Origin of the sequence: Brachybacterium tyrofermentans (assembly GCF_039526165.1) — a bacterium.
Taxonomy (GTDB): domain Bacteria; phylum Actinomycetota; class Actinomycetes; order Actinomycetales; family Dermabacteraceae; genus Brachybacterium; species Brachybacterium tyrofermentans.
This window is the reverse complement of sequence record NZ_BAAAIR010000038.1, coordinates 227257-284420: the sequence shown is the minus strand read 5'-3', so window position 1 is coordinate 284420 and position 57164 is coordinate 227257. Positions and strand designations below refer to the sequence as shown.

Below are 57164 nucleotides of genomic sequence, written 5' to 3'. Positions count from 1 at the left end.
AGGGCGAGGGTGCGCAGCGCGGGATGGGACAGGGCGCGCAGCGAGGCCAGCGGCGCGACGTGCGCGGGCTTGGCCTCCTTCTTCAGCAGCACCACGATCGCGAGGAAGCCGACGGCCATCAGCACGGCGGTGCCGGCGAAGGGGGCGCGCCAGGAGACGTTGCCGAGCAGTCCGCCGAGCAGCGGGCCGAGCGCCATGCCGATGCCGAGCGCGGTCTCGTACAGGATGATCGCGCCGGCGCTGGGGCCGGCGGTGGCGCCGACGATCGCGGCCAGGGCCGTGGAGATGAAGAGGGCGTTGCCGAGGCCCCAGCCGGCGCGCAGGCCGATGATCTCCCAGACGCCGCCCGCGCCCGCGGCGAGCGCCGCGAAGAGCACCACCAGCACGAGGCCGATGAGCAGGGTGCGCTTCACCCCGATCTTCGAGGCGAACCAGCTGGTGAAGAACATGGCGATCGCGGTGATGAAGAGGTAGCTGGTGAACAGCAGCATCGCCTGCGACGGGGTGGCCTCCAGCTGGGTGCTGATCGCGGGGAGGATCGGGTCCACCAGGCCGATGCCCATGAAGGACACGGTCGCGGCGAAGGCGATCGCCCAGACGGACTTGGGCTGGCGGAACGCCTCGCGCAGGGTGGGGGCGGCGTTCTGGGCAGCAGCAGTCGGAGTGCCCGCAGGGGTGGAGGCCGTGGCCTCGGTGGGTCGTGCGGTCATGCGTGGGGGTCCTTAGGTCGGAAAAGGGGTGGGGTGAGGACGGGCTGGGGGAGTGAGGGCGGAGCGGTGGGGAGAGGTCATCCGTCGTGGGAGTCGACGAGTCCGGCGAGGATCTCGGCGGCGCGCTCGAGGGTCGCGATGTCCTCGGCGGGGAGCGGCTCCAGGAGTCCGCCGACGCCCGTCGCGAGCTGGGAGCGCCAGGCGGTGAGCTGTCCCGTGCCCTGCTCGGTGGTGCTGACGAGCGAGGAGCGGGAGTCCGTCGGGTCGGGTTCCCGGCGCACCAGCCCCTCCTCCTCGAGCCGCTTGATGACGGTGGTCGCCGTGGGGCGGGAGACCCGCTCGCGGTCGGCGATCTCGCTCAGCCGCAGGGGGCCGTGCCGCTCGATCGTGGCGACCACGCGCCAGGAGACGGTCCCGACGCCGACTTCGGAGCGGCGTGCTGCGAGTCGGGAGAACTGGCTGCAGACCAGCGCGAGGTGCTGCGGGAGGTCACCGGGTGCATCAACAGAAGTCATCACGAGGAGACAGGGTAGTTCGCAATGCAAACTAAAACAAGTGAGGGATGCGAACTGGTTGTGTGCGTCTCACGGGGCGGGTGGGCCCGGGGACCTGCGGGTGAAGGCGGGGCGCCGTGGCGGCTTCGTCCCGGACGCGATCGTCAGGCCAGCTCGACCGGGCGTCAGGTGGACGCCAGGAGCTCTATCAGCCTCGCAAGGCGATGCAAGCCTCGGGCATCGAGGTCGACCTGATCTAATGTCTTGCGCAATCCGAAGATGACGCGCGCCCTTTGGCGGCGACGTAGTTGGAGGAGTTCGCGCCGGTCACCCGGTCCGAGGATGTCTGCCAGTGCTGCGATGTCCTCCAGATGCCTGGTCTTGTTGGCGTCGAGAGGGATCAGCAGAGCCGAGCTTTTTTCGTACAAGGCGCCGACGAGGTTGGGACGATTCACATCGAGCTCGAGGTCGTCGACGTGCACACGGACGCGCTCGGTTCGGTCCAGTCCGAATTGGGCTCCGCGGGTCGCCAGAGGCCTTCCGATCCCTGGGTGCTTCCTGTCAAGGATCCGTGCGCCGAGGAAGTCGGGGGTCAGGACGTCGATCTGGGCGTCGCCCCGTGCCCACCTGTGGTCCTGACCGGACGGGTTCAAGCCGTCCGGCGCGAATCCGGCGGCGCGCAGCGCAGCGACTATGCGATCGATCGCGCGGGGCTCGGCGCGTACGTCCAGGATCACGTCGATGTCGCGAGTTGAGCGGGTTGAATCGTAGTGGCGCTCTGCCAGGTGGAGGCGGACGAGGCTACCCCCCGGCGAGAGACCATCCCGAGGGCATCCGGCGGGCGACATCCGCCATGCCTTCCCAGGAGGCGTGCTCTCGGTGGTCCGCGGTGAGGAGGTGCGCGACCGGGGCGTTGTTCATCGGCCGCGCTCCTCGATCAACTGGTCGAGGAGTCGCTCGGCTTCGGCGGTGCTGCGCGCGCGGTGGTCATCCAGAAGGTCCGCGATGATGTGCAGCCTGCGGGTTCGGGGCGGCGGGTCCTGTGCTCGCAAAACGACATTCGCTTCGCGTCGGCTCGCCGGGTCGAGCATGTGGAACAGTTCGATGTCGTCGAGGGTCGCCGACGAGACGTACGCGTCGACGGAGGCGCCGTACACCTCGGCGTCGGGGTGCGAGATGCCGGTGAGCGCGAGACGGGGGTCGATGCGGAGTTCGGCGACGTCTGCATCGCCTGCCCGAAAACGACGGACGTGGAGGTCGGGTCGACGCGCATACTCCGCGATCTGGGGTAGCCCGAGTCGGGTGATCAGCGACGCCCGTTCTCGCGCTCGCCGCAGTCTGTCCGGATGGAGGCCGGCCGTGTCGCCGTCGAGGTACGCGGCGAGTTCGTCGAACGTGGCAGTGGAGAGCTTTCGGCCGGGACGTTGCGGCCTAGGGGTGTCGACGTCGTCGGCGATGACCCACTCCCGCCCGACCTTGCGGGCGGGGAGCCGTCCGGTGAGGATTCGCTTCCGCACGGCTTGTGAGGAGATGCCGGCCCGCTCCGCGTACTCCTGAATACTCAACATGGCAGAATGGTATCGCTGGCGAAACCATTCTGCCATGTTTGCAGGTGAGGAGAGGCTCCACGTTCGTGGGGGTGCGTGGAAGGCCGGGTGTCAGCGGATCACAGGATCCGCGGCACAGCCGGAGAGCAGTGCGTCGAGGTCGCTCCGTCGCGGTGCGCCTTCCCAGTCCCCGGGGGTGGTGCAGGCCAGCGCCCCGCAGGCGTTCGCGCGGGCCAGGCGTGCGGCTACGTCGAGTCCGTCGAGCTGAGCGCTGAGATATCCGGCCACGAAGGCATCCCCGGCGCCGACGGTGTCGACCACGTCGACCCGGTGCCCGGGAGCCTCCTGGATCTGGCCATCCGCGAGCGCCGCACCGCCGTCGGCCCCGAGCTTCACGACCACCTGGCGGCCGTCGGCCTCCAGCGCGCGCAGCAGGGCGCGGTGGTCGGGGTCGCCGGCCGCGGCGGCGGCAGCACCTGCCCCGTCAGCGCCGTCTGCGCCGGCCCCGCCTGCGGTGGGGGCGAGGATCGAGAGCTCCTCCGGCCCGCCGAACACGATGTCGACGTGCTCGAGGATCTCGCCCAGGCGCGCCGCGAGCAGCTCCTGCGAGCCGAGGCGGGAGCGGTAGTTCACGTCGAGGCTGATCTGCACACCGGCCGCGACGGCGCGCTGCACGGCGGCGACGTTGGTGGCGTGCGCGGTCTCCGACAGCAGCGGGGTGATGCCGCTGAGGTGCAGGATCTGCGCCTGCTCGATGAGCCCCTCGGGGAGGTCCTGCGGCGTGAGCGCGGAGGCGGCGGACCCGGCGCGGTAGTAGTCCACGCGCGTGGTGGTGCCGTTGGGACGGGACTTGAGCATCAGGCCCGTCGGCCGTGTCGGATCGACGGTGCAGTGCACCTCGACCCCTTCGGCGCGGATCTCGCGCATCACCCGCGTGCCGAGGGGGTCGTCGCCCACCCGGCTCACCCAGGCCACGGGGACGTCGAGGCGGCGCAGGCCGATCGCGAGGTTCGACTCGGCGCCGCCCAGGGAGATGTCCACCGAGGGCAGGTGGGCGAGCGAGCCGATGGTGCCGCTGCGCATCATCGCCATCGTCTCGCCGACGGCGACCACGCGCGCGGCCGACGGGGCCGATGCCGACGCGGCGGACGGGGCGGCCGACGGGCCCGATGTCGACGCGGCCGACGGGGCCCCGCTCATGCCCCGGCCTCGCGGGTGGTCACGCCCACGAACCGGGCGGCGCGGTCGGCGAGGGCGCCGAGGTCGCCGCCCTTGAGCGCATCGCCGAGCAGCGGGCCGCCCACGGAGACGGCGTCGGCCCCGGCCTGCAGCCAGGCACCCGCCGCCTCGAGGTCCACGCCGCCGGAGGGGATCACGCGGATGCCGGGGAACGGACCGCGCAGGTCCTTGAGATAGCCGGGGCCCACCACGCTCGCCGGGAACACCTTGACCGCCGCCGCGCCCGCGGCCCAGCCCGTGTGCAGCTCGCTCGGGGTGAGGCCGCCGGGCACGATCGCGATGCCGGCCTCGGTCGCCGCGTCGAGCAGGTCCGCACGGGTGATGGGGGTGACGATGTAGTGGGCGCCGAGCTCGGCGGCACGCCGCAGGTCGTCGGGGTCGGTGACGGTGCCGATGCCGATGTCGAGCTGGTCGCCGAAGCGCTCCAGCAGGCCGGGCAGCTCATCGAGGGTCCCGGGCGTGGAGAGCGTCAGCTCGACGGAGCGGATGCCGGCGCCGGCGAGGGTCTCCAGGACGGGCGCGTACTGGTCGGCGCGCTCGCCGCGGATCACGACGATGAGGCGGGCGGCCGCGGTGCGCTCGGGAAGCGTGGGGCGTTCGATGCTGGTCATGGCGGGCTCCTCGGAGAGGTCGGTACGGACGGAACGGGCAGACGACAGAGGCGACGGAGACTGCGGGAACTGCGGAGACGGCGGGAACTGCGGGGACGCAGGGCCGACGCGCGCGGCGCCGGCCCGGCGATCCTCACAGCTCGAGCAGCACCTTGGCGGAACGGGAGGCATCCTTCGCGGTCGCGAACGCCTCGACGGCGTCCGCAGCGGGGATGACCTGGGTGATCACGGCGTCGAAGCGGTCGTCGGCCGCGAGCACCTCGATGGCCTCGTCGATCTCGGTGTCGAAGCGCTGAGTGCCGCGCAGCTGGACCTCCTTGGCCACGAGCGCGGCGAGGTTCACGGGGATGTCCGTGTTCGGCAGGATCGCGACCTGCACGATGATCCCCGCGGGGCGCACGGCGCGCACCCCGGAGGAGAGCGAGACGGGGGCCGAGGAGCACTCGAGCACCACGTCGTAGGCGTTGTCCTCGGGGCTCGCCTCGGTCACCAGGATCGCCTGCGAGGCGCCCAGGGCCTTCGCCCGCTCGAGCGGCTCGGGGCGCACGTCGGTTACGTCGACGGAGGCCGCCCCGCGGTGCAGGAGGGAGGCGACGGCCAGCAGACCGATCGGGCCGGAGCCCAGGACCAGGCACTTCTTGCCCGTCACATCACCGGCGATGGTCACGGCGTGCAGGGCGACGGCGAGCGGCTCCGCGAGCGCACCACGGCGCAGAGGCAGCGACTCCGGCAGGCGGCGCAGGTTCGCGCGGTCGATGACCATGTACTGGGCCGCGGCTCCCTGACGGTGCGGGGTGACGCTCGCGCTGCCCAGGTAGTCGCCACCGGGCCACAGGTGCGGGCGGTCCTCGATGCCCGGGGCGCTGGCCCCGTACCGGGCCGGGTGCACGGTCACCGGGGTGCCGGGCGCGTACTCGCCCCGGGGGTCGAGATCGACCACGGCGGAGAGCTCATGGCCGGGGATCAGCGGCTGCGTGATCACGAACGCGCCGTTCGCGCCGTGGAAGTAGTAGTGCAGGTCGGAGCCGCAGATGCCGACGTACGCGATCCGCAGGCGCACCTCGTCCCCGCGCGGTTCGACGTCGGGGGCGTCCGCCCAGCGGATGTCCTCGGCGGCATGGATGGTCAGGGCCTTCATCAGCGGTTCTCCTTCAGGGACGCGGCAAGGGCGTCGGCGGCCGCGGCGCGCGGTCCCGACGTGACGATCGTGGTCAGCAGCTCGCCGACGGCGACGACGAAGTCCTCGCGCTCGGCGAGCTGCTCGGACAGGCACCCGCTCTCGAGCAGGGCGCGGGCATGCTCGGCCGGGGTGGTGGCGCGCTCCGCGATCCCCTGCAGGCGGTCCTGGTCCGGGTCGCTCATCGCCCGGGCCTGCTCGCCGGGCTCGAAGCCGCGGGGCGGGACGACGCAGGCGAACCAGGCGGCGACGGTGAGCGCGAGCAGCGCCGGCATCCGCCCCTGCTCGAGGTGGAACAGGGCCGGGGTCGGGATCCGCTGCGGCAGCCGCATGGATCCGTCCGATCCCACCTGACGGGTGCGATGGCCCAGGTCATGGTTGTGCCAGCGGTGCGTGAGGTCCTCGATGTACTCCTCGACGTCGAAGCCCGAGGGGAGGTCGATGGTGGGCAGGTTCTCGCCGCGGATCAGCGCGAGCGTGGACTCCGCGATCCAGTCCTGCTCGAAGCTCGCAGGGATCGTGGCACGGCCGTCGAGTGCGCCGAGGTAGGCGATCAGCGAGTGCGGGCCGTTGAGGATCCGCAGCTTGACCTGCTCGTACTTGCCGACCTCGTCGGACATGATCGCGCCGCCCAGGTCCCAAGCCGGACGACCTGCCGGGAAGTGGTCCTCCATCACCCACATGGAGAACTTCTCGGCCCGCACCGGGGCGCCGTCGCGCACGCCCAGCAGCTCGGCGACCTGATCGCTGGTCCCTGCCGTGGTGGCCGGGACGATGCGGTCTACCATCGCGTCGGGGAAGGCGACCTGCTCGCGCACGTAGGCCAGGACGTCCTCGGTGGCGCCGGAGTGCTCGAGGAACTCGGTGACCATGCGGCGGGCCGTCTGCCCCGCGGAGGAGAGGTTGTCGCAGGGCAGCACGGTGAACGGCTCGCCGCTGGAGGCACGCTCGGTGAGGCCGCGGGCGAGCAGGCCGATCACGGTGCGGGGAGCGGCCGGGGTCGCGAGGTCCGCGCGGATCCCGGCGGTGTCGACGTCGAGGCTGCCGGTGCGCGGGGAGACGGAGTAGCCGCCCTCGGACACGGTCAGGGTGAGGATGCGGCGCGCGGCGGTCGCGATCTCGGCCACCACGGCGCCGGGATCCTCGGCCATCACGCCGAAGCCGCGGTGCACATCGACCACATCGGCGCGGGTGCCGGTGTCCGCGAGCTCGAGCACGCTGTACAGGCCGTCCTGCGCGGCCATCGGATCCACGACGGAACGGGAGCGGTTCGCGAAGCCGACGATGCCCCAGTCGCCCTCCTCGGCCTCGAGGGCGCGGGCGGTGTGCACGGCGCCGTGGGCGCGGTGGAAGGCGCCGAGCCCGAGATGGATGATGCCGGCCCGGGCGGGGTCCCGGGGCGCGGAGGCGCCGAGGGCGGGAAGGCCCGCGAGGGTCCCGCGGCCCAGGTCCGGGATGGTGCTGGAAGACGACACGTGAACCTCCTGGTCGGTGCCCGGGCGCGCTCCCGCGACGGTACCGGACTGGTCCGAGGAGGTCTCCCCGGACGTGGCGTTCCATGATATGAAACGGCAGTTTCGCAACTCGTAACAGTCTAGCAAGCGGGACGGGGCGCAGCGCGGCTCGCAGGTGCCGCACCGGCGATCCCCGTCTACCGTAGGCCGCATCCGCGGAAGCGACCGCGCCCGACCATCAGGAGTGCAGATGACGATCACCGGAGATCTCGACGCCGACGGACAGGACCTCGTCCTCACCCGCACCCTCGCGGCGCCGCGCGACCGGATCTGGGCGCACCTGAGCACCTCGGCCCTGCTCGAGACCTGGTTCGGCACCTTCGAGGGGGACCCGGGATCGGGGCAGGTGCAGGTCACGATGACCGCCGAGCCGGGCGATTCCTCAGCAGTCGAGTACACGATCCACGCCTGCGAGCAGGGCGCCCTGCTCACCGTGAGCTCAGCGATGGGGGAGGACACCTGGTGCCTCTCCGTCGAGCTTGCCGACGCCGGCGGTGCGGAGGCGTCCGACAGCGCCGGAGCACCCGATCGTGGGGATGCGGCCGATGGCGCGGTAACCGTGGTCTCGCTCCGCCACCATGCGGTGCCCGCCGACATGGTGCAGCACATCGGCCCCGGCTGGGAGTGGTACCTCGACCGGCTCACCGGCGCCGTGACCGGCGGAGAGATCCCCGGGATGGACGTCTGGGACTCCCGCTATATGACCCTCGCGGAGGACTATGCCCGTCTGACCAGGTGATCGGAGCTGCCGAGGCCCCGGCTCCCGCTCCGCGGAGGAGAAGGGGCCGGGGCCTCGTCGGCGTCCGGGATCAGGCGACGGCGCCGCCCGGTTCGATCACTTGCTGAAGCCGGCGGTGAGGCCGCTGATCAGCTGGCGACGGCCGGCGATGTAGAGCACCAGGATCGGCAGCGCCGAGAGCATCACGGCCGCGAGCACGGCCGGGATGTTCGTGGTGAACTCGCCCTGGTAGGCCCACAGCGACAGCGGCAGCACCCGCATCTCCGAGCTCTGCGTGAGCACCAGCGGGAACAGGAAGCCGTTCCACACCTGCAGTGCGTCGTAGATGCCGACGGTGACGATCGCGGGCTTCGCGAGCGGCAGCACCAGGCGGCGGAACATCTGCATGTCCGAGGCGCCGTCGACCGTCATGGACTCGTACAGCTCCTTGGGCACGTCGCGCAGGAAGTTCGTCAGGATCAGCACGGTGATCGGGATGGCGAACGCGACGCTGGGCAGGATCAGCGCCCAGAGGGTGTCGTACAGGCCCAGCTGCACGATCAGGTAGTAGATCGGGATGATCGTGGCCTGCAGCGGGATCGCGATGCCCATGAGGAACAGGCGCTGGCTGAAGCGGGCCATCCGGGTACGGCTGCGCACGATCACGTAGCTGGCCATCAGGGAGGACACGACCACGGCCACGACGGTCACCACGGTCACGATGACGCTGTTGGTGAAGTACCGCAGGAAATCGTTCTCGAGCACGTAGCGGAACGGCTCGAGGGTGAACTCGCTGGGCAGCGACAGCGGGTTGGAGCTGAAGTAGTCCTCGCGCGGGCGGATGCTGGTGATCACGATGTAGTAGATCGGCACCATGATGACCAGGAGCCAGGCGAAGCCCAGGACGCCGCCGAGGACGTTCGGATTACGGGTTCTCATCTCAGGCGCCCTCCATCTGGCTTTCCATCTTGTCGGCGCCCGAGACCTTGTTCAGTCCGAGGGACAGCAGCAGCCCCACGACGATCAGGATCACGGCGATGACGCTCGCGGGTCCCATCTGGTAGGAGCGGAAGCCGGTCAGGTACATGTCCAGGGGGAGCACCCGCGTCGCATTGCCGGGCCCGCCGCCGGTGAGGATGAAGATCAGGTCGAAGTAGGTCAGCGAGCCCACCAGCATCAGCGTGGAGCTGGTGACGATCGTGTACTTCAGCTGGGGCAGGGTGACGTTGAAGAACTGCCGGGTGCGCCCGGCGCCGTCCAACGTGGCCGCTTCGTACATCGACTTCGGGATCTGTCGCACCCCGGCCTGGTAGAGCAGGGAGTGGAAGGGCACGAAGGACCAGGAGATGACCATGATCAGCGTGTAGAACGCCAGGTTCGGCGAGCCCAGCCAGTCCTGCTTCAGGAAGTCCGCGTTGAAGGCGCGGGACAGACCGAAGTTCGGGTCCAGCAGGGCCTTGAAGGCGATGCCGGTCGCCGCTGCCGAGAACAGCAGGGGCAGGAAGTAGAGCACCGAGAAGGCTTCGCGGTAGCGCTGGTGACCGGCCATGAAGGTCCCCAGCAGCAGGCTGAGGGGGAACTGCACGACGAAGCTCAGCGCCGTCATCAGGAAGGTCAGCTTCATCGCGTTCAGGGTGACCGGGTTCTGGAAGACCGCGAACCAGGCGTCGAGCCCGGCGAACGACGGGGTTCCGAGTCCGTCCCACGCGAAGAACGACAGCACGACCACGCCCGCGAGCGGCAGCAGGGCGAAGACGCCGAAGAACGCCAGGGCCGGCGCCAGCATCCAGTTGCTCGGCGCGGTGCGCAGGCTCTTCCGGGCGCGGGATCGGGGTGCCCCTGGGGAGGGCGCGCGGCCCTCTCCAGGAGCGGACGGTGCGGCGGGCTGCGAGGCGGCGGGCTGTGGTGCTGGGGACTGCGCCGCGGTCATGAGTCCAGGGTCGCGTTCATCGCGCTCACGAAGTCGGCCGGCTTCTTCTCCCCGAGGAAGATCTGCGAGAGGTTCGTGAGCAGCTCCTGGGCCGGGGCCGCCGGAAGCGCCTGATCCCACGACAGCTGGAAGTGCGGAGCGTTGATCACCATGTCGTAGGCGAAGGACAGGAACTTCCCGTCGTCGAGATCGGGGAGCTTGTCCTCGAGATCCTTGACGGCGGGGATCGCGCCCATGCCCAGGAAGCTGTCCACCATGTCCTCGTTGAGGTTGAACTCGTTGAGGTACTTGATGGCGAGCTCCTGCACCTCCGGGTCCGCGTCTGCGGAGACGGACCAGAAGTTGGCCGGGTTGCCGACGACGTTGGCCGGGTCGCCGGCGCCGCCGTCGGCCGCGGGGAAGTTCAGGAAGCCGAGCTTGTCGCCGGCGACGAAGTCGGGGGCGTCCTGCTTGAACGTCCCATAGACCCAGCTGCCCTGCAGGAGCATCGCGGCCTGGCCGGTGTGGACCAGGGCGGCGTCGGCGCCCGCATCCGCGGCCACCGAGCCGAAGCTCGAGCCGAAGGCGCCGGCGTCCACCAGCTGCACGATCGACTCCAGAGCGGAGGTGATGGCCGGATCGGACCAGGCGTCGGCCTCGCCCGTCAGGATCTTCTCGAAGACCCCTTCGCCGCCGATGCGGTCGGTGAGGTACTGGATGTACATCAGCTCGGGCCACACGCTCTGACCGGCCAGGGCGATCGGGGTGATGTCTGCCGCGACGAAGGCCTCCACGGCGGTCATCAGCTCGGCCCAGGTGGTGGGAGGGGTGACGCCGTGCTCCTCGAAGAGCTCGGTGCTGTAGTACAGGACCACCGGCTGGGTGTCGTTGTTCGGGACGCCGTACTGCTTCCCGTCGACCTCGCCGACCTTCGCGATCGACTCGATCGAGTGCGAGAGGATGTCGTCGACCTTGCCGGTGAGGTCCACGACCGATTCGTTGCCGACGTAGTCCTCCAGCGTGCCGCCGGCCCAGTTGAAGATCAGGGTCGGCGCATTGCCGGAGCCGATCGAGGTGCGGATCTTCTCCTTGTAGGAGTCGTTCGCGAAGAACTCCACGGAGAACGGGTCGTCGGGGTTCGCCTTGTCCCAGGCGTCGAAGGACCCCTGGTAGGTGTCCTGCTTGGCGCCGGTCAGGGCCCAGACGGACAGGCTCGATGGCGAGCCGCCGCCACCGGCGGGCTTCTTGCCGCCGCTGCACGCGCTGAGGGTGACCAGGGCGGGTACGGCGATACCGAGGCCGGCGAGGGTTGCACGGCGGGTGACAGGCTTCATTGCTGCTCCAGTTCGCAAGTTCGGCGACAACGCCGAAAAGATTTCGGAAACTTCTGTCGAGGGTGTCACGGTATGCCCGGTCCTACCGCTAGGTCAAGCCAGGCTCAGGCACTAATCGAACTCCGAAAGCTGAATGAAAACACGTCGAGATGTTGGGGACACGAAAAAGCCGACGGTCGCTGTCCCGGAGGGGGCAGCGACCGTCGGCAGGTGCTGTGTGCGGCGCGGGGCCGCGCGAGGTCAGGCGCCGCGCGCCCGCAGCACGCGGGCCTGCTCCTGGGCCTTCAGCGCCAGCTCCACGGCCTTGAAGGCGTGATCCTGGGTCATGGCGTTCTCGGTGCGGTGCAGGACGTCGAGGATGAGCTCGCCGAAGAATGGGTAGCCCACCTTGCCGGTGGCATCGATGCGATGCTCGCCCTCGCCGTCGACCAGGATCACCTGGCCGCCGCCGTTGTCGGTGGTGACGTCGACGTACTTGCGCAGCTCCATGTAGCCCTCGGTGCCGAGGATGAACGTGCGGCCGTCGCCCCAGGTGCGCAGCCCGGCCGGAGTGAACCAGTCCACGCGCACGAAGCCGGAGGCGCCGGAGGACAGCGCGATGTGGGCATCGCCGTAGTCGTCGAGCTCCGGGTGGTCGGGGTGGCCGAAGTTGCCGATCGAGCTCGAGAGGATCTCGGCGTCGTCGGAGCCGGTGAAGGTGAGCATCTGCTCGAAGTTGTGCGAGCCGATGTCGGTGAGGATGCCGCCGTAGCGGGCACGCTCGAAGAACCAGTCCGGCCGGGTCGAGGGGTCGCCCATACGGTGCGGGCCCATGCCCTGGACCTGGATGACCTCACCGATCGCCCCGCGGTCGATGTACTGGCCGGCGAGCACCGCGGCCTCGACGTGCAGGCGCTCGGAGTAATACACCATGTACTTCTTGCCGGTGCGCTCCACGGCGGCCTTGGCCTCGGCCAGCTGGTCGAGGGTGGTCAGCGGGGTCTTGTCGGTGAAGTAGTCCTTGCCGGCCTCCATGACGCGGATGCCCAGCGCGGCGCGGTCCGCGGGCACGGCCGCGGCGGCGACCAGCAGCACCTCGTCATCAGTGAAGATCTCCTCTTCGCTGCCGGCGATCTGCACCCCGGGGAACTGCTCGGCGAAGGCGTCGGCCCGTTCGGGCTGGGGGTCGTAGACCCACTTCGGGGTGCCGCCGGCGCCGATCAGGCCCTGCGTCATCCCTCCGATGTGGCCGTGGTCGAGATGCATGACGGCGAAGACGAACTCGCCGGGCTCGACGACAGGCTTCGGCATCGCGGCGGGGGCGTAGTTGGCTCCTTCGGAGACAGCCATGGGGGTCCTTTCAACGGGGTGGTCAGGGAGAGTGGTGGTCGGTGATGGGATGCTCGGCGGTCCTGGCAGGCGGTGCGAGGGCTGACGCCGGGGCCGACGTCCGGAGGCGCGGCCGGGAGCCGCCGCTAGGAGGAGCCGCCCACGGTGATGTCGCCGTCCAGCGCGCCCACCGAGGCGCTCTTCTCGAAGAAGTGCGGGGCCCGCTCCACGAGGGTGCCGGAGCGGTAGTAGGGGTCCTCCGGGGCGAGCGGCAGGTCGATGGTGCGGCGCTCGATGGCGGAGGCGTAGATCGCGGTGACCAGCTCGACCGCCCGTCGGCCGTCCTCCCCGGTGATCATCGGCTCGATGCCGGCATCGATCGCGGTCATCACGTCGCGCAGCTGGGCGGCGTGCCCGGTGTGCTCGAGCGGCGGGATCGCGGCGACGAAGGCCTCGAGCTCGTCGGCGAGCGGGGGATTCCCGTCGGACGTGGGGAAGCCGTTGGGCTGGGCGGTCTCGGCGACCACCTCCCAGGGCTGGGAGACGCGGGCCCGCTCGCCCTGGACCACGATCTCCTGGCGCTGCCCGTGGTGCACGACCGAGCTGGTCAGCTCCGCCAGGCCGCGCTCGTACTGCAGGATCGCGACGGAGAGGTCCTCGACCTCGGCGTTGGCGTGCGCGGCGTTGGTCATCATCGCGACCACCGCGTGCGGGGTGCCCAGCAGCCACAGGGCGAGGTCGATGTGGTGGATGGCGTGGTTCAGGGTGCAGCCGCCGCCCTCGGAGGCCCAGGTGCCCCGCCACCACAGGTCGTAGTAGGAGGTGCCGCGCCACCACTCCGAGGTGATCCGGGTGTGGGCGACCGGACCGATCTTTCCGCTGTCGAGCACCGCCTTCAGGCGCATCATCTCGGTGCGGAAGCGGTTCTGCGCGATCACCGAGAGCAGCTTCCCGCTGCGTCGCTGCGCCTCGAGCATGGCGTCGCAGTCCTCGAGCGAGGGCGCCATCGGCTTCTCGACGATGACGTGCACGCCAGCCTCGAGCGCCTGCACCGCCACCGGGCGATGGGCCGACGGGGGAGTCGTGACGGAGACGAGATCGAGATCCTCGGCCGCGAGCAGCTCGCCGACGTCGGCGTAGGTGCGGGCGTCCGTGAGGCCGAAGCGCTCGCGCGCCGTCTCCGCCTTCTCGACGGTGAGATCGGCCAGCGCCACGACCCGCACCTGATCGGCGGCGTCGAGGTAGGCGCGGAGGTGGGCGTCGGCGATGGAGCCAGTCCCAATGACTGCGACATTGAGCATGGGTGATGCCTTTCCGGCAGGGGGCATGGGGTGAAGTGTCCTGCACCACGCCCCGGGTGGCAGGCATGTGCCGGATGTTGCCACGGCTCGCGGAGCGCCCTGGGGAACGCGCTTGCTACCGTGCTGACGTGGACATCTTCCCCCAGACCTGGTCGGCTCTGTGCGCGGCGGTCGCCGCTCTCCCGGACGAGGCGTTCGACGAGCCGTCGGGCTGTCGCGGCTGGCGGGTGCGCGACCTCGTCTCCCACCTGGTCCTCGACGCGCAGGATCTGCTGATCACGCTCTCCACTCCGGCGGACACCGCCCCCAGCCACGACTCCCTGAGCTACTGGACGCCCTCGCCCACCTCGCCCGATAGCACCTCGCCCACCGATGCGCTCACCGTGCGGCTCGCCACGGCGTACGAGGACCCCGCCGTGCTGCGCGCCCACTTCGAGGACCTCGGTGCGGCCGCCGGCCGGGCCGCGATGCTCGCCCATCCCGAGCTGCCGGTGAGCACCCAGGGGAAGACGCTCACCGTGCGGGACTACCTCGGGGCCTACGTGCTGGAGGCGGCGCTGCATCATCTGGACCTGGGCGCGCATCTCCCCTCCGCGCGACTCCCCTCCGGCAGCCGTCCGTCCGTCGACCTCCCGCACCCGGAGAGCCTCGCGGAAGCCCGCGAGATGGTCGAGCGTCGCCTGCGGGTCCGGCTGCCCGCGAGCTGGGAAGACGCCGACGCGCTCCGCGTCGCGACCGGACGTCGGCACGCCACGGCCGAGGAGCGCGCGGAGCTGGACGCCCTCGGGGCGCGCGGCCAGATGCTGCCGCTGTCCTTCGGCTGAGGGCGCGCCCTTCCGGCCCCCGGCGGCCCGTCCCCAGCGGCACGTGCCGTCGCAGCCCTCGCCGGCCACCTCGCGGTCCGCCGCTCGGATCGGTCACCTCTTCCTGTCGTGACCTCGGACAACTCCGATTCCCGGGCAGGCAGGCCGCGACTATCGTGGGAGGCCACTCCACACTGCGGAGCCCGCGCTCGACGCGCACCGGTCCGGTGCGCCCTGCCGGGCCCTGGAAAGGCTCACCGTGATCGACGTCCTCGAGGGGAGCCCGCTCCTCACGCTGTTCCTGGTCGTCGCCTCGGGAGCCGTGCTGGGAGCGATCCCCTTCGGCCGCGTGCGCTTCGGCGCCGCCGGCGCCCTGTTCACCGGTCTCGCCCTCTCGGCGGCCGCCCCGCATCTCGGCGCCGGGATGGACATCGTGCAGTCCCTGGGCCTGGCCCTGTTCGTGTACACCGTCGGGATCGCTGCCGGCGCCGCCTTCTTCAGCTCGCTGAACAAGCAGCTGCCGCTGCTGGCCGCGGCCACCGCCAGCACCGTCCTCGCCGCCGTCGCCACGATCGTGCTGGGGCGCGTGCTGGGCCTGGCCCAGGATCTCTCGCTGGGCCTGTTCACCGGCGCGCTCACCGCGGCCCCGGCCCTGGACGCCGCCGGCCGCGTGACCGGCACGTCGGCCCCGTCGGTCGGCTACGCCTTCGGCTACCCGATCGGCGTGATCGTGGGGATCGTGCTGGTCTCCACCGTCGTCTCCCGCAGCTGGCCGGGCCGTAAGGACACCCCGGCCCTCGCCGGGACCAGCCTGGACTCCACGACCGTGAAGGTGCTGCACCCGGTGAACCTGCGCGACGTCCCGCAGTGGCATGAGCAGCAGGTGCGCTTCTCCTACCTGCGCCGCGACGGCCGCGTACGGGTGATCGTGCCGGGGGAGGACCTCCTGGCGGGAGACGAGGTGGTCGCCGTGGGCATGCCCGAGGCGGTCGGTGCCGTCACCGAGGTGCTCGGGGAGCGCAGCGACCGCCACGTCGCCCATGACCGCTCGCTCGTGGAGTTCACCCGCCTCACCGTCTCCAACCCCGATCTGGCCTCGCGGTCGATCGCCGAGCTGAACCTGCCGGTGCGCTTCGGGGCCGTGGTCACCCGGGTGCGGCGCGGCGACCTCGAGCTGCTGGCCCGCGACGACCTGGTGCTCGAGCCCGGGGACCGCATCGCCGTGGTCGTGGACCGCTCCAAGCTCGACGACGTCCATGCGCTGCTCGGCGACTCCGACCGCAAGGCCAGCGAGCTCGACGTGCTGTCCCTGGGCCTCGGACTGGTGCTCGGCTTCGCGCTGGGCCTGGTCACCCTGCCGATGCCCGGCGGCGGCAGCTTCTCCCTGGGGCCCGCCGCCGGGCCGCTCCTGGTGGGCATGGTGCTGGGCGCCCTGCGCCGCACCGGCCCCGTGGTGTGGGCCCTGCCCGGCAGCGCTAACATCACGCTGCGTCAGCTGGGCCTGCTGCTCTTCCTCGCCGGCCTGGGCCTGACCGCGGGGCCCGACGTCGCCGCGGTGCTCACCTCGCCCGATGCGTGGCGGGCCGCCGTGCTCTCGGCGATCGTCGCCGTGCTGAGCTGTGTGGTGCTGCTGGTCGCTGCCCGCTGGATCCTGGACCTCTCCGCCCCGCGTGCGGCCGGCGCCGTCGCCGGCTTCCTCGGCCAGCCTGCGGTGCTCGATGCCGCGAACTCCAAGAGGGCCGACGAGCGCATCGAGACGGCCTACGCCACGCTCTTCGCCTTCTCCATCGTGGTGAAGATCGTGCTGGTCCCGGTGATCTGGAACCTCTGAGCGGTCGCAGCGGCACGGCCTGGCACACAGGCCGTGCCGCTGATGGACCAGGTGCTCAGGCGGTGACGCGGACGTCCTGCAGCTCGACCGCCTCGGGGCGGGCCACGGTGCTGGCCACCTCGACGCGGGTGCCGTTGCGAGCGGATTCGAGCACCGCGTTCATCACCTCGAGCACGTGCTGGCCGAGCTCGCCGCTGGCCCGCAGCGCCTCGCCGCGCACGGCCATGTCCTGCAGGCCGATGCCGCGTGCGACGCCCTGGTAGCCGCCAGCTACGGGCAGGGTCTCCCAGTCCTCGCCGCCCAGCCGCTTGACCTCGACGTCGCCGTCGAAGCGGTTGGGATCCGGCACGGCGAGCGTCCCGGTGGTGCCGTGGACCTCGATCGGATGGGCCGAGGTGGCGACACCGTCGAAGCTCATGATGAGCGTGGTGAGCGCCCCGCTCTCATGGACCAGCACACCGGTGACATGAGTTTCCGTGGTGACCGGGATGATCTCGCCCTCGCGGGGGCCGGAGCCGATGGTGCGCTCGGTGCGCAGGCGGCTGCCCGCCCCGATCACCTCCGCGATCGGGCCCAGCAGGGTGACCAGGGAGTGGATGTAGTACGGGCCCATGTCCAGCAGCGGGCCGCCGCCGGGCACGTAGTAGAAGTCCGGCTGCGGATGCCAGCGCTCATGGCCCGGCGTGACCATGGTGGCCACGGCCGCGATCGGGGTGCCGATCTCGCCGACGTCGATCGCGACCCGGGCGGTCTGGGTGCCGGTGCCGAGCACTGTGTCCGGCGCGCTCCCGGTGAGCACTCCGGCCTTCTGCGCCGCGGCGAGCACTCCCGCGCCCTCCTCGGTGGTCACCGCGAACGGCTTCTCCGAGTAGACGTTCTTCCCGCCGGCGATCGCCCGCAGGTCCACGTCGGCGTGCGCCGCGGGGATGGTGAGGTTCAGGACCGTGTCCACCTCCGGGTCTGCGAGGAGCTCGTCGACGCTCAGCACGCGCACGCCCTCCCGCCCTTCGGCGGCGGCCTCGGCGCGGGCGGGATCGAGGTCCGCGACCGCCACGAGCTGCACGTCCGGCAGCTCGTCGAAGCTCGCCAGGTACTGCCGCGAGATGACGCCGCAGCCGATGATGCCGATCCGCATGGGCGCTGCCGCCGCGCTCATCGGGTGGCCCCGTGTGCATCGTCCGAGCGCTCGCCGCCCTGCGCGGTCGCGGCGTGTCCGCCCGTGCGGTGCTCGCCGTAGGGCTGCTCGCTGCCGCGCGCGGCCCACAGCAGGCCCCGCTCGATCACGGTGCGGACGTTCGGGTCCTCGAGCACCTCGACCCGGTGGCCGGGGGTGGAGACGAAGATCCGGCCCTCGCCCCACTGGCGCGTCCAGAGCGCCGGGGACGTGATGGGCCGGTTCCACGGATCCCACTCGCGCACCTTCTGCGTGGTGGTCGCGAGCACGTCGATGTAGTCGTCGCTGAGCACCCAGTACTGCTCGGTGACCAGGTCGAAGTCGCTGATGCCCTGGGTGATGGGGTGCTCGGCGGCCGCCGGCAGCATGTTCACCGTGTAGGGCACGTAGTTGTCGGCCTGCTCGCCCGCGCGCTCATCGGGATGCTTGCCCGGGTGGCAGCCGAACTGGCCGCCGATCAGGGTCAGGTAGTCGGAGTTGTTGCGGTAGCTGTCGGCGATGCCCCCGTGCCAGCCGGCCAGGCCCGTGCCCGCCTCGACGGCTGCGCGCAGCCCCTCGAACTCCTCCTTCTCGATGGTGTTCATGGTGTTGCACTGGAGGATGAGGTCCACCGTGGCCATGTACTCGGCGTCGGCGTAGATCGCGGGGGAGTCCTCGATCCGCACCGAGAAGCCGCTCTCCTCGAGGAACGGGATGAACAGGTCGGTCGCCTCGACCGGCTGGTGCCCGTCCCATCCGCCGCGGACCACGAGGGCCGTGCGGTCGCTCGGCGGTGCCACGACGAAGGTGCTGGTCGAGGCGGTGGTCTGAGGATCTGTCATCGGGTGCGCTCCTGCGACGGGGTGGTCTGTGAGGTCTGTGAGGTCTGTGAGGTCTGTGCAGTGGTCTCGGGGGCCGACGGATCGACGCCCAGCCAGCGCGAGCCGTCGGCCGAACTGGCCTCGACGGCGGCGAGGACGCGCTGCACCTGCAGCGCCTCCTCGAAGGAGGGGGAGGGGTCGGTGCCCTCGCCGATCGCTCGCACGAGATCGGCGATCTCGTGGGTGAAGGTGTGCTCGTAGCCCAGCCCGTGGCCGGTGGGCCACCAGGCCGCGGCGTAGGGATGCTCCGGCTCGGTGGTCAGCACGCGGGTGAAGCCCTGTCGGCCCGCGTCGGCCGTCGCGTCGTAGATCTCCAGCTCGTTCATCCGCTCGAAGTCGAAGGCGATCGACCCCGTCGAGCCGTTGATCTCCACGCGCATGGCGTTCTTGCGGCCCTGCGCCATGCGGGTCGCCTCGAAGGAGCCGAGCACACCGCTGTCGAAGCGAGCGGTGAACAGGGCGACGTCGTCGACGGTCACCTGCTGGCGCTCGCCGGAGAGGTCGCCCTTGCCGCCGAGGCCCTGCATGTCCCCGGCCGCGGGACGGGTGGGGACGACAGTCTCGAGGATGCCGGAGACCGTCGCGATGTCCTGCCCGGAGATCCACTGGGCGAGGTCGATGATGTGGGCGCCGATATCGCCGAGCGCGCCCGAGCCGGCCTTGTCCTTGTCCAGGCGCCAGGTCATCGGGGCGTCGGCGTCGGAGAGCCAGTCCTGCAGGTACTGGGCCCGCACCTGGCGGATCTCGCCCACGGCGCCCTCGGCGACGAGCTGGCGCGCATACGCCAGCGCCGGGGTGCGGCGATAGGAGAAGCCGCAGATGCTGCGGATCCCGCGGCGGCTCGCCTCGGTCGCGGCGGCGGCCATCTTCGCCGATTCCTCGACCGAGTTCGCGAGCGGCTTCTCGCACAGCACGTGCTTGCCGGCGGCGAGGGCGGCCATGGCGATCTCGAAGTGGGTGTCGCCGGGGGTGCAGATGTCGATGACGTCGATCTCGGGGTCCTCGACGAGGTCCTGCCACCGGGTGGTGGTCTGCTCGAAGCCGTAGCGCTCAGCGGCGGCGACCAGGGCGCTCTCGGTGCGCCCGGAGAGGGTGCGCAGCACGGGAGTCAGCGGGAGGTCGAAGAAACGATGGGCGGTGCGCCAGGCATGGGAATGGGCGGCGCCCATGAAGCCGTAGCCGACCATGCCGACGTGCAGCGGTCGGAGGGAAGTGGATGGGGCGGTCACTGCTGGTGTCACGACTCCTCGAAGAGCGGATGGTGGGGCGGGGCCGGGTCCTCCCGGGGAGGGAGGTGCCGGACTCCCACGGCGACCGACGGGCAGGGTCCTCGCGGAGCGCTGCGCTCGATGTCGACGGTGACGCGGAGGTGCCTCGGGAAGAGACCGACCGGCCCTGGTAAGGGTCTTTAACTTATAAAGGGAACGGCGGTGGGTCAAGGGCGGCTCGCGTGGCGGAGCGGCGAGAGTCTGCCGGGGCCGGAGGTCCCGGGCCGCGCGGCACCCGGCCGCACGGAGTGCCGTCGACGTTCCGGACTGCCTGGTGTCCGGGCCGCGGCCCCGCAGGGCGCTCAGCTCACTTGCTGGAGCCGGCCGTCATGCCGCTGACCAGGTATCGACGACCGAAGGCGTAGAGCAGGATGATCGGGATGGACGAGAGGATCACGGCGGCCATGACCACCGGGACGTTCGTGGCGTACTCGCCCTGGAAGCTCCACAGCGCCAGGGGCAGCGTGCGCTTGTCCGGACTCTGGGTGAGGATCAGGGGGAACAGGAAGCCGTTCCATGACATGAGCGCCTGGTAGACGGCCACCGTGACGATCGCCGGCTGGCAGATCGGCAGCGCGAGGCGCCACATCTTCTGCCACTCGGTGCAGCCGTCGATGTCCATCGCCTCGAACAGCTCGCGCGGCACATCCCGCAGCGCGTTGGAGATGATCAGGACGCTCAGCGGCAGGCCGAAGGCGATGCCCGGCAGCATGAGCGCGACGAGGGAGTCGTACATGTGCATCCGGATGATCAGCAGGTAGATCGGGACGATCGTGGCCTGCACCGGGATCGCCAGGCCCAGCAGGAACAGGCTGCGCACGGGACCGAAGAAGCGGTGCCCGCTGCGCACGATCGAGAACGACGCCATGAAGGCCATCCCGACCAGGGGGATCACCGTCCCGAGCGCCACGAGCACGCTGTTGAGCAGGTACATCGTGAAGTCGGCTTCGAGCACCGCGGTGAAGTTCTCGACCGCGAGCTTCGGGGAGGGCATCACCGGGTTCGAGCCGAAGTAGGTGTTGATCGACTTCAGGCTCGTGATCGCGACGAAGTAGAGCGGCAGGATGGCGATGATCAGCCACAGCCAGCCGAAGGTGCCACCGATCCAGTTCCTTCTCATCTCAGGCTCCTTCCATCTGGCTGGCGGAGGCATCCTTGCCGCCGAGCCGCTGCACGGCGAGCGCCAGGCCCAGCCCGATGACCACGAGGATCACGGCCAGGCTGCTCGCGACTCCCATCTCGTTGCCGCGGAACCCGGTGAGGTACATGTCCAGCGGCAGGATCCGGGTGGATTTGCCGGGCCCGCCCTGGGTGAGCACGAAGATGATGTCGAAGTAGGTCAGGGCGCCCACCACCATCAGCGTCGAGCTGGTGATCAGCGTGTACTTGAGCTGGGGCAGGGTGATCGAGAAGAACTGCCGCACCCGCCCGGCGCCGTCGATCTGCGCCGCCTCGTACATCGTCTGCGGGATCTGCCGCACGGCTCCCTGGTAGATCAGCGTGTGGAAGGGGATGAACTGCCACGCGATGATCGCCAGCAGCACGATCCACACGAGCGTGGAGTCCCCGAGCCAGTTCTGCTTGAGGAAGCCCAGGTTCAGCCCGCTGGGGATGCCGAAGTTCGGGTCCAGCAGCGACTTGAAGGTGATCGCGATGGCCGCGGAGGAGAGCAGCATCGGGAGGAAGTACATCACCGCGAGGACGTTGCGGTACTTCTGCTGGCCGGCGAGGAAGGTGCCCAGCAGGATGCTCAGCGGAGTCTGCAGCAGCCAGGTGGCCGCGATCATGAAGAGCACCAGCAGCAGACCGTGCCAGGTGGTCTCGCGGGACAGCGCATCCTTCCAGCTGACGAGCCCCGTGAACTCGATCGCGCCGATGCCGTTCCATGACGTGAAGGACAGCACCACCACGCCGAGCAGCGGCAGCACCGCGAAGACCAGGAAGAACAGCAGGGCGGGGAGGGCGAAGAGCACGTGGGAGGTCATCAGTCGCTCCCGCCGCGTTCGCCGGGCCGTCGAAGGGCTCTCGGCAGCGCCCTGCCCGGGCGCGCGGCGGCGCCCGGGCATCGACGTGACCGCCGTCGGATCGGCGGAGAACACCATGCTCAGGCCTCCAGGGTGGCGTTCATGTTCTCGGCGAACTGCTCGGGAGAGAGCTTCCCGAGGAACAGCTGCTCGGTGTTGACCAGGAGCTCCTCGGCCGCGGTGGGCTGCAGCGCCTGGTCCCAGGACTGGGTGAAGGAGGGGGCGTCCTGCATCGAGGTGTAGACCCACTGCAGGTAGTCGGCGTCGTCGCTCGCGGCGAGGGCCTCGTCCTGACCCTTCACGACGGGGACCGAGCCGGACTCGATGAGCGCCTCCGAGACGGCGTCGGTCATGAGCCCCTCGGCGAAGAAGGCCTTCGCGACCGTCTTCTGCTCGTCGGTCGCCGTGGAGGACAGCGAGACGTAGCCGGCGGGGTTGCCCACGAGGTTCGTGAGCTCGCCCTTGCCGCCCTCGATGGTGGGGAAGGGCCCGTAGCCGAGACGGCCGTCCTGGACGAACGAGCCGCCCCCGGACTTCATGCCGCCGTAGGTCCAGCCGCCGTGGAGCATCAGCGCGGCCTTGTCGGACCACATGAGCGCCTGGTCGGTGTTGGAGTCGGCGGCCATGGACTCGAAGCCCTCCACGAAGGCCTTCGCCTCCAGGAGCTCCTCGACCTTCTTGCCCATCTCGACCACGGCGTCGTCGAGCCAGGAATCCGGCTCCCCGGCGGCGATCCTCGCGAACACGTCCGGGCCGCCCACGCGGTCCAGGAGGTACTCGAGCCACATCATCGAGGTCCACCGCGACTGGCCGGCCAGCGAGATGGGGGCGACGCCCGCGGAGTGCGCCTTCTCGATGGCGCCCAGGAGATCCTCCCAGCTCTCGGGGGCCTCGGCGCCGATCTTCTCGAGCACTGTCTTGTTCTGGAACAGGATGATCGGCTGCGCCGCGCCCGTGGGCATCGCGTAGACCTGCTCGTCGACGGTGGCCGCGGCCCAGACCGACTCGATGAACCTGTCCTTGACGTCGGTGTTCTCGCCGAGCCAGTCGGTGAGATCGTCGACCTGCTCCTCCTCGGCATAGGTGCGCAGGCCGCCGCCGCCCCAGCCGGTGATGACGGCGGGCGCCTCGCCGGCACCGATGGCGGTGCGGATCTTCTGCTTGTACGCGTCGTTCTGGAAGAACGTCAGCTCGATCGAGCCCTTGCCGAGCTCGTTGAACGCGGTGACGGTGTCCTCGGTGATGGTCTCGTTCGGCTCACCGCTGAGAGCCCAGTAGCCGGCGGAGTCGGCGCCCCCGCTTCCGGAGCCTCCGGGGCCGGAGGTCCCGCAGGCGGCGAGGCTGAGCGCGGAGAGCCCGGCGGCGGCGCCCAAGGCGGACCGGCGAGAAAGCTGGATGTTCTTCATGACCTACTCCTGATGTCGACGGTGACGGGGTGCAGCGGCCAGTGGGTGTGACGGAACTCACCCGGGTAAGTGTCGTTAACTTACAAACCGGGGTGCGTCGGGTCAAGACAGGATGCGCAATCGATATGCGTGTCGGCGACCCGTGGGCCGACGGGCCTCGGGTGGCCCGGTCAGTCGGACAGGCTCGCCGACCGGGCGATCCAGTCGCCGGGGTGATCCAGGAGCGGGGAGACCGCTGCCCGCGCCGCACCCCACAGGGCGGGTGCCGCGAGGTCGTCCGAGCGTTCGATGACGATCTCGTCGACCTCGGCGGCCAGGGCGTGGAGGTCCACGGTCTCGCGGATGAACGGGGCGATCTCCTCGGCGATCGGGCCCAGGTAGCCCGAGAGCACCACCGTGGACAGATCCAGGATGTTCAGGGCGTTCGCGACCGCGAGGCCCAGGGAGCGGCCGATCGTGCCGATCACCTCTGCTCGGTCGGTGCTGCGGGAGAGCTCCTCGACCAGCTCGTCGATGAGCACGTCCCGGCGCAGCCCGGCGCGCTCTCGCAGCGCGTGGTACGAGACGTACGCCTCGAGGCAGCCGCGACGGCCGCAGCGGCAGAGCGCGCCGCCCGGCTCGACCACGGTGTGCCCGAACTCCCCGGCCCAGCCGTGGACGCCCTCGAGCACCTTGCCCTCCAGCACGATCGCCCCGCCCACGCCGGTGCTTCCGCGCACGTACATGAACGATTCGTCGGGCCGACGGGCGATCTCGGTGAGGACCGACAGCCGGATGTCGTTCTGCACCAGGACCGGCACGCCCTCGAGGGCGGGCATGGCCTGGAGCTCACGCATGAGGGGGACGTCGTCCCAGTCCAGGTTGGGGGCGGAGAGCACGCTCTCCCCGTCGGGCGAGATGCGCCCGGGCACGGCGACGCAGACCCCGACCAGCGTCGCCTCGCCCGCTTCGGCGCGGACCTGGTCGAGCAGTCGCGCGCAGGCCTGGACGGCCTCGGGGACGTTGTCGGCCGTGACCTCAAGGTACTCGGTGCGGGAGCTGAGCTCGCCGCCGGCCAGATCGATGCCGAGGCAGGAGATGTGCTCGGCGGCGATCTCGAGCCCGATGCCGAGCACCGTGTGCTGGGCGGGCTGCAGGGGCACCATCGGTCGGCCGCTGCCCTGGGAGACCGGGGCATGCTCCTCCACGAGACCGGCCGTGATCAGCTCCTCCACGAGCTTGGAGACGGTGGGCTTGGTGAGCTGCGTGGAGCGGGCGAGGGTGGCTCGGGAGACGGGATCGGCCGCGTTCACGACGGCGCGCATGACGAGCGAGAGGTTGTGCTCGCGCAGGTGCGTCGATTGCATGGAGAAGGCCCTTCCGTCGGACGAATCCGCGGTGCCGCCTTGTGATCGGGCGGCGAATCGTCGTATGTTAGTAACTCAAACATACTAAGCGGCTCGAGGATGCCCGTTCCGCAGAACTGCTGGATCGGTTCAGGGCATCGTAGTGCGTCATCTCGTACCGCGAGGGATCACAGACTGCTGTCCGTACAGAGGAGTTCGACCATGACTGCACCCACCCCCACCCGCGACGACAAGTTCTCCTTCGGCCTGTGGACCACGGGCTGGCAGGCTCAGGACCAGTTCGGCTCCGCCACCCGCCCGCCGCTCGAGCTGAGCGCGCACATCCGCAAGCTCTCCGAGCTCGGCGCCTGGGGCTTCACCTTCCACGACAACGACGTGGTGCCCTTCGACGCGACCCCCGCGGAGCGCCAGAAGATCATCGACCAGCTGAAGTCCGTCACCGACGAGACCGGCCTGGTCATCGAGATGGTCACCACCGACACCTTCGCCCACCCCGTGTTCAAGGACGGCGCGTTCACCTCCAACGACCGCGACGTGCGCCGCTTCGGCCTGCGCAAGGTCCTGGCCAACGTGGACCTCGCCGCCGAGCTCGGCGCGACCACCTTCGTCATGTGGGGCGGCCGTGAGGGCGCGGAGTACGACGGGTCGAAGGACCTCTTCGCCGCGCTCGAGCGCTACCGCGAAGGCCTGGACACCGTGGCCGGCTACATCAAGGACAAGGGCTACGACATGCGCATCGGCCTCGAGCCGAAGCCGAACGAGCCCCGCGGCAACATCTTCCTGCCCACCGTGGGCCACGCGCTGGCCTTCATCGAGCAGCTCGAGCACGGCGACATCGTGGGCATCAACCCCGAGACCGGCCACGAGCAGATGGCGACCCTGAACTACACCCACGGCCTCGCCCAGGCGCTGTGGAGCGAGAAGCTCTTCCACATCGACCTCAACGGCCAGCACGGCCCGATGTACGACCAGGACCTCGTGTTCGGCCACGGCGACCTGATCAGCGCCTTCTTCACCGTCGACCTGCTCGAGAACGGCTTCCCGTCCAAGCCCGGCGCCTACGTGGGTGCCCGTCACTTCGACTTCAAGCCCTCGCGCACCGAGCACGAGACGGGTCAGTACGACTCCGCCGCGGCCAACATGGAGATGTACCTGATGCTCAAGGAGCGCGCCCTCGCGTTCCGTCAGGACTCCGAGGTCCAGGAGGCGCTGTCGTACTCCGGCATCGACGAGCTCGCGCAGCCGACCCTCGCCGAGGGCGAGTCCCTCGCGGACCTGCTCGCGGATCGCTCCACCTTCGAGGAGTTCGACGCGGATAAGGCCGGCGAGCGCAACTTCGGCTTCGTGCGCCTGCAGCAGCTGGCCATGCAGCACCTGCTCGGCTTCCGCGCCTGATCCGGTGGGGGCGGGGCCGGTCGGGCGCGTCCGCCCGGCCGGCCCGGCCCCGCCCCGCTCCGCTGTTCCGCTCGGGCCCGTGCGGCCCCAGCTCTGCGCAGCCCGCGTGGCGTGGTCGTCGTATCCGGTGGCGGTATGTGTGCAGGCTCCCCGTATACGGGCCTGCCTGCACGCATACCGCCAGTCGAGGTGAGGGTGGCCCGTTCTCCCGGGTGGGCCCGGGCACGGCCGGCGCGGCTCGGCCGTCGCATCCGGTGGCGCTAGGTGTGCACGCTTCCCGTATGGGGGCCTGCCTGTACGTCTGCCGCCAGTCGATGCGCGGGTAGCCTGTTCGCCCGGCGCCCGGCGCCCGGCGCCCGGCGCCTGCAGTTCCTGCAGTTCCTGCAGTCCCTGCTGTTCCCGTAGTTCCTGCAGTTCCTGCAGTTCCTGCAGTCCCTGCCGATCCTGCCGTTGCTCGAGTGGCGCGCGGCGGGTGCCATAACCTGGTGGGGCAGCCGCAGCGCGCCTCTCGAGCATGTCGTCCGCCGTCGGGCGGCCCAGCGTCGTGGCCTCTCGCATGACCACGACGCACACGACCATTCGGCACTCATGACGCCACCCGCACTGGCGGCCCACCCGGCATCCATGACGCGACCCGCACGCACGGCCCACCCGCTCCCGACGCACACGACGCACTCCCGACGCACACCACGCAAAGGACCTCCTGATGGCACCCACGGTTCTCGGAATCGACTCCTCCACCCAGGCCACGAAGGCCCTGCTCGTCGACGCGGAGACGGGGGCGGTGCTCGAGGAGCGCCGCGCCGCGCATCCCGACGGCACCGAGGTGGACCCGCGTGCCTGGCTCGCGGCGGTCGACGAGGCCGCCGGGCCGCTGCTCGAGCGGGCCGACGCCGTGTCCGTGGGCGGTCAGCAGCACGGCATGGTGCTGCTCGACGCTCAGGGCGAGGTGGTGCGTGACGCGCTGCTGTGGAACGACACCCGTTCCGCGCCGCAGGCCGAGGCCCTGATCGAGGAGATGGGCGGCGCCGAGGCGTCGGTCGAGGAGATCGGCAGCCTGATGGTCGCCTCCTTCACCGCCTCGAAGCTGCGCTGGGTGCGCGAGAACGAGAGCGAGAATGCGCAGCGCGCTGCGAGCGTGCTGTTGCCCCATGACTACGTCTCCCGTCATCTCGCCGGTGGGGGAGAGGCCTTCACCGACCGCGGCGACGCCTCCGGCACCGCGTACTACTCCACCCGTACGGAGGAGTGGAAGCCCGAGCTGGTCGAGCTGGCCCTGGGCCGCTCCCTCGAGCTGCCCCGCCTGCCCGGATCGCCGCAGGAGATCATGGCCCGCACGCCCACGGGCGCCGCGATCGCCGCCGGCACCGGCGACAACATGGGGGCGGCGCTGGGCCTCTCGCAGAGCGAGGGCGACGTCTCCGTCTCGATCGGCACCTCCGGCGTGTGCGCGATGGTCAGCCCCACCCGCCCGAACGACGCCACCGGCTCGGTCACCGGCTTCGCGGACGCCACCGGCCGCTTCCTGCCGATGGCCACCACGATCAACGCCGCCCGCATCCTCGAGGCCGGTCGCGCCCTGCTCGGCGTGAGCCATGAGGAGATGGCCGAGCTCGCCCTGGCCAGCGCACCTGGCGCGCACGGCGTGACGCTGCTGCCCTACTTCGACGGCGAGCGCACCCCGAACCGTCCCGAGGCGCGCGCGACCCTCACCGGCATGAGCACCTCCACCACCCGGGAGGACATCGCCCGCGCCTACGTCGAGGGTCTGCTGTGCTCCCTGGCCGACGGCATCTCAGCGCTCGAGGACATCACCGGCACCGCCGCCGCCGGGATCACCCTGATCGGCGGCGCCGCCCGCAGCCAGGCGGTGCAGCAGATCGCCCCGGCGATCTTCGGGCGTGCGGTGACCATCGCTCCGACCGCGGAGTACGTGGCCCTCGGGGCCGCCCGCCAGGCCGCCTGGGCCCTCTCCGGCGAGCAGGAACCGCCGGCCTGGGAGCTCACCGGCAGCCGCAGCGTCGAGGCGGAGCCCACCCCCGAGGTGCTCGGCACCTACCGCGAGCTCAAGGAGCGCACCGCGGACTGGGCCGCCAAGGGCTGAGCCCGGACCGGCCCCGCCGACACGACGAGTCGACGACACGACGACACGACGACACGACGAAACGACGACACGACGAAACGACGACACGACGCAGAGCACCTCACCTGAAACTTTCAGGTGAGGTGCTTCGTCGTGCGGCCGCCACAACGCCCGGTGACCGGGCATTGACCCCACCCAGGTGCCTGCTCTAGCCTGAGGCGAACCGAAAGTGGACAGAAAGCTTTCAAAAACTGCCTAAAACTCGAGGTGCGCGGGAGCGCCGCCACCCCGTCGGCCGTGCGAAGGAGCACCTCATGACCGTTGCCCCGTGGAGAGACCCCAGCGTGAGCGTCGAGCAGCGCGTGGAGTCGCTGCTGGCCGATCTCAGCCCCGAGGAGAAGATCGCCCAGCTCGGCAGCTATTGGAAGCGGCCCGAAATCGGGGACGCCGAGGGCTTCGCACCCATGCAGTCCACCTTCGACGAAGGCCGCGACCCCTTCGAGGACGCCGTGCAGAACGGGCTCGGGCACATCACCCGCGCCTACGGCAGCGCACCGCTGACCTCGCAGGAGGGCGTCGAGAACCTGCGCCGCCTGCAGACCGCCGTCACCGCGGGCTCCCCGCACGGCATCCCGGCGATCGCGCACGAGGAATGCCTGACCGGCGTCATGGCCCATGAGGCCACCACCTACCCCGCCGCGATCGCCTGGGGAGCCTCCTTCGCCCCCGAGCTGATCGGCGAGATGGCCGCGCGCATCGGGTCGGACATGCGCGCGATCGGCACCCATCACGGCCTGTCCCCTGTGCTGGACATCGTGCGCGACTACCGCTGGGGCCGCATCGAGGAGACGATGGGCGAGGACCCGTATCTCACCGGCATCCTGGCCACCGAGTACGTGAAGGGTCTGCAGAACTCCGGGGTCATCGCGACCCTGAAGCACTTCGCCGGCCACTCCGCCTCCCGCGCGGGCCGCAACCATGCGCCCGTCTCCATCGGCCTGCGCGAGCTGCACGAGATCGACCTGGTGCCCTTCGAGATGGCCGTGCGCCTGGGCAAGGTCGGCTCCGTGATGAATTCCTACGCCGACATCGACGGCATCGCCCCGGCGGCCAGCCGCTGGATGATGACCGAGCTGCTGCGGGACACCTGGGGCTTCGAGGGCACCGTGGTCTCCGACTACTGGGCCGTGAACTTCCTCCAGTCCATGCACCGCGTCGTGGAGACCACCCGCGACGCCGCCGTGACCACCCTCCGCGCCGGGATGGACGTCGAGCTGCCCGAGACCAACACCTTCCCCGAGCTGCTGGACGCCATCGAGGCCGGCGAGCTCGAGGTCGAGGTGCTCGACACCGCCGTGCGCCGTGTGCTGCGCCAGAAGGTCGAGCTGGGCCTGCTGGACCCCGAGTTCGACCCCGCCACCACCGGCGAGGCCATCGACCTGGACCCCGCGGAGAACCGCGATCTCGCCCGGCGCGTGGCCGAGGAGTCCATCGTCCTGCTGCGCAACGAGTCCGCCGTGCTGCCGCTCGCGGCACCGGGCCGCATCGCGCTCATCGGCCCCAGCGCCGTCGAGCCGCGCAGCTTCCTGGGCTGCTACAGCTTCACCAACCACGTGTTCTCGCGCCTGGAGGACAACGGCACCTCGGTCGCCGTGCCCTCGCTCGCCGAGAGCCTGACCGCCGAGTTCCCGAATTCCACCGTCACGACGGTCGCCGGGACCGACTTCACCGGCACGTCGACCGACGGCATCGCCGAGGCCGTCACCGCCGCCGAGGCGGCAGACGTCGCCGTGCTCGCCGTCGGTGACATCGCAGGCCTGTTCGGTGCGGGCACCTCCGGGGAGGGCTGCGACGTCGCCGACCTGCAGCTGCCCGGCGCCCAGCATGAGCTCGTCGAGGCCGTGCTCGCCACCGGCACCCCCGTCGTGCTGGTGCTGGTCACCGGCCGGCCCTACGCGCTCGGCGCCTACGTCGACCGCTGCGCCGCCATCGTGCAGGCGTTCATGCCCGGCGAAGAGGGCGGCAGCGCGCTCGCCGGTGTGCTCTCCGGCCGGGTGAACCCCTCCGGTCGCCTGCCGATCGGGATCCCCGGCGGCATGGGCGGCCAGCCCGGCACCTACCTCGCCCCCGTGCTCGCCTGGGTCAGCGACGGCATCTCGAACATCGACCCCCAGCCGCTGTTCCCCTTCGGCTTCGGCATCGGCTACACCCGCTTCGAGTACTCCGACCTGGACCTCTCGTCCGCAGAGATCGCGGCCGACGGCACCGTGGAGATCGCGGCCACCGTCACCAACGTGGGCGATCGCGACGGCAAGGAAGTCGCCCAGCTCTACCTCAGCGACCCGGTCGCCTCCGTGGTGCGCCCGCTCAAGCGCCTCGTCGGCTTCACCAAGATCGCCCTCGCCGCCGGGGAGAGCGCCCGCGTCACCTTCAGCCTCCACGCCGACCGCACCTCGTTCCTCGGTGAGGACTACCAGCGGATCGTCGAGCCCGGTGAGTTCCGCGTGCGGGTGGGCTCCTCGAGCGAGGACATGCGGCACGAGGGATCCTTCCGGATCACCGGCGCGGTGCGCGTGGTCGGCGACGGAGAGCGGGTGCTCGACACCCCGGTGAGCATCGCCCCGGTGCGTGGCGGGCAGACGGCCTCGCCGTCCGCGTCGGTCACTGCAGGGGCCCCCGCCGGGACCGCAACCGCGAGTGTCTCCGAGGGGCTCTGATGACCACCCCGTCCGGACCCGCACGGAGGGCCCCGGCGCAGGCTCCGTCGGCCCCGCAGGCCGCGTCGACTCTGTCAGCCCCGTCGGCCGCGTCGTCTCCCGGGGACCGTCTGGAACCGATCCAGCTGCAGGTCGTGGACGCCGACGGCGCTCCGCGACCGGGAGCGTCGGTCACGGTGGAGCAGGCCCGGCACGCCTTCGGCTTCGGCTGCACCGCCTTCGCGCTCGCGCAGCCCGGCGACCAGCCCGCCGCCGAGCTCGAGCGGCTGTGGCTGGACCTGTTCGACACCGCGACGCTGCCCTTCTACTGGCGCTGGTACGAGCAGACTCCCGGGGCCACCGACGCGGACCGCCTGCGGGCCCTGGCCACGCACCTCCGCCACCGCGGTGTGCGGATCAAGGGCCATCCGCTGCTGTGGCACACCCTCGCCCCGACCTGGCTGCAGGAGAAGGACGACCAGGGTGTCGAGGACGCGATCCGCGCGCGGATCACCCGTGAGGCAAGCGGGTTCGCCGGGCTCGTCGACCAGTGGGACGCGATCAACGAGACCGTCATCCTGCCCGTCTTCGAGGCCGAGGAGAACGCGGTCACGCGCCTGGCGCGGGCCCGCGGCCGGATGCACGTCATCCGCCTCGCGTTCGAGACCGCCCGCGCCGCGGACCCCACAGCGCGCCTCGTGCTCAACGACTTCGACCTCACCCCCGCCTACGAAGAGGTCATCGAGGAATGCCTCGAGGCGGGCGTGCAGATCGACGCGATCGGTCTGCAGACCCACATGCATCAGGGGTATCGGGGCGAGGAGCAGATCACCGAGGTGCTCGAGCGCTTCTCCCGCTTCGGCCCGCCCCTGCAGATGACCGAGACGACGCTGGTCTCCGGCGACCTCATGCCCGCCCACATCGGCGATCTCAACGACTATGTGGTCGACTCCTGGCCCTCGACGCCCGCGGGCGAGGAGCGCCAGGCCGACGAGCTCGTGCGCCACTACCGCACCGTGCTCGCGCACCCGGCCACGGAATCGCTCACCTATTGGGGGCTGGACGACGCCTCCGCCTGGCTCGGCGCCCCCGCGGGTCTCGTGCGGGCCGACGGGACCCCGAAGCCGGGCTATCACGCATTGCGGGAGCTCATCCGTGAGCAGTGGTGGGTCCCTCGCGGCGAGCACCGGGCCGACGAGAACGGCGTGGTCCACCTGCAGGGATTCGCCGGCGACTACACAGTCGAGACCGACGGGCAGGTGCGCGAGGTCACCGTGCCGCGCGGGGGGCTCCTCAGCCAGCAGGTGCCGGCACCGGCTCCTCGTCGGGACTGACGAAGCGCTCTCGGAGGAGCCGGGCGACCGGCTTCTCCGAGTGCCACAGGGCCACCGTGAGCAACGAGCCGGCCAGCAGGAGCATGAAGCTGCCGATGAACTGCACGAGCCCGAGCGTGAGCACCCCGAGGGAGAGCAGGGCGAGCGTCGAGAGCGGCTTCGTGAGCAGGGTGAACACCGAGAGCCGGAGCACGTCGACGAGGCGGAAGCTGAAGTTCGACACGATCGTCAGCGCACGTACCAGGACCAGCAGGACCAGCGCCCCGAGCGCCAGGAAGGCGGCGTTGAAGCTCGCCGTGCCGAGCTGGGCCCCGAAGGTCACGTTCGCCGAGAGAATCCCGAGCACGAGCACCGCCGGCACCCCCACCTTGAGGCTGTCCAGGAGGTTCAGCCGGTAGCCGCGCAGGAAGCGCGAGGCGGGGACCAGGTCAGGATCCTCGGACCGCCGGCGCCAGGCATAGAGCGCCGCGGAGACCGCCGGCACCACCGGCAGGGTGGCGACGACCAGCAGCAGGACGCTGCTCGGCTCCGCCGTCAGCAGCGTCCAGGCGAGGATCGTGGGGGAGCAGGCGACCACCAGGAGCACGTCGATCGTGACGAGCCAGTAGACCCACTCGGTGACACCGGTGAGCACGCTGCGGTTCTGTCGGACGGACGTCATCGGGCCTCCTTCAGGGCGGGCTGCAGTGCGGGCCGCCGGGGTGCGAGGCGCGGTGCGGCGCGCCCGGCAGCACTCCTCGGTATCGCTCCAGTATCGCCTCCAAAACAGAAACTTTCGATTGATTGTTCTGCGATGATACGCAACTGTTACCTCCAGTTCAGGCGTTCCGGGAGAGCGCTCTCAGGGATTGTGATGAGAACCTGCAGGTGAACGCATTGTCGAGGCGCGGGCGGCGGAGATTCTCACGTGATAGCGAAGCCCTTGACCAGCATCACAGTGAGAGTTAAGTTAAGTTGCGCACCGAAACTTCAGCGAAAGTCTAGGTACGCTTTCCTGCCGCACTACGACGCGCGGCAGTCAGCTCTTCGGAACAGGGTGCGGTCGATCATCGACGCCCTGCTCCCCCGAGGTCCGATCCGGATGCCGCCCAGGACGGGCGCAGCATCACTCCATCGGAACCAGCAGTGCCTGCAGTCCCTGCTCCACCTGTTCAGCCGGCCGCTCCCTGCGGTGCGGCCATGATCTCGACGAGGAGACGGCTATGACGACGTCGCACCCCTTCCATCTTTCGCAGACCCGCCGCAGTTTCGTGGGGCTCTCCGCAGCGGCCTTCGGGACGCTCGCCCTGGCCTCCTGCGGCTCCGACTCCGGAGAGGAGGTCGACGTCGAGTCCCAGAACGTGGGAGCGATGGACGACTACGCCGCGGACGCGCAGTTCACGGCCACCGAACCCTTCGAGGTCAGCATGCTGTGGACCGACTGGCCCGAGGTGCCGGTCGAGGACTCCTGGCGGATCTTCGAGCTCATCAAGGAGCTCACCAACGTCGAGATCACGCTGACGCACATCCCCTTCAGCGACGCGACCGAGAAGCGCAGCCTGCTCATCAGCGCCGGTGACGCGCCGACCCTGATCCCGCTGGTCTACACCGGTGAGGATGCCCCGTTCGTCTCCTCCGGCGCCGTGGTGCCGCTGAGCGACTACGCGGACAAGATGCCGAACTTCCAGAAGTACATCGAGGAGTGGGAGCTCTCCGAGATGATCAACAACCTCAAGCAGGCCGACGGCAAGTACTACATGGTGCCCGGCCTGCAGGAGGTCTCCGTCCCGGCGTTCAGCCTGGTGATCCGCAAGGACATCTTCGAGGAGGTCGCCGGCGCGGTGCCCAACACCTGGGAGGAGGTCCACGAGGGGCTCAAGCTGATCAAGGAGAAGTACCCCGACTCCGTACCGCTGGCGGACGGCTTCGAGGCCCAGTCCATGCTCAACTATGCCGCGCACGGCTTCGGGACCAAGGCGGGCTGGGGCTTCGGCGACGGGGCGGTCGAGGGCGCAGACGGCAAGCTCGTCTACGCGGCGACCACCGACGAGTACAAGCAGCTCGTGGACTACTTCCGCGGCCTGGTCGAGGACGGCCTGCTGGACAAGGAGTCCCTCACCGCCTCCAACGACGGCAGCGGCGCCGCGGGCGTCGACGAGAAGTTCGCCAAGGAGCTGTGCTTCGCCGCCTCGGGCTCCTCCGGCACGGCGATCGAGTTCGCCACCGCGCTCGACGCGACAGTCGGCGAGGGGAACTACTCCATCACGCTCATCCCGCCGCCCGGCGGTCCCGCCGGGGACATGGTCGAGCCCCGCAACTTCTGGCACGGCTTCATGCTCAGCTCGGAGATCACGAAGTCGGAGAACTTCCTGGCCACGCTGCAGTTCGTGGACTGGCTCTACTTCAACCCCGAGGCGCGCGACATGCTGCGCTGGGGCGAGAAGGACGTGACCTACACGAAGGCGGACGACGGCACGATCGAGCTCGACGACGGGTACTCGTTGGACGACTACGCGATGAACGCCGGCGCCGAGACCGATATCAAGATCGACCTCGGCTTCTCGACCTTCCCGGCCGAGGCCACCGAGTCCCGGGCGCTCAAGGAGTCCTACAGCACGCCCGAGTTCGTCCAGTACATCGACGACGTGCTGAGCACCCGCACCCCGCGCGACCCGTTCCCGCCCACTCCGATGGATGAGACCGAGCTCGAGCAGGCCTCGCTCCTGGCGACCCCGATCAAGGACGCCGTGGACACCGCGACGCTGCAGTTCATCATGGGCGAGCGCGACATGGGGGAGTGGGATGCCTTCGTCGGCGAGCTGGAGGCGGCAGGCGTGGACCGGTACCTCGAGCTGCTGAACACCGCCAAGGACCGTTTCGTCGAGGCCAACGGCTGAGCGGGCTCGGTCAGCAGACGGAACGGGTGGTCACATGACCCTGGCACAGACACGGGACGTCGCGGCGCAGGAGCCTGCGTCGCGGCCCCCGACCCCGAAGCGCAGGCCGGGACGGTGGAAGCGGTCGCTGCGGCGCGACTGGCCGCTGTACACCTTCGCGATCGCGCCGCTCATCTTCCTGGCGATCTTCCGCTACCTGCCGATGCTCGGCAACGTCATCGCCTTCCGCCGGTTCCGACCGGGCGGGAACATCTTCGGTGACGAGTGGGTGGGAATGCTCTACGTGGATATGTTCATCCACGACCCCGCCTTCTGGAACGTCTTCACGAACACGGTGATCATCGGCGGCATGACCCTCGTGGTCTGCTTCCCGCTGCCGATCATCCTGGCGCTCATGCTCAACGAGGTGCGGCGCACGCACTTCAAGAAGATCGTGCAGTCGATCAGCTACCTCCCGCACTTCCTCTCGGTCGTGATCGTGGTGGGCATGGTCTACCAGCTGCTGTCCCTGCAGGGCACGGTCAACCAGATCACGGAGGCCTTCGGCGGGGACGCGGTGTCGTTCCTCCAGAAGCCCGAGTGGTTCCGGTTCATCTACGTGGCCTCCGAGGCCTGGCAGACCGTCGGCTGGGGCACGATCCTGTACCTCGCCGCGCTCACCGCCGTGGACGACGGCCTCTACGAGGCGTCGCGCATCGACGGGGCGAACCGCTGGCAGCAGACCTGGCACGTCACGATCCCGGGGATCCGGCCGACGATGGTCACGCTGCTGATCCTCAACATCGGCAACTTCCTCAACGTCGGGTTCGAGAAGGTCCTGCTGCTCTACAACCCCATGACCTACTCGACCGGCGACGTCATCTCGACGTATCTGTACCGCGTCGGCCTGGTGTCGAACAATCTCAGCTATGCCGCGGCCATCGGCCTGTTCCAGGCCATCATCGGCTTCGCCATGGTCATGTCCGCGAACTTCATCTCGAAGCGATTGGTGGGGACGAGCCTGTGGTGATCGAAGCAATGGCCCCGGACGCGCCCCGTGCGGCGCCCGTCAAGGCCCGGACGTCCCGTATCAAGGACTCCACCTCGTACAAGGTCTTCACCGTCGTCAACATGACGGTCCTGGTGCTCATGTGCGCGGTGATGCTCTATCCGTTCGTGATGCTGCTGGCGCAGTCGTTCAGCTCGGCCGGGGCGATCAATGCCGGCAAGGTGAGCATCTTCCCGGTGGACTTCAACATCGAGACGTACAAGGCGGTCGCCGACAACGGCGCGTTCTGGCGCAGCTACGGCAACACCGTGGTCTACACCGTGATCGGCACGACCATCGCGATGGTCCTGACCACGACCTACGCCTTCGTGCTGTCCAAGAAGCACCTCAGGGGGCGCGGGCTGCTCATCGGCATCGCCGTGTTCACGATGTTCTTCAACGGCGGCATCGTCCCGAACTACGTCCTCATCTCCTCCCTGGGGATGAAGAACACGATGTGGGCGGTGATCCTCCCGCCGGCGCTGTCCGTCTTCAACCTGCTGGTCATGAAGGCCTTCTTCGAGAATCTCCCCACGGAGCTCGAAGAGGCGGCGCACATCGACGGCCTCACCTGGTTCGGGATCTTCTTCCGCATCGTGCTGCCGCTGTCCAAGGCGGTCATCGCGACGATGGTGCTGTTCTACTCGGTGCAGTACTGGAACGACTGGTTCGCCGCGTTCCTGTACCTGGACAAGACGGATCTGTTCCCGGTGACCCTGTTCCTGAGGAACTTGATCGCCGGCGCCTCCACGGCGGCCTCCGAAGGGGCCGCGGCCTCCGGGGCGAGCGTCAGCGACATCAACGCCAACATCCAGTCGGTGACGATGATCCTGATCCTCATCCCGATCCTGTGCGTGTACCCGTTCGTGCAGCGGTACTTCGTCTCCGGGATCATGCTCGGCTCCGTGAAGGGCTGATCTGCTCCGCCGACGGGGCGGTCGTCCAGCCTGCGGGCCCGGCGCCCGCCCCGTCGTTCGTCGGGTCACCCGGGAACGGGCCCTGGCGGGCGCTCGCCGCCTTCGACCGTTCGGTCTCCGAGGTCGAGCCAGCGCGTCTCGAGGACTAAAATAGTCCGAAAGTGTCAGCGAAACATCAAAGGTTGTTTAGGCTGGACCCTGAGTGCTCCGCGGCCGCGGGGTCGGGCCCGACTATCCTCCGGGGAGTCGGTGCTGAGGACGGTGCTGTGTCGAGAGGTGAGGGTGTGGACATGCCAGAGGATGCTGCCCGGCAGGGCCGGGTCACCCTGAAGGACGTCGCCGAGAAGGCGGGGGTCTCGCTGGCGACCGCCTCGAAGGTGATGAACGGTCGCGCGGACGTGCGCGACTCGACGCGCCAGGAGGTCGCCGAGGTGGCCCGAGAGCTCGGCTATCAGCCGAAGCGACGCGATACCGACCGTCGTCGCTCGGTGATGATCCACTTCGACACGCTCACGAGCCCGTACGCGCTGCAGGTGCTCGAGGGTGCGGAGCGCGCCGCCCGTCGGGCCGACGTGGACCTGCTGGTCATCAGCGTCGACGAGCGCGGCGAGGGCTATGCCGGGCCCACGCGCGCGCAGATGGCGGACATCGCAGCGCGCGGCATCGAGGGTCTCATCGCCGTCACCTCCCCGATCGGGACCCAGCATGCCCGCTGGAGCAAGGACCTCAAGCTGCCGCTCATCGCCGTGGACCCCGTGACGATCGGCCCGGACACCAAGGGCGTCGTCACCATCTCGGCGACCAACTGGGAGGGCGGGTCGCTCGCCGTCCAGCACCTCCTGGACCTCGGTCACCGACGGATCGGCATCATCGGCGGGCCCGAGGGCTCCGTCCCCGCCCGGCAGCGGGTGCAGGGCTATCACAGCGCCCTCGCGCAGGCCGGGATCCCGGTGGACCCCGCGCTCATCCAGCACGGATCCTTCGGCTACGAGGACGGCCAGCGCAATGCCGAGAAGCTGCTGCGGCTGCCCGAGCCTCCCACCGCGATCTTCGCCGTCGCGGACACCCTCGGCGTGGGCGCCCTGCGGGCGGCCCGGCAGCTGGGCGTGAGCGTCCCCGAGGAGCTCAGCGTGGTCAGCTTCGACGACACGATGATCGCCAGCTGGACGCATCCCCAGCTCACCGCCGTGCGTCAGCCGCTGTTCTCGATGGGGCAGGTGGCCGTGGAGCGGCTGCTCGCGCTCTCCTCGGACCCGGGGCTGTTCGCCCACCCGTTCAAGCTCGAGACGCACCTGGTGCAGCGGGAGTCGACGGCGCCTGTCTCCCCGCAGGGTTCCTGACCACCGGCCGTGCACCGCGAGCGAGGCGCTCGCGGTGCACGGGCCGGAAGGGCGCGAGCGGAGGACTCAGCCCTTCTTCTCGACGAACCGATCGCGTGCGGTGTTGATCAGGTCCACGTAGGCGGGCAGGCCGGCGGCCTCGAGCTCCTGGCCGAACGCCTCCCACTCGCTCATGTCCCGTTCCCCCATGATGAACTGCAAGGTGGCGGTGTCCACGGCGTCCTTGATCGGGGTCGCCATCAGCGACGCCTGCTCCAGCTCGCCCTCCTCCAGCGGGGCGGGGGCCCAGGGCGGCATCGATTCCAGACTCTCGAGCACCCCGTCGATATAGGCGGTGAAGTCCTCGGAGTTGTAGGACTGCTTCAGCGATCGGGACTCGGTGGCCTCGGCCAGGTAGGTCGAGAAGCCGAGATCCTTGAGGATGTCGGTCCCGGCGCCGGTGTTCAGCTCGAAGCTGTCCAGGGAGTACCCCTCGTTCAGGATGATCGTGCCGTCCTCCGCCGTCGCGTAGGTCTCGCCCTCGATGCCCCATCGGGTCATCTCGCGGGCGTCGGGGTTGAAGTACAGCCAGTCCATGAACTGCAGGATCGCCAGGAAGTTCTCCGACGAGGCGATCTCGGAGTTCAGCATGAACCCGTGCCAGAAGTTCTTCGGGCCCATGATGTTCCCGCCGGGGCCGGCGGGCGGCGGGATGAGCTGCAGCTCGTAGTTCCCCTCCCCGAGGGTCTCGTCCATGGCCTGGGCGAACTCGAAGACCGTGCCCGAGGAGCCCGAGGCGGCGAAGCAGGTCTCCTGGGCGAACTTCGCGTCGATGCCCGCGGCGCCGCTGCCGTCGTTCGCAGCGGTCAGGGACTCGGGGTCCAGCAGCCCCTCCTCGACCAGGCTGCGGTAGTACTCGATCATCGCCTTGTACTCGTCGGAGGTGGCCGCGTACGTCATCGGGCCGTCGTGGCCGCCCATCATGCCGTCGCCGAAGCCCCAGCCGGCACGGGTGTTGAAGGCGTAGCCGCCGTAGTTGATGAGCGACTGGCCCTCGAAGCCGTCGGCCAGGGGCAGCGAATCGGGGTACTTCTCCTTGATCGCCGCGAGGCCCTCATGCACCTCGTCCCAGGTGGTGGGGACGCCGATGCCGATCTCCTCCCAGACATCCTTGCGGATGATGAGGGAGAACGAGGGAACCCAGACCTCCTGCAGGCCGGGGAGCATGTAGTACTTCCCGTCGGCCTGGCGGATGTTGTCCAGCATCTCGCTGAGCGCCCACTCCTCGACGTACTTGCGGAAGTTGGGCATGTGCTCGATGTAGTCGCTCATCGGCAGGATCGCGCCGGAGGAGACGAACTGGGTCTCATCGCCGCGGTAGATCAGCGGGATCACGCTGGGGGCGTCCCCCGCGCTGAGGAGCAGGCTTCGCTTCTCCACGTTGTCGCTGAAGGGGACGTGCGTGAGCTCCAGCTCGACGTTGGTGAGCTCCTTGATGTGCTCGAACACCTGCCAGGTGTCCTTCACGGGGTTCTCGGGCCAGTCGGTCCACAGGATCGAGAGGGTGATCGGCTCGGTGGCGGTGAACTGCTGGTCCGCCTCGAAGGAGTCCATCGCTCCGACGTTCAGGGTCGAGGGGTCGGCGGCGTCCTCGGGGGAGCTGCTGCCGCACGAGGCGAGCGCGATGGTGCTGAACGCCGCGGCGCTGAGGCCGACGAAGCGGCGGCGGCTGGTGAGAGGGCCTGGGGTCGGACGGGTCATGAGGGACTCCCGGTGTGGCTCGAAGATGTCGATCAGCGAGGAGGGCCCAGTGCCGCTCCCCGGAGCACGGCCCGCACGGTGGTACCGGCCATGGACTGCGACGGCCGATGGTGGCGTCGCTGCCACAGCCCGGCGTCCCCTGAAAAGGAAAGGAAAGTTTCCGAAAAAGCGGAAACTCGATTCAGGTGGATTGAGGGTAGAGACTCCGGCTGTTTCCGTCAAGCGCTCTCCCAAAGCGCGTGGTGCCCGCGGTATGCAGTCCGTGGTCAGGGAACTTCTCGGATCTTTGCCGTGACGCGCACGGAAAGCTTTTAAGAAAGTTTTGGACTGCTGTGAGGCCGCCGTGCATCCGGTGAATGGGGTGAGGTCGAGGCGGGTTGGACCAAGGCCAGGGCCAGGGCCAGGGCCAGGGGCCGAGGTCGGCGTCAGGGTCGGGAGTCGGTGCTGATGCGCAGCCGCAGGCTGAGCGGTGCCCCTGTCGATGCCGGGATCAGGAGCACCTTCCCGCTCGGCTCATCGCTGGCGCCGAGGAACGAGTAGGCCTCCCCGGGGTCGTAGAACGCCCGCCCGCCGAGTGCTCCCTGTGCGCTGATGTCGAGGCGCTCCCCGGCGCTGACCAGCTGGCAGGCGGCCTGGGCGCGGCCGTCCTCGAGGGACGTCGCCGCAGCTCCTCCGGCCCGAGGGTCCAGGACGTGCCTGCCCCGCTCGTCGCGGCACAGCGATGCGTCGTCCCCGTCCGTGACGACGTCTCCGCCGTCCAGGGCGAGCAGCAAGCAGATCGGAGTCCGGGGGCCCTCGAACTCCCAGTGCAGATCGAGGCTCCCGGGGCCGAGCGAGGCGGTCATCGAGGTGCTCAGGCTGACGAGGTCGGCCGGGCGGTGAGAGAAGTCCATGGCGGCGGCGAAACGTCCGTTGAACTCGAGGGCATAGTCCCCCGCGGGATCGAGGTCCGGCGCCCGGAGCGGGTGGAAGTACTCGGCGGCGATCCGCTCCTGCAGGGAATAGCGGTGCCGCTTCTCCGCATCGTCCGCCAGGCGTCGAGGTGGGCCGGGTCGCAGCGGGCCCAGGGAGAAGAAGTCCCGGGAGAGGCGCAGCTCGCGGATCCCCAGCGTCGTGCCGAGGAAGCGCGCGACGGTGGACTGCGAGGAGCTCCCGGAGGTGACCCGTCCGAGCGCAGCGGTATCGGTGCCCCCGAACAGCACCGTCGAGGACACCCCGTGATCCACCCGCGCCAGCGCCGAGTCGCCCAGCTCCACCACCTCGGGGGATTCCGGGGTGGGTGCCGGTGCGGCTGGCGGAAGCGGAGCGAGCACCGAGGGGTCGTCCGCAGCCAGGGCGAGCAGGGTCAGCACGTCGTCGGCCCCGGCGCGCGAGGCCGTGCGCACGGCGGCGCGAGCGGTGAGTGGGTCACCGGTGCGGGCGGCATGCGCTCGGAACCAGGGGTGCATGGCTCCCCCGTCGAACGGGGCGAACTGGTCCTGCCGGCGGGAGGCCAGGGTCTCGATGAGTCCGCGCGCATCGGTGAGCTCGGCCTGGACCCGCGTGGCCCGATCCGCGGCCCGCGTGAGATCTGGACGCTCCAGGATCCTGCCCAGCGCCAGCAGGGCCGGAACCGAGACGTGCGCCGCGTAGTTCGCGCTGCGCTCGGAGAACAGGCCGTCCGTCTGCAGATCCACGCCCTCTGCGAGCCACTGCTCGGCGCGCTCGAGCGCCGCCCCGTCGGCCTGCGCCTCCCAGAGCCGAGCCAGCGCCGAGGCGATCTCCCAGCGATGGTTCGGGGTGTGGACCCCTCCGTGGAGCAGCGCCGGGGTCACGGCGCCCAGCACCAGATCCAGCGGCTCCTGCAGTGCGGAGAGCGGGTGCGCCGTCGTGCTGGAGTCGACCGACCGACGAGCGATCTCGACCCTCGCCCACGCCAGATCGTTCACCGTGAACGCCGAATCCGGTGGGGAGTCGACGTTGTCGCCGCCCCGGAAGGTGCCGGAGGGGTTCTGCAGCTCGCGGAGCCTGTCCAGCGCCGAGGCGGCGGCGTCGACCAGGGGCGCCATGGGGTCGACCAGCGGCGCGGCGGGCACGCCATGGTCGGGATGCCCCGTCGGCGAGAGCAGCACGGCATCGCGCACTACACGGCCCAGCGCCCGATGGCCGCCGCGGACGAGCACCGATCGGGATCGTTCGGGGAGGTCGCGAGCTGCGCCGACGAGCAGCTCGGTATGAGCTGCGGGCAGCCCGACACGATCGGGGGCGGGCGGTGCGGAACCTGAGGGGGGCGAGGCGGGCACGTGCGTGATCCTCTCGAGAGGTCGGGTCAGTCCTTCAGACCGGAGTTGATGTCGGAGTTCATGATCTGACGACGGAACACCAGGAACAGCAGCACCATCGGGATCAGGGAGATCACCGAGGCGCCCAGGAGCACCGCCCAGTCGATGTTCTCTGCGCCGTTCGAGCCCGTGCTCCGGCTGCGGAGAGCTCCGATCGCCCTGGTCGGGCCGGCCGGGTCAGCGGATGGTCGCGGCGACCGGCATCCGCTCGCGCAACCAGGCGAGCTGCACCATGCTCTGGGTGGCCGCGCCGCCCTCGTGGTTGTTGAAGGGGTAGACCTCGATGTCCTTGCTCGGGGTCGCGCCGCTCAGGCCGGCGTAGTGGTTGTACGCCGCGAAGACCGTCGAGGGCGGGCAGGTCATGTCGCGCAGCGCCGCCGAGAAGAGCGTGTCGGCCCGGGCCCGCCGCGCGAGATGCACGACGTCGACGTACCGCAGGGTGTTCTCCACGGCGGCCTCGCGGCCTCGGTTCACGGCGAGATAGCGGACGATCTCCTGATAGGGATCGGCATCGGTGATGTCCATCGCCCGACGGATCTGGCACAGGAACGGCACGTTCGCCATCACCGCCTCGACGTCGGGCACCAGGCTGCCGGCGGCGATCGCGAGCCCGCCGCCCTGGCTGCCGCCCGTGACCACGACGCGCCCGTCGGCGCCCGGGAGCGCGCGGGCCGCATCGACCGCGCGCGCGGCGTCGGTCATGAGCCGCGTGAGGTACGAGGTCTCGGGGGATTCGATGCCGCGGGTCATGGATCCGGGGGCGGCGGGGCCGGAGCCGACGGGGTCCGGGGTGTCGCCTCCGGAGCCCCAGCGGCTGCCCTGGCCGCGGGTGTCCATCACCAGGTGCCCGTAGCCGGCGCTCGGCCACAGCAGGTGCTCGATCGGTTCCGAGCGCCCGCCGCCGTACCCGATGTACTGCACGACCACCGGCAGCTCGGTCTCGACGCCGGCCGGGCGCAGGTACCAGGCGCGGATCGGCGCTGCGTCGTGCCCGGCGAAGGTGACGTCCCAGGTGTCCACGAGGGACAGCCCGGTCTCCACGGGCCGGATCTCGAGGATCGGCTCGACGGTGCGGGCGCGATCCAGCGTGCCCGCCCAGAACTCGTCGAGGTCGGCCGGCTCGTCGAGCTCGGGGAGGTACTCGCGCAGAGCGGGGAGCGGGAGGTCGTACAGCGGCATCGAAGGCCCTTTCAGGACTGAGGGTGGGGGAGCAGCTCGAGCGGTGCGCCTGGTGCCAGGGCGAGCACACCGACATCACCAGGGTCGATTCTCGCCCCGGACGCCCCGTCCTGTCCGGAGATCAGCTCAGGTCCGTCGGCACATACGGCCGATCAGGGTGTGTCCAGTCTTGCGAGGATCGCGTCGGCGAAGGTCTCCGTGACCTCGGGGACCAGCGGCAGGTTGAACAGCGGCTCGAAGAGCTCGGCTTCGAGCAGGACGAGTCCGTGCTCCGCAGACTCCACGGTGTCGATGCGCCCGTAGAGCGGCGTGGGCACGCCGGTGACCTGGGAGATCGCGGACAGCGTCTGTTCGGCGAAGGCCTTCTCCTGCGCTGTGGCCTCGACGACGACGGGCCGCTCCTGATAGATGCCCCCGCGCAGTCCGCCGCCCTGGGCGAGCAGGGCACCCTTGGAGATCGCATGGGTGAAGTGCCCGTCCACCGCGTAGAGCGCCTTCTCGTGCCCTGCGGACAGCTCGGGCACCTCGGGCTGCAGCATCGCGACGCCCTCGGAGGCCAGGATCTGCTCGCCCAGGGCCAGGGCGGCGGGGTCCGTGGCCGAGAACAGGCCGACGAGCTGGGACCCTGCGCCGACGGTGGGCTTCACGACCACGCTCGCGGCGCGGCTCGTGAACTCGTCGAGGGTCCGGACGAAGGAGCCGATGTCCCGGTGATAGGTCGCCGGGATGACCGCCACTCCGGCGTCCTCGAGCTGCGCGAGATACCGCTTGTCCATGTTCCAGCGCACCAGGTCGGGCTCGTTGAGCACGTGACTGCTCGACGCGGCGAGGTCCAACCAGCTCTCGAACTCCTCCGGATGGAGGGCGTAGTCCCACGGGCTGCGGATCACGAGCAGGTCGAAGGACGTCCAGTCGACATCCGGACTGCGCCACGGGGTCATCTCCGCGTGGACCCCTCGCCGGGTCAGCGCCTCCACGAGCGGCACCGCATCGAGGGAGGTGTCGGTCTCGATGCCGGCGGGCTGCGGATGGGCGACGACGATGCCGATACGGGTCATGGGGCCGAGCGTAGTGCGGTGCCCAGCATCCGACAGCCGGTGCCCGGTGCCCTGCGCGTGATGGTGGGTGTCGGGCACCTGGCGTGCGGAAGCGTCAGCTCTGATGGGTCGGTCAGCTCTGATGGGCCAGCAGCTCGAGGTGCGCGTGAACGGGCAGGTGATCACTGGGGAAGACCCCGTCGAGGCGGAAGTCGTCGATCCGTGCCGCGGCGACGCGGACGTCCTGGCTCAGCAGGATCCAGTCGATGCGGACGTCGGACTCCTCGACCTCCCCGAAGAAGGGGAAGGTGCCCCACCCCGGGCTGAGGTGCTCCTCGGCGGCGAGCCAGGAGTCCTGCAGCCCGTAGTCCTCGACGAGGACCGTGTAGGCGGGGGAGCGGCGGGCGATCGAGTTGAAGTCACCGGTGGTGATCGACGGCAGACCGAGCAGACGGAACTGCTCGAGATGGTCCGAGATCAGCTGCGCCCCCTTCGTCTTCGCCTGGGTGATCACATGGTCGAGATGGGTGTTGATATGCCCGAACTCCAGGCCGCTGGCCCGATCGCGGAAATGTGCCCTCACCGCCGTGCGGGGGCGGGCGTTCCCCCAGGTCGCGGAGCCGATCTCGCGAGGTCGGTCCGAGAGCCAGAACTGGTTCCAGCCCAGCAGCTCGAGGCGATCGGTGTTGTAGAGGATCGGGTTGATGAGGCCGTCGCTGCCGCCGGACTCCGCCATGCCGATCGACCGGTACGTCGGCCCCAGCCCGCGTTCGATCGGCCCGTAGGTCCAGGCCTGCATCTCCTGCAGTCCCAGCAGGTCCGGGCGATCTGCGGCCAGCATCGCCTCGATCGCCGGGGCGCGGTCCTCCCAGTGGCCGGGGTCGCCGGGGGAGGACGAGTCGGTCTGGAAGAGGGCGTTGAAGCTCATCACGTGCAGACGGGAGGCCGGCGCGGCCTCGGTGGCGGCGAGGTGGGGCGCGGCGAGGCCGGATGCGGCAAGGCCGGAGGCAGCAGGGTCGGAGGAGATGACGTGCTCCTGGGGTCGGCGGATGCGGGGCAGGGAGGGGCGGGGGCGTGGCAGCGCCTCACCAGTAGCGGTCGAGCGCCTCCTCGACGGAGCTGAGGGCGTCGACGGATCGCTCGTGATGGCCGACCACGACGCCGGAAGCGAGGCAGTCCACGAGGAAGGTCTCGGAGATCCTGCTGTTCAGCGTGCCGGTGCGCAGCGGGGTGGAGTCCTGGACAGCGAGCAGCACATGGTCGGCCACGACGGCCCCGGGGGATCGCGAGAGGCGAGTGATCAGCACCGTGACGCAGCCGCGGCGCTTCGCCTCCGTGAGGGGCGGGATGCATTCGCTCTCGGTGCCGGTGTCCGAGACCACCACGAGGACGTCACCGGGCCGGGCCGCGGCCAGCCCGATCACGGCCGACGGCGGATCGTGGAAGCTCGTCGCGGGGATCGAGAGGCTGCGGAGCTTGTGCTCGAGCGACACCGCGATCGCATGCGCCGATCCGGCGCCGATCGCGTACACATGGCTGGCGTCGCCGAGTGCCCCGATCACGGTCTCGAAGGAGTCCTGGTCCAGCAGCCGTGCGGTCTCCTCCATGGATCGTGCCCCGAGCAGGGCGAGGCGGGAGACGAGGTCGGGCAGCGGCGTCTGGGCGGTGATGTCCCCGGAGAGGCTCGGCACTGGTCCCTGATCGGACCGCTGCGCCGCCAGCGCGAGCTCCATGCGCAGGCTGGAGAAGCCACTCACCCCCAGAGCCCGGCAGAGCCTGGTCACCGAGGCGGCCGAGGACCCGGCCCGTGCCGCGTAGTCCGTGATGGTCATCCTCCCCACCTCCGCGGGGGACTCCAGCGCGACCTGGGCCAGCTGCCGGAGCTGCGGCGGCAGGGTGGGCAGCTCCGCCCGGAGGACGGCGAGGATCGGGAGCGGCCGGGGTGCCTGAGCGCTCGGTGCACCCTCGTCGTGGGCGGGACGCGGCGGCGAGGTCGCATCGGGATCGACGGATGACATCAGTGTCGGGGCCTTCCTGTGCTGGGGGCCCACCTGTGGCGATGCACGGTGCAGGGAGACCGGTGTGCGGCGGGGTGGGTGCCCATCATCCCAGGACAGGGGCTGTCAGGAGTCTGGTTCGGAGCATGCCGCATCGCCGGCGGGGTCATCCCGGAGCACCTCACTTCAGGGCACCGGCGGTCAGGCCCTGCTGTACCTGGCGCTGGAAGAGGATGTACACGATGAGCACCGGGACCATCGAGATGAGCAGCCCGGCGAAGAGCTGCGCCATCGACGTCGGGGAGGTCTCGTAGTTCTCGCCGAGCGCCAGGGCGGCGAGTCCTTGGCTGAGCACGTAGTTCGAGCGCTCCTCGTCCTGCTGCGGGTTCAGCACCACGGGGATCAGGTACTGGTTCCACTGTCCGAGGAAGTTGAACACGGCGATCGAGATCAGGCCGGGCCGAGCCAGGGGGAGCATGATCCGGAAGAACACCCCGAAGTGGCCGGCACCGTCGATGAACGCCGCCTCGGACAGCTCCTCGGGCAGCGAGCGGAAGAACGCGGTGAGGAAGAAGACCGAGAACGGGAGGGAGAACGCCGCGTAGACGAGGATCAGGCCGACGGGGGTGGCGAACAGCCCGAGCGACTGCACGATCTTCACCAGCGGCACGATGGCGAGGAACACCGGGAAGGTCATGCCGGCGAGATACAGGTAGTACAAAGCGCGGCTGCCCCGGAACGGGTACTTCGCCATCACATAGGCCGTCATCACGGCCAGCAGCATGGTCAGGCCGACGCCGCCGGCCACGACCACCACGGTGTTCAGGAAGAACGCGCTGATGTTGGATTCGGTCCACGCGTCGACGTAGACCCCCACCCGCAGCTCGGAGGGAGGCCCGAACGGGCTGTTGTAGATCTCCACGTTGGTCTTGAGGGAGGACATCAGCATCCACACCAGGGGCACTGCGACCACGAGCGCCCAGGGGACCAGGAACAGCTGAGGGATCAGCGCGGCCACGCGGGATGAGCGGGATGAGCGGGAGGGGCGCGAGCCCTTCGGCACTCTGTGCGCGGGCGTCGCAGGACGTGGGTCCGGTGCAGGACGATCCGTCATGAGGGGCTGGGTGCTCATCAGTACTCGTACTCCTCGCGCTTGGTCAGTCGGAAGGTCACCAGGGCGAGCGCCACCGAGCCGAGCATCATCACGGTGCCCATGGCGGCGGCGTACCCGAACTGCGAGTTCAGGGAGAACGCCGTGCGGTACAGGTACGTCGACATCACGTCTGCTCCGAAGTCGGCCGCGGTACCCGTCTGTGACATGACCGCGACCAGCGCGAACGAGTCGATCGTGCCGATCGCGAGGTAGATGAACGCCGTCTGCACGTGGGACCAGATCAGCGGCAGGGTGACGTGGAGGAAGCTGCGCAGCCTCCCGGCCCCGTCCAGGGCGGCGGCCTCGAACAGCTCGTCGGGGACCCGCCCCATGGCGGAGAGGAACAGCACCATGTAGAAGCCGACGGAGGACCACACAGCGGCCACGGCGATGGCCAGCAGGATGAACCGCGGATTGCCGAGCGGGCCGTTGGGCACCACGGTCAGCAGGTCCAGGCCCACCATGGACAGCAGCCCCTGCAGCAGGCCGCCGCGCGAGGCGTAGACGTAGCTGAACAGGATGCCGATGATCACGACCGGCACGACCTGCGGGAAGAAGAACAGGATCCGGTACAGGTCCCCGCCCGGGGTGGCGCGGAGGTTGCCCGCACCGCCCCGGGTGATCAGGGACGCGAACAGCAGCGCCAGCCCCAGCGTGAACACCGGGATCACCACCAGGAGCGCGACGTTGTGCCAGACGGAGCGCCACCACGACCCGTCCCCGAGCAGGCGGAGGTAGTTGTCCAGCCCGATGTAGGTCAGATCGGGGGTGAACCCGGTCCAGTCGGTGAAGGAGATCTGCACGCCCTGGGCGAAGCTGGACAGCACGAACACCGTGTACAGCACCAGGCCGGGCACGGTGAACGTGACGATCAGCCGCCACTGTCCGCGCTTGTGCATCAGCGGGTCTGCTTCGCGATCGCGTCGTCGGCCTTCGTCGCGTCGGCCTTCTTCTGGCAGCGGTCCAGGAATCCGTCGACGTCCAGGTCCCCGAGCACCAGCGCGGTCAGCGCCGCGCGGATCTCCTCGACCATCGAGGGGTACCAGGAGTCGAACTTCACGGGGGCCCAGGGCTCGACGGCGTTGGACTTGTCGATCATCTCGGTGATGGTCGCGAAGGCCGGAGAGAGCTCCTGGCCCTCATGGGCGCCCTTGACCATCGTGACCGAGTTGGTGAGCTTCGCGTAGTTCTGCGAGGCGTCCTTGCTGAGCAGGGCGCGGAGGAACTCGAAGGCGGCGGGCTGGTTGGCTGCGTCGGCCGGGACGTACCAGCCGGCCCCGGGGTTGTTGGGTGTGAGGTCGGCCAGCGACTCATCTGGCGCGGGCAGCGCGGTCGCGGTGAGCTCGAAGCCCTCGGGGATCGCAGATTTCATCTCGTTCTCGAGCCAGGCACCGACCGGGATGAAGGCCGCTTCGTGGTTCAGCCAGGCCGTCTGCGACTGGATGTGGGTCATCTGGGCGACGCCGGGGAGGATCAGCTCGTCCGTTCTGAGCTGGAGCAGAGCCTCCGCGGCCTCACGGATCGCGCTCTGCTGCCAGGCCCCGTCCTCGAGATTGTCGACGTTCTTCCAGACCTCCTGGCCGCCGATCTTCGCCACCAACGGCTGGAACACGCCTTCATCGAAGTAGTTGGCGTTCATGCCCGTGAATGCCCACGGATAGATGCCGTCGGCCTTGATGGTGGCCGAGAGGGTCATCAGCTGGTCCCAGGTGCGCGGCATCTCCCAGCCCTTGCCCGCGAACAGCGCCGCGTCGTGCCAGATCGCCCAGGCGTACTGCACGGTGTTGAGCCCGACGAGCTGGTCCGCGACCATGCCCGCCTCGCGCACGCCGGGGTTGAGGCTCTCCTCCACGGTGATCGCGGGGTCGTCCCAGCTGGGCGCGGCCAGGAGGTCCTCGAGGGAGGCGAGCTGATCGTTGGTGGCCAGCGAGTTCACGTCCAGCGCGCCGGCGCCGGAGTTCTGGAACAGATCCGGCGGAGACTGGTTGACGAACTGCGGCTGCAGGGTGCTGAGGTCCTCGGCGCGCACGATCTTCGTGGTCACCTCGGGGCGCTCCGTCGCGAAGAGGTCCTGCGTGAAGTCGAGGTGGGGGACCCCGGTGCCGCCGTCGAAGACGAACGCGGTGAACTCCCCGCCGTCCACGCCGAAGGGGTTGTCCTCACTGGTCGCGGCGGCCGGTCCCGCCTGCTCGGAGCCGCCGCTCGCGCCGCCGGTGGCGCAGGCCGAGAGCCCGGCGACGCCCAGGGCTCCGGCGAGACCCAGGAAGGAGCGACGGGAGGAGGGTAGTGCGGAGGTGCGTGGGGAACGAGAGGAGCGGGAGTCAGAGAGGGGGATAGACATGATGACCTTTCGACGTCCTTGAACGGTGACGACTCCACGGTGAGCCGCTTCCATGGCCTGCTGGTGTCACGTAGATGAAAATCTAGCCCTCTACTGAGGGGTAACGTGCAAATTCTTTTCATCCCATCGTGCCCCGGGGATGCGGGGCTCGTGATGGGAGGGTCGCGAGGCCCTGGTCGGGGCGCAGAACGCCGGGATGGTCGCGACCGAAAATCCCGTTCGTCAGGCCGTGCAGGGCTGAATGGTGCATGTTCATGCGGAGCGACGGTCATGTGATGCGGGACGCATGGTTGTCCGACAATCCTTTTGCTGGCCTGACCAGCGCAACGTGACATCCCAGTGACTTCTCAGGTGGCAGAGTGTGCATAAGTGTGCGACTCTTCCCAAGGTCCTATGTGTGGTTGTGACGTGCGGGATCGAGTCTTGTGAGAGCTCGGGTCCCGCCGCAGCCGTTGCGGTTCACATCCTCGGAGCAGATGCGTGGCATCGCCCGAGTCGATGTCGGACGGCCCCCACCACAGGGCTTGCTGCCGGTCTGCCCGACGTGGGGAACCACCCTGGACTCAACGCGCCCTGCGCGCGTCGCGGATGACCGGACGACTGAAAGACATGTCTGTCTGCGACGAAAGGAAGTCCTGTGCCACCTGAGTCACCGGGGGAGATCTCCCAGCTCGGCATCATCGGCGTGATCGTCCTCCTCCTGCTCTTCTACGGCGGCACGATGTGGATGTCCGTCGTCATCTCCCGCAAGAAGGAGAACGCCGACGACTACATGACCGCCGGCAACAAGATCGGCTTCGGCGTCTCCGCGGCGTCGATGACCGCGACCTGGATCTGGGCGTCCTCGATGTACGCCTCGGTCACCGCGGGCTACACCTACGGCGTCTCCGGCCCCATCCACTACGGGCTGTGGGGCGCCCTGATGATCCTGTTCATCTACCCCTTCGGCAAGCGGATCCGGAAGGTCGCGCCCAAGGCGCACACGCTGGCCGAGGTCATGTACGCCCGGCACGGCCGGTCCTCGCAGCTGATGCTGGCGGGCTCCAACGTGCTCGGCTCGGTCATCTCGCTGACCTCGAACTTCATCGCGGGCGGTGCGATCATCGCGATGCTCTCCCCGCTGAGCTTCGGCGCCGGCATCGTGATCATCGCCGCGGGCGTGCTGCTCTACACCCTGTGGTCCGGCTTCCGCGCCTCGGTGCTGACGGACTTCGCGCAGGTCCTGGCGATGCTCGGCGCGGCCGTCATCATCATCCCGGCGGTGTTCTTCGTCGTCGGCGGCCCGCAGATGTTCGCCGACGGCGTCGCCGCCGGCCACGTCACCCCGCAGCAGGAGAGCTTCTTCTCCTCGGATGCGTTCATGAACCAGGGTGCGCCCTACATCGCGGCCGTGCTCGCCTATGCGATCGGCAACCAGACCATCGCGCAGCGGCTCTTCGCCGTGCGCGAGGACCTCATCAAGCCCACCTTCATCACCGCGACCATCGGCTACGGCGCGACCGTGATCGGCATCGGCATGCTCGGCGTGATGGCCCTCTACCTGGGCGTCGAGCCCATGGGCGGGGACGTCAACAACCTGCTGCCGCAGATGGTCGGCACCTATCTGCCGGTGGGTCTCGTGGCCCTCGCCTTCATCATGATCATCGGCTCGCTGTCCTCCACCGCGGATTCCGACCTGTCGGCGCTGAGCTCGATCGTCATGACCGACATCTACGGCCAGTCCGTCGGGCGCACGAAGGTGAACCCGAAGCTCATGCTGCTGATCGGCCGGATCACGATGATCGTCGCGACCGCCGCGGCCCTGTTCTTCGCCACCGCGAAGTTCAACATCCTGGACCTGCTGGTGTTCGTCGGCGCCCTGTGGGGCTGCCTGGTGTTCCCGGTCATCGCCTCCTTCTACTGGAAGAAGGTCACCAACAAGGCGTTCACCGTCTCGGTCATCGTCGCGCTCGTGGTGTTCCTGCCGGTGCGCTTCACGCTCATCCCGCTGACCGGGGCCTGGGGGTTCGCCGTCGAGGCGCTCGCGATCCTCGGCGTCGGCGTGGTGCTGGGCATCATGGCGTTCGGCTTCTTCGGCCTGCGTCCCGCCCTGGTCATCGGCATCGTCTCGACCCTCGCGGTGCTGCCGTTCGGCTTCGGCTACCTGCGTGACTTCGAGACGCTGTCCGGCTCGCTCGTCGCCTACTCGGTCTCGTTCCTGGTCTGCTACCTGATGAGCGTCAGGTCCTCGCAGAACTTCGACTTCGCCGTGATCGGCACGATCACCGGCGACTTCGACGAGGAGGACGAGGCCTCTGATCAGCCCTCCGAGGCGGGCGGCACTCCGCCGGCCGACGAGATCTCCGCACCTGCCGGACGCTGACCGACCACCCGCGCGGCGGGGCCGCTCGCCCTGCCGCACCCTGAGAGAGGAGAGCGCTATGACTGCTCTGCTGACCGTCTACCTGCTCATGTGGCCCGTGCTGGTGCTCGGCGTCCTGATCACGATCGTCCGCGGCTTCGCCAAGGACGTCAAGGAAGCCCGCGCTGAGGGGCGCCAGATCATCTGAACTCGCCTCACCGCGCAGCACAGCGCCCGTCGGCCCCGGAGAGGGCCGACGGGCGCTGTGCGTCTGCGTGCGTGCGCTGCGACGGCGGCGACGGTGCGGGGGGAGGGCGCGGGCTCAGTTCCCGACGCCGCTGTTGGTGTAGGCGTCCTTGAGGATCTGCAGCGACCCCATGGCCTCGGCGGGGCCGATCCAGAACGGTTCGGGGGCATCGAGGCTCGCGTAGAAGTCGCGGATCAGCTCTTCATGGGAGACGCCCCAGTAGGACCGCCCGCCGGCGGAGGCGACCTTGTCGGAGAAGGTGTCCACACGGCCGTCGGCCCAGCGCACGGTCAGGCCGCCGCCGCGTCCCGAACGCACCTCGAGGTAGGCGTTCTCGGTCTCGACCTCGAGCTCCACGGGCCGGGCGATGGGCGCCGTGAGCGTCGCGTAGAACGTGGTGGTGATGCCGGAGGCATGGTGCAGCACGAGATCCGCGGTGTCCTCGACCTCGACGACCCCCGCGAACTTCTTCTGCGAGACCAGGCCCTCGGTGCGCTCGACCGGGCCGAGCAGCCACTGCACGAGGTCCAGGGTGTGGATCGCCTGATTGATGAGCAGCCCGCCGCCGGCGTTCTCCCAGCGCCCGCGCCACGGCTTCGCGGCGTAGTAGTCCGCGGTGCGGCTCCACACCACCGAGGCCCATGCGCCGCGCACCTCGCCGAGCTCACCGCTGCCCAGCAGGCGGGCGAGCTCCTGGCTGGCGCGGTTGTAGCGGTTCTGGAAGCAGATGCCGATCGTGGGCGCGCCCTGGCCGCCGTCGGCCCGAGCGGCGGTGACGGTGCCTCCAGCGCTCGCGGTGCCCTCGGCGGAGACGGCTCCGAGCGCCTCCACCAGGCGCGTGCCCTCCGCCAGGGTGTGGGCGAGCGGCTTCTCCTGCAGCACGTGCACGCCGCGCTCGAGTGCGGCGAGCGAGGGGCCGACGTGCTGGTCGTGCGGGGTCGTCACGTGCACGGCGTCCGGTCCCAGCGCATCGATCAGCTCGTCGACGCTCGCGAAGGTGGGCAGGCCGGTCGCGGCCTCGGCGCGCTCGCGCGCTGCAGGGTCGACGTCTGCGATGCCGACGAGCTCCAGGCCGTCGATCGCCTCGATCGCCCCGACGTGGACCACGGACACATCGCCGTATCCGACCAGTCCGATACGCCTGTCGCGCTGAGCCATGAGCTGTGCCTCCTCGCCGCTCCGATGCGGCACGTGGGTGGGAATCTGCGTCCCATCCTGGTCTGTTCCGGCCGGTGGCGGTAGGGGTTGCCGCGCGGTGCCCGGTGGGCTGCCCGGCTGGCCGTGTCGATGGGGAGTCCTGCCCGAGGACCCCTCCCCATCGACGGTTCCGAGAGGTCAGGCGAGGATCAGGGGGAACGACGAGCCGAGGTGGTGCTCGTCCCCCTGCCGACCACCGACGACGACGAGGACTTCCCATGACCGCGAACGAATCGCAGCCCCTGCTCCCGGAGCCGACCACGAAGCTCAGGGACATACCCAGGGCCACCTATATCGGACTGGTCATCGGAGCGCTCGGCTTCGTCATCTCCCTGTCCTCCACGACGAGCTCCACGGTCAACGGGGTCCAGACCGCCTGCTCCTACCAGGACTACGGTGCGATGATCGCGGCCGCACTCTGCCTCGTGTGCGCCGTCGCCGGCATCGTCCAGCGTCGGAAGCATCCATATCAGTACCCCGTCCAGCAGTGGATCGTGTACGTGCTCGCCGGGGTGCTGACCGTGCTCGCCGTGGTCCACGCTCTGCGCGGCTTCGCCGTGATCGGCGGGCCGTGCTGAGCGCGGAGGCTCGGGGCGAGAGCTCCTGAGACGGAGCTGAGGCGACGGGACCCTGCACAGTGCAGGGTTCCGTCGCCTCAGCTCCGTCTGCTGGTCGTGGCCGGTCAGGCGGCGACTGGTCGGGCCGTGGCGCGGATCAGGGGACGATCCAGCCGGCGGCGCGGAACAGCTCGTACCACTCGGGCCGGGTCAGCGGGATCTCGGAACCGGCGGCGGAATCCGTGACGCGCTCCGGCGTGGTGGTGCCGAGGACGACCTGCATCTGCGCCGGGTGACGGGTGATCCAGGCGGTCGCGATCGCCTCGGGGGCGACGTCGTACTTCGCGGCGAGGCGGTCGATGACCGCGTTGAGCTCCGCGTGCTCCGGATTCCCCAGGAACACGCCGTCGAAGAACCCGGCCTGGAACGGCGACCAGGCCTGCACGGTGATGTCGTGCAGGCGGCAGTAGTCCAGGATCCCGCCGCCGTCGCGCACGATCGCCTGATCGGTGCCCTGCATGTTCGCCGAGACGCCCTGCGCGATGAACGTGGAGTGCGTGATCGACAGCTGCAGCTGGTTGGCGACGATCGGCTGGTTCAGGTGCTTGGCGAGCAGATCGATCTGGCGCGGGGTGTGGTTGGAGACGCCGAAGCTGCGCACCTTGCCGCTCGCGTGCAGCTCGTCGAAGGCGCGGGCGACCTCCTCGGGCTCGACCAGCGCGTCGGGACGGTGCAGCAGGAGGATGTCGATGTAGTCGGTCTGCAGCGCCTTCAGCGACCCCTCGACGGACTCGATCAGATGCTCGTAGGAGTAGTCGAAGTAGGGACCGGAGGGCACGATGCCGGCCTTGGTCTGGAGCGTGACCTGCTCCCGCTCGGAGGAGCTGAGCTGCATCGCCTCGGCGAAGCGGGCCTCGCACTGGTGCAGCTCGCTGCCGTAGACGTCGGCGTGATCGAGGAAGTCGATGCCCGCCTCGCGGGCGGTGCGCACCAGGGTGCGGATCTCGTCGTCGGACTTCTCGGAGATGCGCATCAGCCCGAGCACCACGTTGGGTGCGGAGATATCGGTGTGCGGCATGGCGATGTGCTTCATGGGGTGACCTCACGGGGCAGGGGACCGGCGGCGTCGCCAGGGGCAGCGGCGCCGGGGAGAGCCTATGCCCGTCGGTCGCGGCTGCGCACGCCACGTCGTGAGCGTTCCCGACCCGCGGGATGCAGGTGCGCCGGGGTGGGCCTTCTCCCTAGGATCGACACGGTGACCACGCCCTTCCCCACCTCCCACGTCCCGCCCGCTCCCCGGCGCGCGAAGGCGGGTGCGCGGATCACGCTGACGCTCGCCTCGCTCGCGATGCTCGGCCCCTTCACCATCGACACCGTGTTCCCCGCCTTCACCCGGATCGGGGCGGAGTTCGGCGGGGACGAGGTCGCCCTGCAGCAGCTGGTCTCGGCCTACCTCGCCGCGTTCGCGGTGATGTCGATCTTCCACGGCCCGCTCTCGGACGCCCTGGGTCGCAAGAAGGTCATGATCGGTGGCCTCGTCATCTACCTGATCGGCATGTTCGGCTGCGTGCTCGCGCCGAGCATGGGCACCTTGATCCTGCTGCGCGTGCTGCAGGGGATGAGCGCCGGCGCCGCCACGATCGTCTCCCGCGTGGTCATCCGCGACATGTTCTCGGGATCCGAGGCGCAGCGCCTGATGGCCCAGGTCATGATGATCTTCTCGGTCGCGCCCGCGGTCGCCCCGATCTTCGGGGGCTGGCTCCTGCTGCTGGGGGACTGGCGGTGGGTGTTCGCCGGGGTCGGCGTCTACGCGCTGCTCGTCCTGGTCCTCACCGTGCGGCTGCCCGAGACGCTCCCGCCCGAGGCCCGCACCCCGTTGCGCGTCCGCTCGCTGCTGGGGTCCCTCGCGCATGTGGGCCGTTCGCCGGTGATGCTGCGGGTCGCGGCGGCCTCCGCCTTCGGCTTCGCCTCCCAGTTCCTGTTCATCGCCGGCGCCTCGATCGTCGTGGTGCGGCTGCTGGGGCTCGGCGAGAGGGACTTCTGGGTGCTGTTCATCCCACTGATCATCGGCATGCTCTCCGGCGCCTGGGTGGTGGGCCGCGTCGCCGACCTCATGGACCGCAGCAGGCTGATCACCTTCGGGTTCGTCGGCACCGTCGTGACCACCGTCGTGAACCTGGTGCTGGTCTCCTTCGCGCCGGAGTTCACCGGGGGCCTGAGCTGGGGTCTGCTGCTCGCCGTCATCGGGCCGATGCTCATCGCGTTCACGGTCGCCCTGCTGTTCGCGCCGATCCAGCTCGAGGTGCTGGACCTGTTCCCGCACGAGCGGGGTGCCGCCGCCTCGCTGGGCACCTTCTTCGGCCTGGTCCTCAACGCCCTGCTCGCCGGGCTGATCGCACCGCTGGTCACCACGGGCCTCGTGGCGCTCGGGCTCACGTCCCTCATCTTCGCCCTGCTCGGCGGCGGGTTCTGGGTCTGGCACCTCCGGGTCGTCCGTCGGCCGGTCGCCGCCTGACAGCACGACCCTCGGCGCGCGGCCCGTCGGCCGTTGCCCGTTGCCCGTTGCTCGTTACTCGTCGCCTGGCGACCTTCGTCATTCGATGCGTGGCCCGGGCCACCACGACGATCAATCCTTCGGTTGATCCCCAGGTCACGCCCGGATTCTAGAGTCGAAGACATGAACAAGCTCCTCAACACCGCGTTCGCATACATCATCCTCGGCCTCGCCTCCGGACTCTTCTACCGGGAGTTCACCAAGGCCACCGACAACCTCGGCACCCATACCCAGCTCAACACCCTCCATACCCACCTG

General features: G+C 69.7%; 48 protein-coding genes (2 of these 48 only partly in view). 16 read left to right on the top strand and 32 right to left on the bottom strand.

What is annotated here, in order from left to right; genetic code table 11:
• From ABD093_RS10855 to ABD093_RS10820, 8 genes are all read right to left on the bottom strand, one after another.
• Window positions 1-710, bottom strand: the 5' portion of a protein-coding gene (locus tag ABD093_RS10855) for an MFS transporter (protein ID WP_343924413.1). The gene continues 610 nt to the left of window position 1, outside the view; 710 of the gene's 1320 nt are visible here — the first part of the coding sequence; it begins with the start codon at window positions 708-710; the stop codon falls past the left edge of the window.
• 77 nt (window positions 711-787) lie between these two features.
• Complete coding sequence (locus ABD093_RS10850; RefSeq protein WP_193118673.1) at window positions 788-1225, bottom strand: MarR family winged helix-turn-helix transcriptional regulator; 438 nt, start codon at window positions 1223-1225, stop codon at window positions 788-790.
• A 164-nt stretch (window positions 1226-1389) separates the two neighbouring features.
• A complete protein-coding gene (locus ABD093_RS10845) occupies window positions 1390-1941 on the bottom strand; it encodes a hypothetical protein (RefSeq protein WP_343924411.1) in 552 nt (183 codons plus the stop codon).
• Window positions 1942-2121: 180 nt separating this feature from the next.
• Complete coding sequence (locus ABD093_RS10840; protein ID WP_343924409.1) at window positions 2122-2808, bottom strand: helix-turn-helix domain-containing protein; 687 nt, start codon at window positions 2806-2808, stop codon at window positions 2122-2124.
• 54 nt (window positions 2809-2862) lie between these two features.
• Window positions 2863-3951: a sugar kinase gene (locus ABD093_RS10835; RefSeq protein ID WP_343924408.1), complete on the bottom strand. Its 1089-nt coding sequence runs from the start codon at window positions 3949-3951 to the stop codon at window positions 2863-2865.
• Window positions 3948-4601 carry a bifunctional 4-hydroxy-2-oxoglutarate aldolase/2-dehydro-3-deoxy-phosphogluconate aldolase gene (locus ABD093_RS10830; RefSeq protein WP_343924407.1) on the bottom strand — a complete coding sequence of 218 codons (654 nt, stop codon included), beginning with the start codon at window positions 4599-4601 and terminating at the stop codon, window positions 3948-3950. Before ABD093_RS10830 ends, ABD093_RS10835 begins: the two co-directional genes overlap by 4 nt.
• Window positions 4602-4734: 133 nt before the next feature.
• Entirely contained in the window at window positions 4735-5739 is a 1005-nt protein-coding gene (locus tag ABD093_RS10825; RefSeq protein WP_343924406.1) for an L-idonate 5-dehydrogenase, read from the bottom strand.
• Window positions 5739-7253 carry a mannitol dehydrogenase family protein gene (locus ABD093_RS10820; protein WP_319021654.1) on the bottom strand — a complete coding sequence of 505 codons (1515 nt, stop codon included), beginning with the start codon at window positions 7251-7253 and terminating at the stop codon, window positions 5739-5741. The genes ABD093_RS10825 and ABD093_RS10820 overlap by 1 nt, the downstream gene beginning before the upstream one ends.
• Window positions 7254-7482: 229 nt before the next feature.
• Between ABD093_RS10820 and ABD093_RS10815 the strand changes: the two genes are divergently transcribed.
• Complete coding sequence (locus ABD093_RS10815) at window positions 7483-8031, top strand: SRPBCC family protein (protein ID WP_193118680.1); 549 nt, start codon at window positions 7483-7485, stop codon at window positions 8029-8031.
• Window positions 8032-8127: 96 nt separating this feature from the next.
• On the opposite strand, the gene ABD093_RS10810 is transcribed toward ABD093_RS10815, so the two are convergent.
• The 5 genes from ABD093_RS10810 to ABD093_RS10790 form a co-directional block, all read right to left on the bottom strand.
• The gene (locus ABD093_RS10810; RefSeq protein ID WP_193118681.1) at window positions 8128-8949 is read right to left on the bottom strand and encodes a carbohydrate ABC transporter permease; all 822 of its coding nucleotides are present in this window, start codon (window positions 8947-8949) and stop codon (window positions 8128-8130) included.
• Window position 8950: 1 nt separating this feature from the next.
• Window positions 8951-9940, bottom strand: coding sequence for a carbohydrate ABC transporter permease (locus ABD093_RS10805; RefSeq protein WP_377802349.1), 990 nt, complete (start codon window positions 9938-9940; stop codon window positions 8951-8953).
• Entirely contained in the window at window positions 9937-11253 is a 1317-nt protein-coding gene (locus ABD093_RS10800; protein ID WP_343924402.1) for an extracellular solute-binding protein, read from the bottom strand. Before ABD093_RS10800 ends, ABD093_RS10805 begins: the two co-directional genes overlap by 4 nt.
• A 240-nt stretch (window positions 11254-11493) precedes the next feature.
• A complete protein-coding gene (locus ABD093_RS10795; RefSeq protein WP_343924400.1) occupies window positions 11494-12582 on the bottom strand; it encodes a Gfo/Idh/MocA family protein in 1089 nt (362 codons plus the stop codon).
• Between the two features lie 125 nt (window positions 12583-12707).
• The gene (locus ABD093_RS10790; protein ID WP_343924398.1) at window positions 12708-13862 is read right to left on the bottom strand and encodes a Gfo/Idh/MocA family protein; all 1155 of its coding nucleotides are present in this window, start codon (window positions 13860-13862) and stop codon (window positions 12708-12710) included.
• 128 nt (window positions 13863-13990) lie between these two features.
• Between ABD093_RS10790 and ABD093_RS10785 the strand changes: the two genes are divergently transcribed.
• Both ABD093_RS10785 and ABD093_RS10780 read left to right on the top strand, forming a co-directional pair.
• Complete coding sequence (locus tag ABD093_RS10785; RefSeq protein ID WP_193118686.1) at window positions 13991-14686, top strand: maleylpyruvate isomerase N-terminal domain-containing protein; 696 nt, start codon at window positions 13991-13993, stop codon at window positions 14684-14686.
• 238 nt (window positions 14687-14924) lie between these two features.
• A complete protein-coding gene (locus tag ABD093_RS10780; RefSeq protein WP_193118687.1) occupies window positions 14925-16496 on the top strand; it encodes an aspartate:alanine exchanger family transporter in 1572 nt (523 codons plus the stop codon).
• 55 nt (window positions 16497-16551) lie between these two features.
• Here ABD093_RS10780 and ABD093_RS10775 read toward each other — a convergent pair whose 3' ends face one another.
• From ABD093_RS10775 to ABD093_RS10745, 7 genes are all read right to left on the bottom strand, one after another.
• Complete coding sequence (locus ABD093_RS10775) at window positions 16552-17631, bottom strand: Gfo/Idh/MocA family protein (RefSeq protein ID WP_343924462.1); 1080 nt, start codon at window positions 17629-17631, stop codon at window positions 16552-16554.
• Window positions 17632-17648: 17 nt separating this feature from the next.
• A complete protein-coding gene (locus ABD093_RS10770; protein WP_343924395.1) occupies window positions 17649-18491 on the bottom strand; it encodes a ThuA domain-containing protein in 843 nt (280 codons plus the stop codon).
• Window positions 18488-19717: a Gfo/Idh/MocA family protein gene (locus ABD093_RS10765; protein ID WP_343924460.1), complete on the bottom strand. Its 1230-nt coding sequence runs from the start codon at window positions 19715-19717 to the stop codon at window positions 18488-18490. Before ABD093_RS10765 ends, ABD093_RS10770 begins: the two co-directional genes overlap by 4 nt.
• 388 nt (window positions 19718-20105) lie before the next feature.
• Window positions 20106-20918 (bottom strand): carbohydrate ABC transporter permease, encoded by an 813-nt coding sequence (locus ABD093_RS10760; RefSeq protein ID WP_343924393.1) that lies wholly within the window; start codon window positions 20916-20918, stop codon window positions 20106-20108.
• A gap of 1 nt (window position 20919) precedes the next feature.
• Entirely contained in the window at window positions 20920-21783 is an 864-nt protein-coding gene (locus ABD093_RS10755; protein WP_343924391.1) for a carbohydrate ABC transporter permease, read from the bottom strand.
• A gap of 119 nt (window positions 21784-21902) precedes the next feature.
• On the bottom strand, window positions 21903-23228 hold the full coding sequence (locus tag ABD093_RS10750; protein WP_343924389.1) for an extracellular solute-binding protein: 1326 nt from the start codon (window positions 23226-23228) through the stop codon (window positions 21903-21905).
• A 170-nt stretch (window positions 23229-23398) separates the two neighbouring features.
• Window positions 23399-24574 carry an ROK family transcriptional regulator gene (locus ABD093_RS10745; protein ID WP_343924387.1) on the bottom strand — a complete coding sequence of 392 codons (1176 nt, stop codon included), beginning with the start codon at window positions 24572-24574 and terminating at the stop codon, window positions 23399-23401.
• A 201-nt stretch (window positions 24575-24775) separates the two neighbouring features.
• Between ABD093_RS10745 and xylA the strand changes: the two genes are divergently transcribed.
• From xylA to ABD093_RS10725, 4 genes are all read left to right on the top strand, one after another.
• Window positions 24776-25969, top strand: coding sequence for a xylose isomerase (xylA, locus tag ABD093_RS10740; protein WP_193118691.1), 1194 nt, complete (start codon window positions 24776-24778; stop codon window positions 25967-25969).
• 706 nt (window positions 25970-26675) lie between these two features.
• Window positions 26676-28073: a xylulokinase gene (gene xylB, locus ABD093_RS10735; protein WP_343924385.1), complete on the top strand. Its 1398-nt coding sequence runs from the start codon at window positions 26676-26678 to the stop codon at window positions 28071-28073.
• Window positions 28074-28366: 293 nt separating this feature from the next.
• Window positions 28367-30769: a glycoside hydrolase family 3 protein gene (locus ABD093_RS10730; RefSeq protein ID WP_343924383.1), complete on the top strand. Its 2403-nt coding sequence runs from the start codon at window positions 28367-28369 to the stop codon at window positions 30767-30769.
• Window positions 30769-32082, top strand: a complete 1314-nt coding sequence (locus ABD093_RS10725; RefSeq protein WP_193118694.1) for an endo-1,4-beta-xylanase — start codon at window positions 30769-30771, stop codon at window positions 32080-32082. The genes ABD093_RS10730 and ABD093_RS10725 overlap by 1 nt, the downstream gene beginning before the upstream one ends.
• On the opposite strand, the gene ABD093_RS10720 is transcribed toward ABD093_RS10725, so the two are convergent.
• A complete protein-coding gene (locus ABD093_RS10720; protein ID WP_343924381.1) occupies window positions 32042-32743 on the bottom strand; it encodes a DUF624 domain-containing protein in 702 nt (233 codons plus the stop codon). The genes ABD093_RS10725 and ABD093_RS10720 overlap by 41 nt on opposite strands.
• A gap of 541 nt (window positions 32744-33284) precedes the next feature.
• On the opposite strand from ABD093_RS10720, the gene ABD093_RS10715 reads away from it, so the two are divergent.
• From ABD093_RS10715 to ABD093_RS10700, 4 genes are all read left to right on the top strand, one after another.
• A complete protein-coding gene (locus tag ABD093_RS10715) occupies window positions 33285-34958 on the top strand; it encodes an ABC transporter substrate-binding protein (protein ID WP_193118696.1) in 1674 nt (557 codons plus the stop codon).
• A 34-nt stretch (window positions 34959-34992) separates the two neighbouring features.
• A complete protein-coding gene (locus tag ABD093_RS10710) occupies window positions 34993-35967 on the top strand; it encodes an ABC transporter permease (RefSeq protein WP_193118697.1) in 975 nt (324 codons plus the stop codon).
• An 8-nt stretch (window positions 35968-35975) separates the two neighbouring features.
• Window positions 35976-36902, top strand: coding sequence for a carbohydrate ABC transporter permease (locus ABD093_RS10705; protein ID WP_343924458.1), 927 nt, complete (start codon window positions 35976-35978; stop codon window positions 36900-36902).
• Between the two features lie 290 nt (window positions 36903-37192).
• On the top strand, window positions 37193-38242 hold the full coding sequence (locus ABD093_RS10700; protein WP_193118698.1) for a LacI family DNA-binding transcriptional regulator: 1050 nt from the start codon (window positions 37193-37195) through the stop codon (window positions 38240-38242).
• 66 nt (window positions 38243-38308) lie between these two features.
• Here the strand turns inward: ABD093_RS10700 and ABD093_RS10695 are convergent, their stop codons facing one another.
• The 9 genes from ABD093_RS10695 to ngcE form a co-directional block, all read right to left on the bottom strand.
• The gene (locus ABD093_RS10695) at window positions 38309-39982 is read right to left on the bottom strand and encodes an ABC transporter substrate-binding protein (protein ID WP_343924378.1); all 1674 of its coding nucleotides are present in this window, start codon (window positions 39980-39982) and stop codon (window positions 38309-38311) included.
• A 425-nt stretch (window positions 39983-40407) separates the two neighbouring features.
• A complete protein-coding gene (locus ABD093_RS10690) occupies window positions 40408-42264 on the bottom strand; it encodes a hypothetical protein (protein WP_343924376.1) in 1857 nt (618 codons plus the stop codon).
• A 216-nt stretch (window positions 42265-42480) separates the two neighbouring features.
• Window positions 42481-43482, bottom strand: coding sequence for an acetylxylan esterase (locus tag ABD093_RS10685; RefSeq protein ID WP_343924374.1), 1002 nt, complete (start codon window positions 43480-43482; stop codon window positions 42481-42483).
• Window positions 43483-43634: 152 nt separating this feature from the next.
• Window positions 43635-44540: an ATP-grasp domain-containing protein gene (locus tag ABD093_RS10680; protein ID WP_343924372.1), complete on the bottom strand. Its 906-nt coding sequence runs from the start codon at window positions 44538-44540 to the stop codon at window positions 43635-43637.
• Window positions 44541-44652: 112 nt separating this feature from the next.
• A complete protein-coding gene (locus ABD093_RS10675; RefSeq protein ID WP_193115885.1) occupies window positions 44653-45447 on the bottom strand; it encodes an endonuclease/exonuclease/phosphatase family protein in 795 nt (264 codons plus the stop codon).
• Between the two features lie 157 nt (window positions 45448-45604).
• Window positions 45605-46537, bottom strand: a complete 933-nt coding sequence (locus ABD093_RS10670; protein ID WP_343924370.1) for a MurR/RpiR family transcriptional regulator — start codon at window positions 46535-46537, stop codon at window positions 45605-45607.
• A 160-nt stretch (window positions 46538-46697) separates the two neighbouring features.
• Window positions 46698-47648, bottom strand: coding sequence for a carbohydrate ABC transporter permease (locus ABD093_RS10665; RefSeq protein WP_226849571.1), 951 nt, complete (start codon window positions 47646-47648; stop codon window positions 46698-46700).
• Entirely contained in the window at window positions 47648-48568 is a 921-nt protein-coding gene (locus ABD093_RS10660) for a carbohydrate ABC transporter permease (protein ID WP_343924368.1), read from the bottom strand. The genes ABD093_RS10665 and ABD093_RS10660 overlap by 1 nt, the downstream gene beginning before the upstream one ends.
• Window positions 48568-50010 carry an N-acetylglucosamine/diacetylchitobiose ABC transporter substrate-binding protein gene (ngcE, locus tag ABD093_RS10655; RefSeq protein WP_343924366.1) on the bottom strand — a complete coding sequence of 481 codons (1443 nt, stop codon included), beginning with the start codon at window positions 50008-50010 and terminating at the stop codon, window positions 48568-48570. Before ngcE ends, ABD093_RS10660 begins: the two co-directional genes overlap by 1 nt.
• Window positions 50011-50731: 721 nt before the next feature.
• On the opposite strand from ngcE, the gene ABD093_RS10650 reads away from it, so the two are divergent.
• Both ABD093_RS10650 and ABD093_RS10645 read left to right on the top strand, forming a co-directional pair.
• Entirely contained in the window at window positions 50732-52372 is a 1641-nt protein-coding gene (locus tag ABD093_RS10650; protein WP_226849607.1) for a sodium:solute symporter family protein, read from the top strand.
• A 58-nt stretch (window positions 52373-52430) separates the two neighbouring features.
• On the top strand, window positions 52431-52559 hold the full coding sequence (locus ABD093_RS10645; protein WP_226849570.1) for a putative transporter small subunit: 129 nt from the start codon (window positions 52431-52433) through the stop codon (window positions 52557-52559).
• Window positions 52560-52673: 114 nt separating this feature from the next.
• On the opposite strand, the gene ABD093_RS10640 is transcribed toward ABD093_RS10645, so the two are convergent.
• Window positions 52674-53756: a Gfo/Idh/MocA family protein gene (locus tag ABD093_RS10640; protein ID WP_343924362.1), complete on the bottom strand. Its 1083-nt coding sequence runs from the start codon at window positions 53754-53756 to the stop codon at window positions 52674-52676.
• Window positions 53757-54013: 257 nt separating this feature from the next.
• On the opposite strand from ABD093_RS10640, the gene ABD093_RS10635 reads away from it, so the two are divergent.
• A complete protein-coding gene (locus ABD093_RS10635) occupies window positions 54014-54373 on the top strand; it encodes a hypothetical protein (RefSeq protein WP_193115879.1) in 360 nt (119 codons plus the stop codon).
• A 136-nt stretch (window positions 54374-54509) separates the two neighbouring features.
• On the opposite strand, the gene ABD093_RS10630 is transcribed toward ABD093_RS10635, so the two are convergent.
• Window positions 54510-55445: an aldo/keto reductase gene (locus tag ABD093_RS10630; RefSeq protein WP_193115878.1), complete on the bottom strand. Its 936-nt coding sequence runs from the start codon at window positions 55443-55445 to the stop codon at window positions 54510-54512.
• A gap of 162 nt (window positions 55446-55607) precedes the next feature.
• Between ABD093_RS10630 and ABD093_RS10625 the strand changes: the two genes are divergently transcribed.
• Window positions 55608-56867: an MFS transporter gene (locus tag ABD093_RS10625; protein ID WP_343924359.1), complete on the top strand. Its 1260-nt coding sequence runs from the start codon at window positions 55608-55610 to the stop codon at window positions 56865-56867.
• A gap of 162 nt (window positions 56868-57029) precedes the next feature.
• Window positions 57030-57164, top strand: partial view of a DUF2871 domain-containing protein gene (locus tag ABD093_RS10620; RefSeq protein WP_193115876.1) — the 5' end (the start) only. It continues 315 nt past the right edge of the window; the window shows 135 of its 450 coding nt (coding positions 1-135); its start codon is at window positions 57030-57032; its stop codon lies off the right edge, out of view.

Excerpts from the sequence above, each read along its gene's own strand:
- ABD093_RS10850 (WP_193118673.1), bottom strand. The coding sequence starts at position 1,225 with ATGACTTCTGTTGATGCACCCGGTGACCTCCCGCAGCACCTCGCGCTG.
- ABD093_RS10840 (WP_343924409.1), bottom strand. The coding sequence starts at position 2,808 with ATGGCAGAATGGTTTCGCCAGCGATACCATTCTGCCATGTTGAGTATT.
- ABD093_RS10835 (WP_343924408.1), bottom strand. The coding sequence starts at position 3,951 with ATGAGCGGGGCCCCGTCGGCCGCGTCGACATCGGGCCCGTCGGCCGCC.
- ABD093_RS10830 (WP_343924407.1), bottom strand. The coding sequence starts at position 4,601 with ATGACCAGCATCGAACGCCCCACGCTTCCCGAGCGCACCGCGGCCGCC.
- ABD093_RS10825 (WP_343924406.1), bottom strand. The coding sequence starts at position 5,739 with ATGAAGGCCCTGACCATCCATGCCGCCGAGGACATCCGCTGGGCGGAC.
- ABD093_RS10815 (WP_193118680.1), top strand. The coding sequence starts at position 7,483 with ATGACGATCACCGGAGATCTCGACGCCGACGGACAGGACCTCGTCCTC.
- ABD093_RS10810 (WP_193118681.1), bottom strand. The coding sequence starts at position 8,949 with ATGAGAACCCGTAATCCGAACGTCCTCGGCGGCGTCCTGGGCTTCGCC.
- ABD093_RS10805 (WP_377802349.1), bottom strand. The coding sequence starts at position 9,940 with ATGACCGCGGCGCAGTCCCCAGCACCACAGCCCGCCGCCTCGCAGCCC.
- ABD093_RS10800 (WP_343924402.1), bottom strand. The coding sequence starts at position 11,253 with ATGAAGCCTGTCACCCGCCGTGCAACCCTCGCCGGCCTCGGTATCGCC.
- ABD093_RS10795 (WP_343924400.1), bottom strand. The coding sequence starts at position 12,582 with ATGGCTGTCTCCGAAGGAGCCAACTACGCCCCCGCCGCGATGCCGAAG.
- ABD093_RS10790 (WP_343924398.1), bottom strand. The coding sequence starts at position 13,862 with ATGCTCAATGTCGCAGTCATTGGGACTGGCTCCATCGCCGACGCCCAC.
- ABD093_RS10775 (WP_343924462.1), bottom strand. The coding sequence starts at position 17,631 with ATGCGGATCGGCATCATCGGCTGCGGCGTCATCTCGCGGCAGTACCTG.
- ABD093_RS10770 (WP_343924395.1), bottom strand. The coding sequence starts at position 18,491 with ATGACAGATCCTCAGACCACCGCCTCGACCAGCACCTTCGTCGTGGCA.
- ABD093_RS10765 (WP_343924460.1), bottom strand. The coding sequence starts at position 19,717 with ATGGTCGGCTACGGCTTCATGGGCGCCGCCCATTCCCATGCCTGGCGC.
- ABD093_RS10760 (WP_343924393.1), bottom strand. The coding sequence starts at position 20,918 with ATGAGAAGGAACTGGATCGGTGGCACCTTCGGCTGGCTGTGGCTGATC.
- ABD093_RS10755 (WP_343924391.1), bottom strand. The coding sequence starts at position 21,783 with ATGACCTCCCACGTGCTCTTCGCCCTCCCCGCCCTGCTGTTCTTCCTG.
- ABD093_RS10750 (WP_343924389.1), bottom strand. The coding sequence starts at position 23,228 with ATGAAGAACATCCAGCTTTCTCGCCGGTCCGCCTTGGGCGCCGCCGCC.
- ABD093_RS10745 (WP_343924387.1), bottom strand. The coding sequence starts at position 24,574 with ATGCAATCGACGCACCTGCGCGAGCACAACCTCTCGCTCGTCATGCGC.
- xylA (WP_193118691.1), top strand. The coding sequence starts at position 24,776 with ATGACTGCACCCACCCCCACCCGCGACGACAAGTTCTCCTTCGGCCTG.
- xylB (WP_343924385.1), top strand. The coding sequence starts at position 26,676 with ATGGCACCCACGGTTCTCGGAATCGACTCCTCCACCCAGGCCACGAAG.
- ABD093_RS10730 (WP_343924383.1), top strand. The coding sequence starts at position 28,367 with ATGACCGTTGCCCCGTGGAGAGACCCCAGCGTGAGCGTCGAGCAGCGC.
- ABD093_RS10725 (WP_193118694.1), top strand. The coding sequence starts at position 30,769 with ATGACCACCCCGTCCGGACCCGCACGGAGGGCCCCGGCGCAGGCTCCG.
- ABD093_RS10720 (WP_343924381.1), bottom strand. The coding sequence starts at position 32,743 with ATGACGTCCGTCCGACAGAACCGCAGCGTGCTCACCGGTGTCACCGAG.
- ABD093_RS10715 (WP_193118696.1), top strand. The coding sequence starts at position 33,285 with ATGACGACGTCGCACCCCTTCCATCTTTCGCAGACCCGCCGCAGTTTC.
- ABD093_RS10710 (WP_193118697.1), top strand. The coding sequence starts at position 34,993 with ATGACCCTGGCACAGACACGGGACGTCGCGGCGCAGGAGCCTGCGTCG.
- ABD093_RS10705 (WP_343924458.1), top strand. The coding sequence starts at position 35,976 with ATGGCCCCGGACGCGCCCCGTGCGGCGCCCGTCAAGGCCCGGACGTCC.
- ABD093_RS10700 (WP_193118698.1), top strand. The coding sequence starts at position 37,193 with ATGCCAGAGGATGCTGCCCGGCAGGGCCGGGTCACCCTGAAGGACGTC.
- ABD093_RS10695 (WP_343924378.1), bottom strand. The coding sequence starts at position 39,982 with ATGACCCGTCCGACCCCAGGCCCTCTCACCAGCCGCCGCCGCTTCGTC.
- ABD093_RS10685 (WP_343924374.1), bottom strand. The coding sequence starts at position 43,482 with ATGCCGCTGTACGACCTCCCGCTCCCCGCTCTGCGCGAGTACCTCCCC.
- ABD093_RS10680 (WP_343924372.1), bottom strand. The coding sequence starts at position 44,540 with ATGACCCGTATCGGCATCGTCGTCGCCCATCCGCAGCCCGCCGGCATC.
- ABD093_RS10675 (WP_193115885.1), bottom strand. The coding sequence starts at position 45,447 with ATGAGCTTCAACGCCCTCTTCCAGACCGACTCGTCCTCCCCCGGCGAC.
- ABD093_RS10670 (WP_343924370.1), bottom strand. The coding sequence starts at position 46,537 with ATGTCATCCGTCGATCCCGATGCGACCTCGCCGCCGCGTCCCGCCCAC.
- ABD093_RS10665 (WP_226849571.1), bottom strand. The coding sequence starts at position 47,648 with ATGAGCACCCAGCCCCTCATGACGGATCGTCCTGCACCGGACCCACGT.
- ABD093_RS10660 (WP_343924368.1), bottom strand. The coding sequence starts at position 48,568 with ATGCACAAGCGCGGACAGTGGCGGCTGATCGTCACGTTCACCGTGCCC.
- ngcE (WP_343924366.1), bottom strand. The coding sequence starts at position 50,010 with ATGTCTATCCCCCTCTCTGACTCCCGCTCCTCTCGTTCCCCACGCACC.
- ABD093_RS10650 (WP_226849607.1), top strand. The coding sequence starts at position 50,732 with ATGTGGATGTCCGTCGTCATCTCCCGCAAGAAGGAGAACGCCGACGAC.
- ABD093_RS10645 (WP_226849570.1), top strand. The coding sequence starts at position 52,431 with ATGACTGCTCTGCTGACCGTCTACCTGCTCATGTGGCCCGTGCTGGTG.
- ABD093_RS10640 (WP_343924362.1), bottom strand. The coding sequence starts at position 53,756 with ATGGCTCAGCGCGACAGGCGTATCGGACTGGTCGGATACGGCGATGTG.
- ABD093_RS10635 (WP_193115879.1), top strand. The coding sequence starts at position 54,014 with ATGACCGCGAACGAATCGCAGCCCCTGCTCCCGGAGCCGACCACGAAG.
- ABD093_RS10630 (WP_193115878.1), bottom strand. The coding sequence starts at position 55,445 with ATGAAGCACATCGCCATGCCGCACACCGATATCTCCGCACCCAACGTG.